General features: G+C 66.8%; 51 protein-coding genes (2 of these 51 cut by a window edge). 26 read left to right on the forward strand and 25 right to left on the reverse strand.

Annotated features, from left to right (window positions below):
- From paaC to paaZ, 5 genes are all read left to right on the forward strand, one after another.
- Positions 1 to 92, forward strand: the final stretch of a protein-coding gene (paaC, locus tag L0976_RS04400; RefSeq protein ID WP_234186294.1) for a 1,2-phenylacetyl-CoA epoxidase subunit PaaC. 691 nt of this gene lie to the left of the window's left edge; the window shows 92 of its 783 coding nt (coding positions 692-783); its start codon lies off the left edge, out of view; its stop codon occupies positions 90 to 92.
- A gap of 9 nt (positions 93 to 101) precedes the next feature.
- A complete protein-coding gene (gene paaD / locus L0976_RS04405; protein ID WP_234186295.1) occupies positions 102 to 626 on the forward strand; it encodes a 1,2-phenylacetyl-CoA epoxidase subunit PaaD in 525 nt (174 codons plus the stop codon).
- Positions 627 to 747: 121 nt separating this feature from the next.
- Positions 748 to 1824, forward strand: a complete 1077-nt coding sequence (gene paaE / locus L0976_RS04410; RefSeq protein WP_234186296.1) for a 1,2-phenylacetyl-CoA epoxidase subunit PaaE — start codon at positions 748 to 750, stop codon at positions 1822 to 1824.
- Between the two features lie 11 nt (positions 1825 to 1835).
- Positions 1836 to 2591, forward strand: a complete 756-nt coding sequence (locus L0976_RS04415) for a Phenylacetic acid catabolic protein (protein ID WP_234186297.1) — start codon at positions 1836 to 1838, stop codon at positions 2589 to 2591.
- A gap of 11 nt (positions 2592 to 2602) precedes the next feature.
- Entirely contained in the window at positions 2603 to 4660 is a 2058-nt protein-coding gene (gene paaZ, locus L0976_RS04420; protein ID WP_234186298.1) for a phenylacetic acid degradation bifunctional protein PaaZ, read from the forward strand.
- Between the two features lie 84 nt (positions 4661 to 4744).
- On the opposite strand, the gene L0976_RS04425 is transcribed toward paaZ, so the two are convergent.
- From L0976_RS04425 to paaG, 4 genes are all read right to left on the reverse strand, one after another.
- Positions 4745 to 5341: a TetR/AcrR family transcriptional regulator gene (locus L0976_RS04425; protein WP_203316206.1), complete on the reverse strand. Its 597-nt coding sequence runs from the start codon at positions 5339 to 5341 to the stop codon at positions 4745 to 4747.
- A gap of 99 nt (positions 5342 to 5440) precedes the next feature.
- Positions 5441 to 6751 carry a phenylacetate--CoA ligase PaaK gene (gene paaK / locus L0976_RS04430; protein ID WP_234186299.1) on the reverse strand — a complete coding sequence of 437 codons (1311 nt, stop codon included), beginning with the start codon at positions 6749 to 6751 and terminating at the stop codon, positions 5441 to 5443.
- Positions 6752 to 6787: 36 nt separating this feature from the next.
- Positions 6788 to 7234, reverse strand: a complete 447-nt coding sequence (gene paaI / locus L0976_RS04435) for a hydroxyphenylacetyl-CoA thioesterase PaaI (RefSeq protein WP_234186300.1) — start codon at positions 7232 to 7234, stop codon at positions 6788 to 6790.
- On the reverse strand, positions 7231 to 8019 hold the full coding sequence (gene paaG, locus L0976_RS04440; RefSeq protein ID WP_234186301.1) for a 2-(1,2-epoxy-1,2-dihydrophenyl)acetyl-CoA isomerase PaaG: 789 nt from the start codon (positions 8017 to 8019) through the stop codon (positions 7231 to 7233). Before paaG ends, paaI begins: the two co-directional genes overlap by 4 nt.
- 101 nt (positions 8020 to 8120) lie before the next feature.
- Between paaG and paaN the strand changes: the two genes are divergently transcribed.
- The 14 genes from paaN (at position 8121) to L0976_RS04510 (ending at position 25104) form a co-directional block, all read left to right on the forward strand.
- Positions 8121 to 9782: a phenylacetic acid degradation protein PaaN gene (gene paaN / locus L0976_RS04445; RefSeq protein ID WP_234186302.1), complete on the forward strand. Its 1662-nt coding sequence runs from the start codon at positions 8121 to 8123 to the stop codon at positions 9780 to 9782.
- Positions 9783 to 9828: 46 nt separating this feature from the next.
- Entirely contained in the window at positions 9829 to 10977 is a 1149-nt protein-coding gene (locus L0976_RS04450; protein WP_203316201.1) for an ABC transporter substrate-binding protein, read from the forward strand.
- 78 nt (positions 10978 to 11055) lie between these two features.
- Positions 11056 to 11928, forward strand: a complete 873-nt coding sequence (locus tag L0976_RS04455; protein WP_203316200.1) for a branched-chain amino acid ABC transporter permease — start codon at positions 11056 to 11058, stop codon at positions 11926 to 11928.
- Positions 11929 to 11930: 2 nt separating this feature from the next.
- A complete protein-coding gene (locus L0976_RS04460; RefSeq protein ID WP_234186303.1) occupies positions 11931 to 12887 on the forward strand; it encodes a branched-chain amino acid ABC transporter permease in 957 nt (318 codons plus the stop codon).
- Positions 12884 to 13669, forward strand: coding sequence for an ABC transporter ATP-binding protein (locus L0976_RS04465; protein ID WP_234186304.1), 786 nt, complete (start codon positions 12884 to 12886; stop codon positions 13667 to 13669). The genes L0976_RS04460 and L0976_RS04465 overlap by 4 nt, the downstream gene beginning before the upstream one ends.
- A complete protein-coding gene (locus tag L0976_RS04470; protein WP_234186305.1) occupies positions 13656 to 14357 on the forward strand; it encodes an ABC transporter ATP-binding protein in 702 nt (233 codons plus the stop codon). The genes L0976_RS04465 and L0976_RS04470 overlap by 14 nt, the downstream gene beginning before the upstream one ends.
- Positions 14358 to 14361: 4 nt before the next feature.
- Positions 14362 to 16422, forward strand: coding sequence for a 3-hydroxyacyl-CoA dehydrogenase NAD-binding domain-containing protein (locus tag L0976_RS04475; RefSeq protein WP_234186306.1), 2061 nt, complete (start codon positions 14362 to 14364; stop codon positions 16420 to 16422).
- An 80-nt stretch (positions 16423 to 16502) separates the two neighbouring features.
- On the forward strand, positions 16503 to 17429 hold the full coding sequence (locus L0976_RS04480; RefSeq protein ID WP_203316195.1) for a helix-turn-helix domain-containing protein: 927 nt from the start codon (positions 16503 to 16505) through the stop codon (positions 17427 to 17429).
- 114 nt (positions 17430 to 17543) lie between these two features.
- Positions 17544 to 18950, forward strand: coding sequence for an aldehyde dehydrogenase family protein (locus L0976_RS04485; RefSeq protein WP_234186307.1), 1407 nt, complete (start codon positions 17544 to 17546; stop codon positions 18948 to 18950).
- A 23-nt stretch (positions 18951 to 18973) separates the two neighbouring features.
- A complete protein-coding gene (locus L0976_RS04490) occupies positions 18974 to 20953 on the forward strand; it encodes a tyramine oxidase (protein ID WP_234186308.1) in 1980 nt (659 codons plus the stop codon).
- Positions 20954 to 21302: 349 nt separating this feature from the next.
- Entirely contained in the window at positions 21303 to 22214 is a 912-nt protein-coding gene (locus L0976_RS04495) for an ABC transporter substrate-binding protein (RefSeq protein ID WP_203316192.1), read from the forward strand.
- Between the two features lie 54 nt (positions 22215 to 22268).
- Positions 22269 to 23429 carry an ABC transporter permease gene (locus tag L0976_RS04500; RefSeq protein WP_234186309.1) on the forward strand — a complete coding sequence of 387 codons (1161 nt, stop codon included), beginning with the start codon at positions 22269 to 22271 and terminating at the stop codon, positions 23427 to 23429.
- Positions 23426 to 24364 (forward strand): ABC transporter ATP-binding protein, encoded by a 939-nt coding sequence (locus L0976_RS04505; RefSeq protein WP_234186310.1) that lies wholly within the window; start codon positions 23426 to 23428, stop codon positions 24362 to 24364. Before L0976_RS04500 ends, L0976_RS04505 begins: the two co-directional genes overlap by 4 nt.
- The gene (locus tag L0976_RS04510; protein ID WP_234186311.1) at positions 24361 to 25104 is read left to right on the forward strand and encodes an ABC transporter permease; all 744 of its coding nucleotides are present in this window, start codon (positions 24361 to 24363) and stop codon (positions 25102 to 25104) included. Before L0976_RS04505 ends, L0976_RS04510 begins: the two co-directional genes overlap by 4 nt.
- A gap of 98 nt (positions 25105 to 25202) precedes the next feature.
- Here L0976_RS04510 and L0976_RS04515 read toward each other — a convergent pair whose 3' ends face one another.
- The 8 genes from L0976_RS04515 to L0976_RS04550 all read right to left on the reverse strand — a co-directional run bounded on the left by L0976_RS04515 (position 25203) and on the right by L0976_RS04550 (position 33995).
- Positions 25203 to 25520: a Dabb family protein gene (locus L0976_RS04515; protein ID WP_234186312.1), complete on the reverse strand. Its 318-nt coding sequence runs from the start codon at positions 25518 to 25520 to the stop codon at positions 25203 to 25205.
- A gap of 9 nt (positions 25521 to 25529) precedes the next feature.
- On the reverse strand, positions 25530 to 27185 hold the full coding sequence (locus L0976_RS04520) for a GMC family oxidoreductase (RefSeq protein WP_234186313.1): 1656 nt from the start codon (positions 27183 to 27185) through the stop codon (positions 25530 to 25532).
- A 219-nt stretch (positions 27186 to 27404) separates the two neighbouring features.
- Positions 27405 to 28184: a 3-ketoacyl-ACP reductase gene (locus L0976_RS04525; protein WP_234186314.1), complete on the reverse strand. Its 780-nt coding sequence runs from the start codon at positions 28182 to 28184 to the stop codon at positions 27405 to 27407.
- The gene (locus tag L0976_RS04530) at positions 28181 to 29689 is read right to left on the reverse strand and encodes a GMC oxidoreductase (protein WP_234186315.1); all 1509 of its coding nucleotides are present in this window, start codon (positions 29687 to 29689) and stop codon (positions 28181 to 28183) included. Before L0976_RS04530 ends, L0976_RS04525 begins: the two co-directional genes overlap by 4 nt.
- Before the next feature lie 7 nt (positions 29690 to 29696).
- Positions 29697 to 30812, reverse strand: coding sequence for an ABC transporter ATP-binding protein (locus tag L0976_RS04535; RefSeq protein WP_234186316.1), 1116 nt, complete (start codon positions 30810 to 30812; stop codon positions 29697 to 29699).
- Between the two features lie 6 nt (positions 30813 to 30818).
- Positions 30819 to 31700 (reverse strand): carbohydrate ABC transporter permease, encoded by an 882-nt coding sequence (locus L0976_RS04540; protein ID WP_203316183.1) that lies wholly within the window; start codon positions 31698 to 31700, stop codon positions 30819 to 30821.
- Positions 31697 to 32578 carry a carbohydrate ABC transporter permease gene (locus L0976_RS04545; protein WP_203316182.1) on the reverse strand — a complete coding sequence of 294 codons (882 nt, stop codon included), beginning with the start codon at positions 32576 to 32578 and terminating at the stop codon, positions 31697 to 31699. Before L0976_RS04545 ends, L0976_RS04540 begins: the two co-directional genes overlap by 4 nt.
- A 166-nt stretch (positions 32579 to 32744) precedes the next feature.
- A complete protein-coding gene (locus L0976_RS04550) occupies positions 32745 to 33995 on the reverse strand; it encodes an ABC transporter substrate-binding protein (RefSeq protein ID WP_203316181.1) in 1251 nt (416 codons plus the stop codon).
- Between the two features lie 332 nt (positions 33996 to 34327).
- Between L0976_RS04550 and L0976_RS04555 the strand changes: the two genes are divergently transcribed.
- Positions 34328 to 35380, forward strand: a complete 1053-nt coding sequence (locus L0976_RS04555; RefSeq protein ID WP_370643576.1) for a LacI family transcriptional regulator — start codon at positions 34328 to 34330, stop codon at positions 35378 to 35380.
- 47 nt (positions 35381 to 35427) lie between these two features.
- Here the strand turns inward: L0976_RS04555 and L0976_RS04560 are convergent, their stop codons facing one another.
- Genes L0976_RS04560 through L0976_RS04580 form a run of 5 tightly spaced genes read right to left on the reverse strand, consistent with a single transcriptional unit; the run spans position 35428 to position 41363 of the window.
- Entirely contained in the window at positions 35428 to 36933 is a 1506-nt protein-coding gene (locus tag L0976_RS04560) for an aldehyde dehydrogenase family protein (RefSeq protein ID WP_234186317.1), read from the reverse strand.
- Positions 36933 to 37712 (reverse strand): enoyl-CoA hydratase/isomerase family protein, encoded by a 780-nt coding sequence (locus tag L0976_RS04565; RefSeq protein ID WP_234186318.1) that lies wholly within the window; start codon positions 37710 to 37712, stop codon positions 36933 to 36935. Before L0976_RS04565 ends, L0976_RS04560 begins: the two co-directional genes overlap by 1 nt.
- Positions 37705 to 39318, reverse strand: a complete 1614-nt coding sequence (locus L0976_RS04570) for an acyl CoA:acetate/3-ketoacid CoA transferase (protein ID WP_234186319.1) — start codon at positions 39316 to 39318, stop codon at positions 37705 to 37707. Before L0976_RS04570 ends, L0976_RS04565 begins: the two co-directional genes overlap by 8 nt.
- A 6-nt stretch (positions 39319 to 39324) precedes the next feature.
- Positions 39325 to 40326, reverse strand: a complete 1002-nt coding sequence (locus L0976_RS04575; RefSeq protein WP_234186320.1) for a Gfo/Idh/MocA family protein — start codon at positions 40324 to 40326, stop codon at positions 39325 to 39327.
- Positions 40323 to 41363 (reverse strand): LacI family DNA-binding transcriptional regulator, encoded by a 1041-nt coding sequence (locus L0976_RS04580; protein WP_234186321.1) that lies wholly within the window; start codon positions 41361 to 41363, stop codon positions 40323 to 40325. The genes L0976_RS04575 and L0976_RS04580 overlap by 4 nt, the downstream gene beginning before the upstream one ends.
- 667 nt (positions 41364 to 42030) lie before the next feature.
- Here L0976_RS04580 and L0976_RS04585 point away from each other — a divergent pair.
- Both L0976_RS04585 and ung read left to right on the forward strand, forming a co-directional pair.
- On the forward strand, positions 42031 to 43197 hold the full coding sequence (locus tag L0976_RS04585; RefSeq protein ID WP_234186322.1) for a dihydrodipicolinate synthase family protein: 1167 nt from the start codon (positions 42031 to 42033) through the stop codon (positions 43195 to 43197).
- A gap of 80 nt (positions 43198 to 43277) precedes the next feature.
- Positions 43278 to 43973, forward strand: a complete 696-nt coding sequence (gene ung / locus L0976_RS04590; RefSeq protein WP_234186323.1) for a uracil-DNA glycosylase — start codon at positions 43278 to 43280, stop codon at positions 43971 to 43973.
- A 194-nt stretch (positions 43974 to 44167) separates the two neighbouring features.
- Here the strand turns inward: ung and L0976_RS04595 are convergent, their stop codons facing one another.
- The 6 genes from L0976_RS04595 to L0976_RS04620 all read right to left on the reverse strand — a co-directional run bounded on the left by L0976_RS04595 (position 44168) and on the right by L0976_RS04620 (position 49956).
- On the reverse strand, positions 44168 to 45118 hold the full coding sequence (locus L0976_RS04595; RefSeq protein WP_234186324.1) for a nucleoside hydrolase: 951 nt from the start codon (positions 45116 to 45118) through the stop codon (positions 44168 to 44170).
- A 42-nt stretch (positions 45119 to 45160) separates the two neighbouring features.
- Positions 45161 to 46396: an FAD-binding oxidoreductase gene (locus tag L0976_RS04600; protein WP_234186325.1), complete on the reverse strand. Its 1236-nt coding sequence runs from the start codon at positions 46394 to 46396 to the stop codon at positions 45161 to 45163.
- 104 nt (positions 46397 to 46500) lie between these two features.
- On the reverse strand, positions 46501 to 47343 hold the full coding sequence (locus tag L0976_RS04605; protein ID WP_234186326.1) for a metal ABC transporter permease: 843 nt from the start codon (positions 47341 to 47343) through the stop codon (positions 46501 to 46503).
- Positions 47340 to 48212, reverse strand: coding sequence for a metal ABC transporter permease (locus L0976_RS04610; protein ID WP_370643577.1), 873 nt, complete (start codon positions 48210 to 48212; stop codon positions 47340 to 47342). Before L0976_RS04610 ends, L0976_RS04605 begins: the two co-directional genes overlap by 4 nt.
- Complete coding sequence (locus L0976_RS04615) at positions 48209 to 49069, reverse strand: manganese/iron ABC transporter ATP-binding protein (RefSeq protein WP_370576938.1); 861 nt, start codon at positions 49067 to 49069, stop codon at positions 48209 to 48211. The genes L0976_RS04610 and L0976_RS04615 overlap by 4 nt, the downstream gene beginning before the upstream one ends.
- The gene (locus tag L0976_RS04620) at positions 49066 to 49956 is read right to left on the reverse strand and encodes a metal ABC transporter substrate-binding protein (protein ID WP_234186327.1); all 891 of its coding nucleotides are present in this window, start codon (positions 49954 to 49956) and stop codon (positions 49066 to 49068) included. Before L0976_RS04620 ends, L0976_RS04615 begins: the two co-directional genes overlap by 4 nt.
- 210 nt (positions 49957 to 50166) lie before the next feature.
- Here L0976_RS04620 and L0976_RS04625 point away from each other — a divergent pair, with 210 nt between their 5' ends.
- The 3 genes from L0976_RS04625 to L0976_RS04635 all read left to right on the forward strand — a co-directional run bounded on the left by L0976_RS04625 (position 50167) and on the right by L0976_RS04635 (position 53608).
- Positions 50167 to 50847, forward strand: coding sequence for a hypothetical protein (locus L0976_RS04625; RefSeq protein ID WP_234186328.1), 681 nt, complete (start codon positions 50167 to 50169; stop codon positions 50845 to 50847).
- 138 nt (positions 50848 to 50985) lie between these two features.
- Positions 50986 to 53100, forward strand: a complete 2115-nt coding sequence (gene glyS, locus L0976_RS04630; RefSeq protein WP_234186329.1) for a glycine--tRNA ligase subunit beta — start codon at positions 50986 to 50988, stop codon at positions 53098 to 53100.
- Between the two features lie 13 nt (positions 53101 to 53113).
- Positions 53114 to 53608 (forward strand): DUF523 domain-containing protein, encoded by a 495-nt coding sequence (locus tag L0976_RS04635; protein ID WP_234186330.1) that lies wholly within the window; start codon positions 53114 to 53116, stop codon positions 53606 to 53608.
- A 100-nt stretch (positions 53609 to 53708) separates the two neighbouring features.
- On the opposite strand, the gene L0976_RS04640 is transcribed toward L0976_RS04635, so the two are convergent.
- Together L0976_RS04640 and purD are read right to left on the reverse strand one after the other, a co-directional pair.
- Complete coding sequence (locus tag L0976_RS04640) at positions 53709 to 54173, reverse strand: plant virulence effector HPE1-like domain-containing protein (protein ID WP_234186331.1); 465 nt, start codon at positions 54171 to 54173, stop codon at positions 53709 to 53711.
- Between the two features lie 105 nt (positions 54174 to 54278).
- Complete coding sequence (gene purD, locus L0976_RS04645; protein ID WP_234186332.1) at positions 54279 to 55550, reverse strand: phosphoribosylamine--glycine ligase; 1272 nt, start codon at positions 55548 to 55550, stop codon at positions 54279 to 54281.
- A gap of 183 nt (positions 55551 to 55733) precedes the next feature.
- Here purD and ubiA point away from each other — a divergent pair, with 183 nt between their 5' ends.
- Positions 55734 to 56271, forward strand: the 5' portion of a protein-coding gene (ubiA, locus tag L0976_RS04650) for a 4-hydroxybenzoate octaprenyltransferase (protein WP_234186333.1). It continues 416 nt past the right edge of the window; only the first 538 of its 954 coding nucleotides appear in the window; the start codon lies at positions 55734 to 55736; its stop codon lies beyond the right edge, outside the window.

Consider the following 56271-nt stretch of genomic DNA (forward strand, 5'->3'; position numbering starts at 1 on the left):
GCGGCCGGCGGGGCGTGCATACCGAGCATCTCGGCTACATCCTGTCCGAACTGCAGTTCCTCCAGCGCGCCTATCCGGGCGCCACCTGGTAGGAGGCGGCGATGGATCCGGCGCTCCGTCCCTCGGTGGATGAGGTCTGGCACTGGCTTTCCGAGGTGCCGGACCCGGAAATCCCGGTCATCTCGCTCACCGATCTCGGCATCATCCGCGATGTCGTCTGGCAGGGCGATACGCTGGTGGTGACGGTGACGCCGACCTATTCGGGCTGTCCCGCCACCACGGTGATCAACCTCGATATCGAGACGGCGCTGAGGGACAAGGGCCTTTCCAGGGTGCGGCTGGAACGCCAGCTCTCGCCGGCCTGGACAACGGACTGGATCAGCGCCGGGGGCCGGGAAAAGCTCAAAGCCTATGGCATCGCCCCGCCGGTCGACGGCACGGCCGCCGACGGCGTGCTGATGAAACGCATCGACCGGCTTTCCGGCCGCTCGAACCTCACCATCGCCTGTCCGCGCTGCGGATCGACGAACACCGAAAAGATCAGCCAGTTCGGCTCGACGCCCTGCAAGGCGAGCTATCGCTGCACCGACTGCCTGGAACCGTTCGATTACTTCAAGTGCATCTGACCCTAGAGCGTGCCTGGCAAACACTGGTCCGCCTGACACGCTCTAGTTTCTTGTTTACCGCATTTTCCGACGCCGAAGCGATGCCGCTTCAGCTGGAATGCTCTAGGGAGAGGGCCCGCACATGGCACGTTTTCATCCCCTGACCGTGACCGACGTTCGCCGCGAGACGCGCGATGCGGTGGTGGTCACGCTCCGGCCGTCCGACGAGGACCGGGCCGTCTTCGATTTCACGCAAGGCCAGTACCTGACCTTCCGCCGCAGGTTCGAGGACGAGGAACTGCGCCGCTCCTATTCGATCTGCGCGGGCAAGGACGAGGGCGTCCTGAAGGTCGGCATCAAGCGGGTCGACGGCGGCTGCTTCTCCACCTGGGTCAACGAGAACCTCAAGGTCGGCGACACGCTGGAGGCCATGCCCCCGATGGGTGCCTTCTTCACGGCGCTGGAGCCGGATGTCGGCAAGCACTATCTCGGCTTTGCCGGCGGCAGCGGCATCACGCCCGTCCTCTCGATCGTCAAGACGGTGCTGTCGCGCGAGCCGCGTTCCCGCTTCACGCTGGTCTACGCCAACCGGCAGATCAGCTCCATCATGTTCCGCGAGGAGCTGGAGGACCTGAAGAACCTCTATCTCGGCCGTCTCTCGGTGCTGCATGTGCTGGAGAGCGAGGCGCAGGACATCGACCTCTTCACCGGCCGCGTCGACGCCGAGAAATGCGCCGCGCTGTTCAAGGGCTGGATCGACATCGCGTCGGTCGCCACCGCCTTCATCTGCGGCCCGGAGCCGATGATGCTGGCGATCGCCGCGGCGCTGCGCGAGCACGGCCTTCGCGACGAGCAGATCAAGTTCGAGCTCTTCGCCTCCTCGCAGCCCGGCCGGGCGCGGCGGAAGGTCGAGCAGGCCAACGGCGCCGACCACGGCGCGGCCTGCGAGGCGACCGTCACGCTGGATGGCGCCACGCGCGTCTTCAAGTTCCCCAAGCAGGGCCAGAGCCTGCTCGACGCGGCGCTCGAAAACGCCATGGACGCGCCCTATGCCTGCAAGGCCGGCGTCTGTTCCACCTGCCGCGCCAAGGTGCTGGAAGGCGAGGTCGAGATGGAGACCAACCACGCGCTCGAGGACTACGAGGTGCGCCAGGGCTACGTGCTGACCTGCCAGTGCTACCCGCTCACCGACCGCATCGTCGTCAGCTACGACCAGTAAGGGAGCTCGCCATGTCCAATACGATGCCGATCGAGGATTACCTGGCCAGGGGCGGCGTTCTCTCGTCGCCGGCCAACGTGCCGCCGCGCTATCGCGGCGAGCTCCTGCGCCTGATGGCGAGCTTCGTCGACAGTGAGCTGGCGGGCTCGGCCGGCTTTGCCGATACCATCAACGATGCGCCGGGCATCCAGGAGCGCATCTCCGCCGCCCGCATCGTGCTGGAAAAGGCCGACCATGCCGGCCAGGTCCTCGGGGTGATGGAGACCTTCGGGGCCGATGGCGGGCGCTACGCCGTGCACCATCCCTGGGCCGAGCGGCTCGCCCGCGAGGCCGATATCGGCGCGGCGCGGCAGGGCGGCGACATGCGCCTTTCCGTCTTCCACTACCCGCTCCAAGGCTGGGTGGATGCGGTGGTCATGAACGTTTTGATGGGCCGGGCGAGCGTCGTGCAGCTCAAGGAACTGTCGCGCGTCTCCTACCAGCCGCTCGCCGAGGTCTTCCGCGCCGTTCTGCCGCGTGAGACGCGCCATGCCGAACTCGGCCTTGCCGGCCTCGTGCGGATCGTCGAGGACGAAGACGGCCGCGCGAAGGCCAGGGCCTCGGTCGCCTACTGGTATCCCCGCGTTGCCGCGAGCTTCGGCCATTCGGGTTCCGCCCGCTTCGAGACGCTGTCGCGTTTCGGCCTCCGGCACACGCCCAACGAGACCCTGCTCGCCGAATGGCGGGCGGAGGTCGATGCGCAGCTTTCCGCGCTCGGACTGAATTGAAAGGAAGACAGATGAACGTCATGGCAAACCGGCCGCGCCGGCTCGAAAGCTATGTCGGCGGCCAGTGGGTCGCCGGGGCGAAGGAAGGCGTGCCGCTGCTCGATGCCTCGACGGGCGCGCCGGTCGCCTTCATCGATTCCACCGGCGTCGACTTCAGGGCGGTCCTCGCCCATGGCCGCGACAAGGGCGGCCCGGCGCTGCGCCGCATGTCCTTCCATGAACGCGCCGCCATGCTGAAGGCGCTCGGCCTTGCGCTGATGGAACGGAAGGAAGAGTTCTACGCCCTCTCGACCGCGACCGGCGCCACCCGCGCCGATAGCTGGGTCGATATCGAGGGCGGCATCGGCACGCTGCTCTCCTATGCCTCCAAGGGGCGGCGCGAGCTGCCGAACACCCGCGTCCTGCTCGACGGCGACGTGGAGCAGCTTTCCAAGGACGGTACCTTTTCCGCGCAGCATATCCTCAGCCCCCTGCAAGGCGTCGCGATCCATATCAATGCCTTCAACTTTCCCTGCTGGGGCATGCTGGAAAAGCTGGCGCCGACGCTGCTGGCCGGCGTTCCGGCCGTCGTCAAGCCGGCCAGCCAGACGGCCTATCTCACCGAGCTCATGGTCCGCCGCATCGTCGAGACGGGCATCCTGCCGGACGGCGCCTTGCAGCTGGTCTGCGGCTCGGTCGGCGACCTGCTTGATCATGTCGAGGGCCAGGACGCGGTGACCTTCACCGGCTCGGCCGCCACCGGCCAGCGCCTCAAGACACACAAGGCGATCGTCGGCAATTCCGTCCGCTTCACCATGGAGGCCGACAGTCTCAATGCCGCCGTCCTCGGTCTCGACGCCGCGCCCGGCACGGAGGAATTCGACCTCTTCGTCAGGGAAGTCGCCCGCGAGATGACGGTGAAGGCCGGGCAGAAATGCACGGCGATCCGCCGCGTCATCGCGCCGCGCGCCCACAGCGACGCGCTCATCGAGAGCCTCAGGGATCGTCTCGGCAAGACGGCCATCGGCAATCCCGCCGACGAGGCTGTCCGCATGGGCCCGCTTGCCAGCCTCGACCAGCGCGAAGAGGTGCGCGCCCGGATCCGCGAACTTTCGGCGGATGCGCAGATCGTGGCGGGCGATCCCGACAATCCGAGCGTTGCATCGGGCGATGCCGTCGCCGGCGCCTTCCTCAACCCGGTCCTGCTCTATTGCGACAAGCCGGCTTCGGCCCGCGCGGTCCATGATGTCGAGGCCTTCGGTCCGGTCAGCACCGTCATGCCCTACGACACGGCGGAGGAGGCGGTCGATCTTGCCCGGCGCGGCAGGGGGAGCCTCGTCGCCTCGGTCTTCACCAACGATCCCGGCTTTGCCGAGGAGGTCGTGCTCGGCCTTGCACCTTTCCATGGCCGGGTGATGATCGGCAACCGCGTCAGCGCCAAGTCTTCCACCGGGCACGGCTCGCCGCTGCCGGGCCTCGTGCATGGCGGCCCCGGCCGGGCGGGCGGCGGCGAGGAACTGGGCGGCATGCGCGGCGTGAAGCACTACATGCAGCGCACCGCGGTGCAGGGCGCGCCGACCCTGCTGTCGGCCGTTACCGGGCGCTGGATGCCGGGCGCGCAAGCGCATGCCGGTGGCGAGCATCCGTTCCGCAAGTCGCTCGGGGAGCTGAAGATCGGCGACCAGCTGATCACCGCCTCGCGTACGGTGACGCTCGACGACATCGAGCATTTCGCCAATTTCACCGGCGACACCTTCTATGCCCACATGGACGAGGAAGCCGCCAAGGCCAACCCGTTCTTCGACGGGCGCGTGGCGCACGGCTATCTCATCGTCTCCTTCGCCGCCGGCCTCTTCGTCGATCCGGCGCCGGGCCCGGTGCTCGCCAATTACGGCGTCGACAACCTGCGCTTCCTGACCCCGGTCAATCCGGGTGATACGCTCACGGTGCAGCTCACCTGCAAGGAGATCAATCCGCGCGCCAATGCCGAGCACGGCGAGGTGCGCTGGGATTGCCAGGTGACCAACCAGACGGGCGCCACCGTCGCGCAATACGACGTGCTGACCATGGTGGCCAAGACGAGGGAGTGAGCCGTCACGTCCACCGGCATGTTCCGCGCGGGGGGACCTGCGGCATGGCCGGTTCAGGAGGCAAGGAGATGGTGTGCGTAAGCTTCAGGTTACGGCTTTGACGCCTTCGAGTATCAGCGTCGTTGCAATATCCGCATATTCGTCCCGCGTGATCGGCCCGTTGGGACGGAACCACATATAGACCCAGTTCATCATGCCGAAGAGCGACATGGTGACGGGCATCAGCAGGGGGCGATCCTTGTTGAGATCGGGATTGATGTCGCCGATGACGCCGGAGAAGCGCTTGACGATCTGCCGCTCGATCGCCTGCAGTTCGGAAAGCTGCTCCTGCGAGAGGGCGCTGGTGCCGTTGAGCTGCACCTTGTGCTCGTTGTCGGCGCCCTCGTAGTTCTCCAGCACGGCCTTGACGAGCATGCGCAAGCGATCCTGCGGCGGCAGGTCCGGGCGGTCGGCCGCCTCGATCGCGCTTTCCAGCTCCGTCAGGTGCGTGCGCACGATGTCGAAGATCAGCGCGTCCTTGCTCGGATAGTAATGGTAGAGCAGCGCCTTGGAGACATTGCTGTGCGAGGCGATCATCGACATGGAGGCCTTCTCCATGCCCATCTCGGCGAAGACCGCCGCCGCGCTTGTCAGAATGCCGCGCTGTTTTTCCTCGAAATCGACTGCGCGCGTGCGTGCCATGGGAAACCTGTTCTGCTTTTTTACCGGGTCGACGGCCGCTTCGGGAGGGCGGCCGCCCTCCCTATACACGCTCGTTCCCCTACCGGACCATCCCGGTGCTCATTCTTTCGGCCGGTTGTCGACCACCCGCTTGGCCTTGCCCTCCGAACGCATGACGCCGCCGGGCTCATGCACCTGGATCTTGGTCGAGACGCCGACCACGCTCTTGATGTGATGGCCGAGTTCCTTCGCCGAGCCAGCGCGTGCGCCCTCGTCGGCCGATTCCGGCGTACATTCGACATGAACCGTCATGTTGTCCATACGCCCGACGCGGGTCAATTCGATCTGGAAGTGCGGCGCAAGGCCGCGGCATTTCAGGATCTGTTCCTCGATCTGCGTCGGGAAGACGTTGACGCCGCGCAGGATCATCATGTCGTCCGAGCGGCCGGTGACCTTTTCCATCCGGCGCATGGAGCGGGCGGTGCCGGGCAACAGCCGCGTCAGGTCGCGCGTGCGGTAACGGATGATCGGCAGGCCTTCCTTCGTCAGCGTCGTGAAGACGAGTTCGCCGAGCGCACCGTCCGGCAGCACCTCGCCGGTCACGGGGTCGATGATCTCGGGGTAGAAGTGGTCTTCCCAGATGTGCAGGCCGTCCTTGGTCTCGACGCATTCGTTGGCCACGCCCGGCCCCATGACCTCGGAGAGGCCGTAGATGTCGACGGCGTGCATGTCGAAGGACTGCTCGATCTCCTCGCGCATGGCGTTCGTCCACGGCTCGGCCCCGAAGATGCCGACGGCGAGCGAGCTTTCGCGCGGATCGAGGCCCTGGCGGCGGAACTCGTCGAGGATGGAGAGCATGTAGGAGGGAGTCACCATGATGATGCGCGGCTTGAAATCCTGCATCAGCGTGACCTGGCGCTCCGTCATGCCGCCGGAGATCGGCACGACGGTGCAGCAGAGCTTCTCGGCGCCGTAATGGGCGCCGAGGCCGCCGGTGAAGAGGCCGTAGCCATAGGCGACGTGCACGATGTCGCCGGGCCGGCCGCCCGAGGCGCGGATCGAGCGGGCGACGACGCTCGCCCAGGTGTCGATGTCGTTCTGGGTATAGCCGACGACCGTCGGCTTGCCGGTCGTGCCCGACGAGGCGTGGATGCGGGCGAGCCTTTCACGGGGCACGGCGAACATGCCGAAGGGATAGGTGTCGCGCAGGTCCTTCTTGGTGGTGAAGGGGAATTTCGCAAGATCCGCCAGGGTCTTGAGGTCGGAGGGGTGGACGCAGGCCTCGTCGAAGCGCTGGCGGTAGAAGGGGGAATTCTCGTAGGCGTGGGCCAGCGACCACTTCATGCGCTCCAGCTGGAGCGCGGAGATCTCGTCACGCGAGGCCGTCTCGATCGCGTCGAGGTCTCCGGGGCGGGGGGAAAGGTCTTCCATGAATGTCTCCTCCGAGAATGCGGGACGGCGCCGGCCTCAGCCTTGCTCCGGCAGATGGGCGCCCTTGATTGTTCGCGAGTGGCCGCGGAACTCCGCGACATGCTCGCCCTCCTGGTTGGTGATGCGGATATCGTAGATCCCGCCCCGTCCGCGGCGCGACACCTCCCGTGCCGTGGCCGTCAGCCGGTCGCCCCTGAAGGCCGGTGCGATGTAGGTCACCGAACAGTGCTGGGCGACGGTGCGCTGGTTGTAGGTGTTGCAGGCGAAGGCGAAGGCCGAGTCCGCGAGCGTGAAGATGTAGCCGCCATGGCAGGTGCCGTGACCGTTCGTCATGATGTCCGTGACGGTCATGGCGATCGTCGCTTCGCCGGGGGCGACGGAAACGAGTTCCATGCCGAGATGGCGCGTGGCATTGTCGTCGTCCCACATGACCCTGGCACAGGCGCCGGCAAGCGCATCGGGGGAAAGGCTGGCGGCATTCATCGGCCCTTGAACTCCGGCTTGCGCTTTTCGAGGAAGGCGGAAACGCCCTCGGCATAGTCGGCGCTGCGGCCGGCTTCGCGCTGCAGGTCGCGTTCGAGGTCGAGCTGCTGGTCGAGCGAATTGGTGGCGGCGGCTTGGATGGCGCGCTTCGTCATGCCGAGGCCCTTCGTGGGGCCGGCGGCAAGGCGCGTGGCGAGGGCCGTCGCCTCTTCCACGAGCCTCTCGTCGTCGACGGCGCGCCAGATGAGGCCCCAGTCGGCGGCGGTCTCGGCGCCGATCGGTTCGGCGGTGAGCGCCAGCGCCTTGGCGCGCGCCTCGCCGATGAGGCGCGGCAGGCTCCAGGTGCCGCCGGAATCCGGCACGAGGCCGATTTTGGCGAAGGCCTGGATGAAGCGGGCGGAGCGGGCGGCGAGCGTGATATCGCAGGCGAAGGCGATATTGGCACCGGCCCCGGCGGCAACGCCGTTGACGGCGCAGACGACGGGCTTTTCGAGGCTGCGGATGAGGCGCAGCAGCGGGTTGTAGAAGGTCTCGATCGTGTGTCCGAGATCCGGCGCGCCCTTGCGCGGGTCACGGTCGCCGAGGTCCTGGCCGGCGCAGAAGCCGCGGCCGGCGCCGGTCAGCAGCACGGCGCGCACGTCCGCATCCGCGTGGGCGCGCTCGAAGCCGGCGCGCAGCGCAAGGTGCATCTCCTCGTTGAAAGCGTTGAGCTTGTCGGGGCGGTTCAGCGTAAGGCTCAGAACGCCATCGGCAAGGGCCGATAGAATGGTGTCGGATTCGGACATGATACCTCCCTGCCGCCCTTCCCGGGAGCGACCGTAAAAAAACTCTTGCATAAACCGACCGGTCAGTCAATTATAAAAGCATGACCTGGGAGGAGCCAGACATGACCGGACTTTTCGAGCGCCACCGCCCGACGCTGACCGCCGCCCTCGCGGCAGCGGCCAGGCGTGATTTCTGGTCCGCCTATCCCGAGGTGCCGAGCGGCAAGATCTACGGCGAGACCGCCAGGGACGACGGCCTTGCCGCCTACAAGGCACGGCTCGGCAAGCCCTTCGACCTCGCCGGCCATCCCTCGGACGGCACCGTCGGTGCGGAAGTCTCGCCTTACGGACCCGCCCTCGGCATCACCTATCCCGCCGCCTCCGTCGACAGGCTCGTCTCCGCCTCGCGCGCCGCCGCCTCCCGATGGGCGGCCGCAGAGCCGCAGGTGCGCGTCGGCATATGCCTCGAAATCCTCGCCCGCCTCAATGCCCTGAGCTTCGAAATGGCGAACGCCGTCATGCACACGACGGGTCAGGCCTTCGCCATGGCCTTCCAGGCCGGTGGTCCGCATGCCCAGGATCGCGGCCTGGAGGCCGTCGCCTATGCCTATGCCGAGATGGTCCGCACGCCGGCAAGGGCGACCTGGACGAAGCCGCAGGGCAGGGGCGAGCCCATCGTCCTGGAAAAGCACTGGCGCATCGTACCGCGCGGCGTCTCCCTCGTCATCGGCTGCAACACATTCCCGACCTGGAATAGCTATCCCGGCCTCTTCGCAAGCCTTGCCACCGGCAACACCGTCATCGTCAAGCCCCACCCGGCGGCAATCCTGCCGCTCGCCATCACGGTCGAGGTCGCCCGGCAGGTGCTGGCGGAGGAAGGGTTTGCGCCCGACGTGGTGTTGCTCGCCGCCGACGCGCCCGGTTCGGAGATCACCCGCGCGCTCGTGCAGCATCCTGAGGTCGCCATCGTCGATTATACAGGCTCGGGCAGCTTCGGCGGCTGGGTGCGCGCCAATGCAGGCGACGCGGACGTTTATACGGAAGAGGCGGGCGTCAATTCCATCGTGATCGCCGATACCGACGATTTTGCCGGCATGTGCGGCAACATCGCATTCTCGCTGTCGCTTTATTCCGGCCAGATGTGTACGGCGCCGCAGGATATCTTCGTGCCGCGCGGCGGCATCGAGACGAACGAGGGCCATAAAAGCTTCGATGAAGTCGCGATCGGCATCGCCGCCGCCGTCGATGCCCTTCTCGCCGATCCGGCCCGTGCGGCCGGCGTCTGCGGCGCCATCGCCAATCCCGCGACGCTGGAGCGGATCGCCGAAGCGCGCCAGCTCGGCCGGGTGGTGCGCGATTCCGCGCCGGTCGAAGGTCTCGGCGACGCGCGCACCGCAACGCCTCTCATCCTTGCCGTCGATGCGGCGGATGGCGAAGCCTATGCCGAGGAACGCTTCGGCCCGATCGCCTTCGTCGTGGCGGTGGACGATGCCGCCGACGGCGTGGACCGGGCCGCCGGGCTTGCCGAGCGCAAAGGGGCGATCACGGCCGCGCTTTATGCGACCGAGGAAGCACGGATCCTCGCCGCAGCCGACCGTTTCGCTTCGGCCGGCGTCAACCTTTCGGTCAACCTGACCGGCGGCATCTACGTGAACCAGAGCGCCGCCTTCAGCGATTTCCACGTCACCGGCGCCAATCCGGCCGGAAATGCCAGCCTCACGGATGCGGCCTTCGTCGCCAGCCGGTTCCGCGTGGTGATGTGGCGCCGTCCTGCGGCGGGGTAGAGGGAGCCCGATTCCAGATTTTTCACCTGTTGGGAGGAGAACCGACATGAAACTTTCCGTCACCACCGCGCTTGCCGGCACGCTTGCGCTCGTCCTCGGCCTTGCCGCGCCCGCTCTTGCGGACATCAGGATCGGCGCGACCATTTCCGAGACCGGCCCAGCCTCCTTCCTCGGCGACCCCGAGGCCAAGACGCTCAAGATGCTGGTCGAGGAGATCAATGCGGCCGGCGGCGTCAACGGCGAGAAGATCGAGCTGATCGTCTATGACGATGGCGGCGACCCGAACAAGGCGCGCACCTTCGCGACCCGCCTCATCGAGGACGACGAGGTCGTCGCCGTGATCGGCGGCACCACGACCGGCACGTCCATGGCCATCATCCCGGTCTTCGAGGATGCCGAGGTGCCCTTCATCTCGCTCGCCGGCGCCATCGAGATCATCGACCCGGTGCGTCCTTACACCTTCAAGACGCCGCACACGGACCGCATGGCCTGCGCGAAGATCTTCGAGGACATGAAGAAGGCTGGCATCGGCAAGATCGGCATGATCTCCGGCTCCGACGGCTTCGGCGCCTCCATGCGCAAGCAGTGCCTGGAGATCATCGGCGAGTACGGCATCGAGGTGCTGGCCGACGAGACCTACGGCCCGACCGACGCCGACATGACGCCGCAGCTCACCAACATCAAGGGCAAGGACGGCATCCAGGCCGTGCTGAACCCCGGCTTCGGCCAGGGCCCGGCCATTGTCACGCGCAACTACGCGCAGCTCGCTGTCGGCCTGCCGCTCTACCAGTCGCACGGCGTTGCCTCGGACGGCTTCATCGAGCTTGCCGGCGCGCAGGCCGCCGAAGGCGTGCGCCTGCCGGGCACCGCGCTCCTGGTCGCCGGCCTCCTGCCGGAGAGCGATCCGCAGCGCGCCGTGGTCGTCGCCTACAAGGAGGCCTACGAGAAGGCGACCGGCAAGCCGGTCTCGACCTTCGGCGGCTATGCCCATGACGCGCTGCGCATCCTTGTCGACGCGATCCAGCGGGCGGGCAATGCCGAGCCCTCGGCCATCCGCGATGCGATCGAGGCGACGAAGGGCTTCGTCGGGACCACGGGCACCGTCACCATGACGGCCGAGGATCATCTCGGCCTCGACCTCTCGGCCTTCCGCATGCTGCAGATCGAAAACGGCGGCTGGAAAATCATCGAGTAATCGAGTGCCCGTCCCGGCCGGCCCCGCGCCTTGACCGCGCCGGGCCGGGGGAACCCGTCACGCGAAGCGGAGGCATTCATGCCCGAACTCCTGCAATTCCTTCTATCCGGGATCACGGTCGGCGCGGTCTATGCGCTGGTCGCCCTCGGCTTCACGATCATCTACAACGCCTCAGATGTCGTGAATTTCGCCCAGGGCGAGTTCGTCATGCTCGGCGGCATGATCACCGTCTTCGCGCATGCCGCCGGTATGCCGCTGCCGCTTGCCGCACTTATCGCCGTCATCGCCACGGCGGGCGTCGGCGTCGCGCTGAACAAGCTCGCCATCGAGCCGGCGCGCGGCGCGCCGGTCGTCTCGCTGATCATCATCACCATCGGCGCCTCCATCTTCATCCGCGGCGCCGCGCAGCTCGTCTTCGACAAGCAGATCCACCGCTTCCCGGCCTTTTCCGGCGACCAGCCGATCGCCATCGGCGGCGCGACCATCCTGCCGCAGAGCCTGTGGGTCATTGCCGGCGCGCTCGCCGTCTTCTTCTGTCTGTGGCTGTTCTTCACGCGCACGCTGACCGGCCGGGCTGTGCTGGCGACGGCGAACAACCGCGTCGCCGCCCAGCTCGTCGGCATCAACACCAACTATGTGATGACGCTTTCCTTCGCCATGTCCGCCGCAATCGGCGCGCTTGCCGGCGTGCTGGTGACGCCGATCACGCTGACGAGCTACGACGTCGGCCTCGCGCTCGCGCTCAAGGGTTTCGCCGCCGCCATGCTGGGCGGCATGGGCAATCCGAAGGGTGCGCTGGCCGGCGGCCTGCTGCTCGGCATCCTGGAGGCGATGACGGCGGGCTATATCAGCTCGCAGTACAAGGATGCGGCGGCCTTCATCGTCATCCTCGCCGTTCTCTTCGCCATGCCGCAGGGCCTTTTCGGCCGCAAGTCGACGGATCGGGTGTGACCATGCGGCTTTCCAGCAAGGCGACCACGCTCCTCATCCTCGCCGCGGTCATCGCCATCGCGCCGGTGTTCTTCCCGTCGTCCTACTATTTCCGCGTCGGCTCGCTGATCTTCGTCAACGGCCTTGCGGTGACGGGTCTCGTCATCCTCATCGGCTATGCCGGCCAGATCAGCCTCGGCCATGCGGGCTTTGCCGGCATCGGCGCCTATGCCTGCGCGCTGGCGCCGGTCCATCTCGGCCTGCATCCGGCGCTCGCCGCCGTGCTCGGGGCGTTCCTCTCCGCCGCCATCGCCTTCCTCGTCGGCCGGCCGATCCTGCGTCTCAAGGGCTACTATCTCGCGGTCGCCAGCCTCGGCTTCGGCATCCTCGTCTCGATGGTGCTCTCCAACGAGGCACAACTGACGGGCGGGCCTGACGGCATGGCGGTGCCGGAGCTCGGTCTTCGCGCCGCGCTGAAGGCCGTCGGCATCGACCTGTCAAACACCGCGTTCTGGTATGCCTTCTCCGGCCTCGTGCTGGTGATCGGCGCCTGGCTCGCGCTCAACCTTCATCACAGCCCGACCGGCCGCGCGCTGAGGGCCCTGCACGGCTCGGAGATCGCGGCCCGTACGGTGGGCGTCGACGTTGCGCATTACAAGCTCGTCGCCTTCGTCATCTCGGCCGTCTATGCCTCGGTCTCGGGCTCGCTGCTCGCGCTGCAGAACAAGTTCATCACGCCCGACGTCGGGGGCTTCATGCATTCCATCGAGATGGTCACCATGACGGTTCTCGGCGGGGCGGGGTCGGTGCTCGGCGCCATCCTCGGCGCCGCGATCCTCACCACGCTGCCGCAGGTGCTGACGGTCTTCCAGGAATACGAACAGCTCATGCTTGGCCTCGTCATGATGCTCGTCATGATCTTCATGCGCGAGGGCCTGCTGCCCTCGATCACGCGCCGCATCCGGGGGAGGGGAGAATGAGCCTGCTTCAGATCGAAGGCCTCGGCATCGATTTCGGCGGCCTGCGCGCCGTGAACGATGTCGGTTTCTCCCTGAAACCCGGCGAGATCGTCTCCGTCATCGGCCCGAACGGCGCCGGCAAGACGACGCTCTTCAACATGATCTCGGGCGTCTATGCCCCGGCGCGGGGACGCGTCGTGCTCGACGGCGAGGACGTCACGCGCATGCCGCCGCACCTGCTCGCCCGCCGCGGCCTGTCGCGCACCTTCCAGAACCTGCAGATCTTCCAGTCGATGAGCGTTCTGGAAAATGCCGTCTCCGGCCATCACCTGCACGAGCGCGGCGCCGTGCTCGCCGACCTCTTCTCGCTGCCCGCCGCGCGCCGCCGCAGCAAGCAGTCGGAGGAAAGCGCACGGGCGCTGCTCGACCGTGTCGGCCTCGGTCGCGCCGCCGAGCAGGAGGCGGGCTCGCTGTCCTACGGTGCGCTGAAGCGGCTGGAGATCGCCCGGGCGCTGGCGCTGAAGCCGCGCGTTCTCCTGCTCGACGAGCCCGCGGCCGGCTGCAATGCCGTCGAGACGGAGGAGATCGACCATCTCATCGCGCAGGTCGCCGCCGAAGGCGTGTCGATCCTCCTCGTGGAGCACGACATGAAGATGGTCATGCGCATTTCCAACCATATCGTGGTGCTCGATCACGGCGAGAAGATCGCGGAGGGCGAGCCGGCGGTAATCGCGCGCGACCCGCGCGTCATCGAGGCGTATCTCGGCGCCCAGGCGACGGAGGCTGACAATGCTGACGGTTGAGGGACTGCGCTCGCGCTATGGCCGCATCGAGGTGCTGCACGGCATCGACCTCGACGTGGCGTCCGGCGAGATCGTCACCGTGGTCGGCGCGAACGGCGCGGGCAAGACGACGCTGCTCAAGTGCCTTTCCGGCATCCAGCCGGTCTCGGCGGGATCCATCCTCTTCCGCGGCGAGGCGCTGACATCCGTGCCGGCGCATCGCCGCGTGCAGCGCGGCCTTGCCCAGTCGCCGGAGGGCCGGCAGATCTTCACCAACCTGACGGTGGAGGAGAACCTGCGCCTAGGCGCCTATCTCTTCGCCGACGAGAAAGTGGACCGGGACAGGGAGGACGCCTTTGCGATGTTCCCGATCCTCAGGGAGAAGCGGAACCTTGCGGCGGGCGGACTTTCCGGCGGCCAGCAGCAGATGCTGGCGATCGCCCGCGCGCTGATGGGGCGCCCCTCCTGCCTGCTGCTCGACGAGCCCAGCATGGGCCTTGCGCCCATCCTTGTCGCGCAGATCTTCGATGTGGTCAAAAGCATGAAGGCGCTCGGCGTCACCGTGCTTCTCGTCGAGCAGAACGCCTTCGGCGCGCTTTCCGTGGCGGACCGGGGTTATGTCATGGAGACGGGGCGCATCACCATGTCCGGCCCCGCCGCCGAACTGATCGCGGACGAACGCATCCGCGCCGCTTACCTGGGAATATGAGACCATGACCGTCACCATCGCCCGCGAGGGCTCCATCGCCGTCGTCACCGTGGACAATCCGCCCGTCAACGCGCTGTCGCAGGCGCTGCGCCAGGCGCTGGTGGAGGCGGTGGCGGAACTGGATGCGGATGGCGCGGTGAAGGCCGTCGTGCTGATCTGCGCCGGGCGCACCTTCATCGCCGGGGCGGATGTCGGCGAGTTCGGCAAGCCGCCGCAGCCGCCGCACCTGCCGGACGTGGTGGCGCGCATCGAGGGCGCAAGCAAGCCCTGGGTCGCGGCCATACACGGCAGCGCGCTCGGCGGCGGCCTTGAAGTGGCACTCGGCTGCGCCTATCGCGTCGCGGTTGCCTCGGCCAGCCTCGGCCTGCCGGAAGTCAGGCTCGGCATCATCCCAGGCGCCGGCGGCACGGTGCGCCTGCCGCGCCTGATCGGCCCCGCCGCCGCGGTGGACCTCGTGACGGGCGGCAGCCCGGTGGGCGCGAAGAAGGCCGAAGGCCTCGGGCTTGTCGATGCGGTGATCGACGGCGACCTGCGCGCCGGCGCGATCGCTTTTGCCGGCGACATCGCCGCAAAGCCCCTGCCGCAGCCGATCTCCGCCCGCGCGGTGCCGGCAGTCGAGGATGGTTTCTGGGAAAGCGCGGAAAAGGCCGTCGTCGCGAAGGCGAAGCGCGAGGCCGCGCCGCTGCGGGCGCTCGCTTCGATCCGCAATGCCAGCCGGACGGATTTTGCCGCCGGCATGGCGTTCGAGCGGGAGACGTTTCTGGAACTGCGCGGCTCGGCGCAGGCCGCGGCGCTGCGCCATGTCTTTTTCGCCGAGCGCGCCGCGCCGCGCCCGCCCGAGCTTTCCGGCGTCACGCCACGCGCCATCCGCTCCGCGGCCGTCATCGGCGGCGGCACGATGGGCGCGGGCATCGCCGCGGCGCTCCGCGATGCCGGCCTGCCGGTGGTGCTGGTCGAGCGCGATGGCGCGGCGGTCGAACGCGGGATGGCCAATATCCGCGCGATCTATGACGGTGCCGTGAAACGCGGGCGTCTTGTGCAGGCCGTCGCGGACGAACGCATGGCGGGCGTTGCCGGCGGCAACGACTACGGGCTGCTCGCCGATACCGACCTCGTCATCGAGGCGGTCTTCGAGGACCTTGCCGTCAAGCGCGCCGTTTTCGAAAGGCTTTCCGGGATCTGCCGGCCGGATGCCGTGCTCGCCACCAACACCTCCTATCTCGACCCTGCCGCCATCAGCGAGGGCATCGGCCATCCGGAACGCTTCCTCGGCCTGCACTTCTTCAGCCCCGCGCATGTCATGAAGCTGCTGGAGATCGTGCCCACGGGGACGACCGCGCCGGATGTGCTGGCGACGGGCTTCGCACTCGCCCGCCTGCTCGGCAAGATCCCGGTGCGCGCCGGCATCTGCGACGGCTTCATCGGCAACCGGATCTTGAAGGTGACGCGGGCGCAGGCCGAGCGGTTGCTGCTGTCGGGCGCGGCGCCTTCGACCGTCGATGCCGCCATGCGGGCCTTCGGCCTGCCGATGGGGCCTTTCGAGGCGCAGGATCTCGGCGGTCTCGACATCGCCGCCTTCCAGCGCAGGGCCGCCCGCGAGCGGGGCGAAACCCCCTTCGCGCCGGTCGCGGACCGATTGTGCGCCGCCGGGCGCCTCGGCCAGAAAGCCGGCGGCGGCTGGTACGACTACATGCCGGGCGAGCGCACGCCGACACCATCCGAGGCGGTGGTGGCGATCATCGCCGAAGAGGCCGCCGGCCGGCCGCAGCGGGCGTGGGAGGAGGCTGCGATCGCCGACGCCATCGTGCTGCCCATGGTCAACGAGGCGACGCGCATCCTGGAAGAGCGCGTCGCGTTTCGCGCCGCAGATGTCGATCTCGTGAAGATCCACGGCTACGGTTTCCCGCGCTGGCGCGGCGGCCCGATGCATTATGCCGAGGCGCGGGGCCTTTGCGAGGTCCTGGCCGTGCTCGACCGGCTTTGCGCGGACGGTCTTGCCGAGCCGCCTTGCGCCGGCCTTCGTCGTGCGGCGGAAGCCGGCGGTTTTTCGCTGCTTGCAGGCTAGAGAACGATAGGCAAGCGCGGCGGACTGTGGTGAGATAGTTTTGGGAGAAGACGCTTTCTGCTAGAGCCGGGGAGGGCACGATGCAGTCGCTGATAACGCCGGGACACAAGCCGGTGCCGGTAGAAATTCTGGAGGCGGAGATCAGGAGGGTCTGCGGCTCTTTCGCCCTGGAGCCGATGGGGCGCACGGGTGTCGTCAACGGCGACGTCACCACGCGCCGCGTCGGTTCGTTCGACACGGCGATCGTCGCGCTCGACGCGTCCGAGGTCGCTCGCAACACCCGCGCCATCCGGCAGGATCCCGGCGAGTATTTCTTCCTGCTTGTGCAGGATGCCGGCCAGTGTCGCATCGAACAGGGCGACCAGGTGGCGGAACTGTCGCCGGGCGACATGTTCCTCGTCGATTCCGTCCGGCCCTCCACCTTCCTCTATCGCGGCGAGCGATCCAACCAGCTCTCGCTGCACATCCCGCGCGAGGAGATCGTGCATCGCTTCGGAACGGCCTGCGCCGGCGGCCTTTCGATCTCGCGGGCCGATCCCCTCTGGCTCGCCATGCGCGCGGTCATCGCCAAGATGATCATGGAGGAGGGCGGGCAGGCACAGCTCGGCGAAGCCTTCCTCTGCCTGATGGGCGCCTATCTGCACTCGACGCGCATGGCGGGCAGCCCGGCGCCCGCCGAAACGCTGCTTTCCCGCGCGCTCGCGATGATCGACCGCTACCGGGCCGATCCTGCCTTCGGGCCGCGTGAACTCGCCGTCCGCCTCAACGTCTCGGAACGCATGCTGCAGCGGCATTTCCGTCCGCTCGGCGAAACGCCCGGCCACCGGCTGCTCAACCGCCGGCTGGAGCTCGCTCATGCACGGCTGTCCGCCCGCCGGGGCGAGCAGCCCTCCGAGGGCGTCACCGCGGTCGCCTTCGACTGCGGCTTCAACGACCTTTCCTATTTCTACCGCGAGTTCCGCAAGAAATATGGCATGACGCCGGGCGCGGTCGCGCGCTGCCATTGACGCTTTTGTCCAAAAGGCGGGACGGCGCCGTCCAAGTGCGATGCGCCGCCCGACGCTATCTTCTGACATGAGATGGTCCGCCGGAGGAGGCGGGCCGTTCATGGAGGAGGCGGAATGATGGAACCCAAGGCAACCATCGGCGGCAAGCCGGCGAGCACCGGCTCGGACCTTGCCGTCGTCAACCCGGCGACGGGCGAGGAGATCGGCCGCGCGCCGAACATGGGCGGCGCCGAGCTCGATGCGGCGGTCGCGGCCGCAAAGGCGGCCTTCGCGTCATGGTCGGCGCAGAGCGACGAGGCGCTGCAGGCGGCCTGCGCGGCCGTGGCGGCGAAGATCGAGGAACACGCCGGCGAGCTTGCCGAGATCATCACGCTGGAGCAGGGCAAGCCCCTGAACGGCCTCGGCTCGCGCTGGGAGGTCGGCGGCGCGGTCGCCTGGGCCGGCTACACGGCCGGGCTCTCGCTACCGGTCAAGGTCCTGCAGGACAACGAGCAGGGCCGCATCGAGCTTCACCGCAAGCCGCTCGGCGTCGTCGGCTCCATCACGCCGTGGAACTTCCCGGTCATGATCGCCGTCTGGCATATCCTTCCGGCGCTGCGCACCGGCAACACCGTCGTCGTCAAGCCGTCGCCCCATACGCCGCTGTCGACGCTCAGGCTGGTCGAGATCATGAACGAAGTGCTGCCGCCGGGTGTCGTCAACGTGGTGACGGGCGACGACAGGGCGTTCAATCTCGGGGGCGCCATGTCGGCACACCCGGACATCCGCAAGATCGTCTTCACCGGCTCCTGCGCCACCGGCCAGAAGGTCATGCAGTCCGCGGCCGAGACCATGAAGCGCCTGACGCTGGAAATGGGCGGCAACGACGCCGGCATCGTGCTGCCGGACGCCGATCCGCAGACCATCGCCGAAGGTCTCTTCTGGGGCGCCTTCATCAACAACGGCCAGACCTGCGCGGCGATGAAGCGGCTCTACGTGCACGAGACGATCCACGACGCGGTCTGCGAGGCGCTCGTCGCCTATGCGCGCAACATCCCCGTCGGCAACGGCATGGACGAGGCGAGCATTCTCGGCCCGATCCAGAATCGCATGCAGTTCGACAAGGTCTCGCGCCTCGTCGCCGATGCGCGCGAACGCGGCAAGGTGCTGCTCGGCGGTGCGCCGGGCGAGGGGCTGTTCTTCCCGCCGACCATCATCTGCGGCCTTCGCAACGGCGATGCGCTGGTCGACGAGGAGCAGTTCGGTCCGGCCCTGCCTGTCATCCGCTATCGCGACGTCGAGGAGGCGATCCGGCTTGCCAATGACAGTCCCAACGGGCTCGGCGGCTCGGTCTGGTCGTCGGACATCGCGGCGGCGAAGAAGGTTGCGAGCCGCATGGCCTGCGGCTCCGTCTGGATCAACAAGCACGGCGCCATCCAGCCGAACGCGCCCTTCGGCGGCGTGAAGTCCTCCGGCCTCGGCGTCGAGTTCGCCGAGGAGGGCCTTGCCGAATACACCGACATCCAGGTGGTCTTCGCCTGATAAAGCAAAGAGAGGGAACGATCATGAGACTGATGAAGCATCTTGCCTCGACGGCACTGGCGCTCGGCCTTGCCGCCACGGCTGCCGCGGCCCATCCGCTGGACGGGCTGACGGCCGAGGAATACCAGAAGATCAACCAGATCCTGCGCGATGGGAAGGTCGTGGACGACGCCACGCTCTATCCGCTCATCGAACTGAAGGAGCCGGCCAAGGCCGACGTTCTCGCCTGGAAGGAGGGCGACAGCCTCGACCGCAAGGCGACTGTCTATTTCACGGGCGCCGACGGCTTCGGCGAGGCGGTGGTCAACATCACGCAAGGCACGGTCGAGAGCAATGAGAAGACCAAGGGGCAGCCCATGGTGCTCTTCACCGAATTCATGAACGCGCTGGAAGGCGTGCTCGGCCATCCGGACATGGTGGCGGGCCTCGAAAAGCGCGGCCTGAAGCCGGAAGAGGCCTTCTGCCTGCCGCTCACCGCCGGCAACTTCTTCACCGACGAATACACCAATTCCCGCCTGATGAAGGTGCCCTGCTACAAGGTGCCCGACGGTTCCAACTTCTACGCCAAGCCGATCGAGGGCCTCTTCGCCATCTATGACATCGGCAGGAAGGAAGTGCTGCGCGTCATCGACACCGGCGCCATCGACGTGCCGAAGGACGGCTGGGGCTACACGGAGGAAGAGGTCGCCAAGCGCGTGCCGCTGCGTGCCGACTTCAACCCCGTCAAGCTGGTGCAGGATGGCGGGCCGAATTACAAGATCAATGGCAGCCATCTCGAATGGGACATCTGGCGCCTCAACTTCCGCGTCGACAAGCGCCCCGGCCTCGTCATCTCCAACCTTGACGTCAACGATGACGGCACCTGGCGCTCGGTCATCTACCAGACGCACCTGTCCGAGGTCTTCGTGCCCTACATGGACCCGTCGGAAGGCTGGTACTGGCGCACCTACATGGACAGCGGAGAATACGGCTTCGGCCTGTTCCTGACGCCGCTGCGCGCCGGCGTCGACTGCCCGGCCCATGCCACCTTCCTGCCGGCGACGATCGCCGACGACAAGGGCGCGCCGCTCGTCATCCCCAATGCGATCTGCGTCTTCGAGCGCAGCATCGGCGACCCGGCCTGGCGTCACTTCGAGGTCTTCGCCCAGACCCCGGAAAACCCGATTCCGCCGGAAGGCCGCCCGGCGACGGAACTCGTCGTGCGCACGGCCTCCGAGGTCGGCAACTACGACTACCTCATCGACTACCGCCTGCAGCAGAACGGCCAGGTCAACATCTATGTCGGCGCCACGGGCCTCGATGCGGTGAAGGGCGTGGCCTCGACCTCGATGAAGGATGCGACGGCCAGGGAGGACACGGCCCACGGCACGCTGATCGCGCCGAACCTCGTCGCCGCCAACCATGACCACTACTTCAACTTCCGCATCGACTTCGACGTCGACCAGCCGGTCAACCACTTCTCGACGATGGACATCGTGCCGGCCAAGCTCGACCCGTCGAGCCCGCGCAAGTCGATGTGGACGGTCGAGCACAAGATGCCGCAGACGGAGATGGAGGCGCGCTACAAGCTCTCGTCCATGCAGCCGCGCTACTTCCACATCTCCAACCCGTCGCGCGAAGGCTATCTCGGCCATGAGCCGGGCTACATGATCCACCACGGCGACGTTTCCTACGGCCCGTTCGACTTTGCCAACGATCCGCCGATGAAGCGCAACGCCTATATCGAATATTCGGTCTGGAACACGGTCTACGACCCGGAACAGCGCTATGCGGGCGGCAAGTTCGCCATGCAGAGCGACGGGTCCGACACGCTCGCCGAATGGGTCAAGAAGGACCAGAGCCTGATGGGCAAGGACGTCGTCACCTGGTTCTCCGCCGGCTTCCATCACATCCCGCGCATGGAGGACTGGCCGGTCATGTCGACGGAGTGGAAGACCGTGCACATCATGCCGCACAACTTCTTCGCCCATAACCCGGCGTTGACGATCCGCAACCCGAAGTAAGAGGTCAAGGCCCGGGTTTCCCGGGCCTTTTCCTTTCGGCAGGTTCCCCGCTGCCGGACGCCCGCGACGGCCGCCGCCGCGCCGCAGGCAATGGAATTCCTTTCGGAAAATGGCTTCGGCCCCGCCGGGCGCGGCCCGAAATTGCACCACGCTTCTATTGCCAAGCCCGTTCTCTTCGCGCAATCTTGAAAGCGCTTTGAAGGTGGCAACAAAAACCGTGCGTGCACCCTCGACGCAGTCTATTTTTTGCGATCGCCTGCCATATATGAAATTCCTTGCCCCGACGGGCCGTCCCAAACGTGGTGAAAATACCGCCACGGGTTCCCGCACAGAACGAAAGGTTTACCTCATGCGCCCAGTCGTCAAATTCCTCGGAGCAGCCCTGGCCCTCGGCCTTGCAGCCGGCGCCGCTCAGGCCCAGGTCGTCGTCTCCTCGAAAATCGACACCGAAGGCGGGGTGCTCGGCAACATCATCCTTTCGGTGCTGAACGCCAACGGCATCGAGACGACGGACCGCGTGCAGCTCGGCGCGACGCCCGTCGTGCGCCAGGCGATCATCGCCGGCGAGATCGACATCTATCCGGAATATACCGGCAACGCCGCCTTCTTCTTCGAGAAGGCCGACGATCCGGCCTGGAAGGATGCGACCAAGGCCTATGAACTCGCCAAGACCCTCGATTACGACGCCAACAAGATCGTCTGGCTGACGCCCTCGCCGGCCAACAACACATGGGCGATCGCCCTTCGCAAGGATGTCACCGAGCCGAATAAGCTCGTGACGTTGACCGATTTCGGCAAATACGTCGCCGATGGCGGCCAGGTGGTTCTCGCCGCCTCGTCCGAATTCGTGAACTCGGCCGCCGCGCTTCCGGCCTTCCAGACGACCTACGGCTTCACGCTGAAGCCCGAGCAGCTCATCACGCTTTCGGGCGGCGACACGGCCGCGACGATCGCCGCCGCCGCCAACCAGACGAACGGCGCCAATGCCGCCATGGTCTACGGCACGGACGGCGGCATCGCGCCGTCGGGCCTCGTCGTGCTGGAAGACGACAAGGGCGTGCAGCCGGTCTACCAGCCCTCGCCGATCATCCGCGAAGAGGTGCTGAAGGCCAATCCGCAGATCGAGGAAATCCTGAAGCCCGTCTTCGAGAAGCTCGACCTCGTGACGCTGCAGGACCTCAACGGCCGCGTGCAGGTCGGCGGCGAGCCGGCCAAGGCCGTCGCCGAGGACTTCCTCAAGAAGAACGGCTTCCTCAAGTAAGCTGCCCTGGTCCCCCGTCCTTCGGCGGGGGACGCCCCTTCCCGAAAGGCATCCATGACGGTGCGGATCGACAAGCTCGGCGTGGTGATCGCCGCATTGCTGGCCTACGGCGCCTTTCTGGCGCCGTTCGCCAATTTCCGGGCCAACCGCATAGTCCCCGGCGAGGTGCAGCCGATCCTCGCCGCGCTGCCTTCCGGCCTCGGCGTCGCGCTCATGGCCTTCATCGCCGTTGCGCTCGTCCTCATCGTGCTGAAGACGCCCACCGTGCTCCGGCTGGTGCTGGGGCTCGTGGCGCTGCTTGCCCTTGCCATTCTCATCGGCCTTTCCGCCGGCCACCTGACGCCGCCGGAAAACACCTATGCCCGCGTTTCGCCCGCCTCCGGCTTCTGGCTGACCAGCTTCGCCTTCGCACTGCTGACGGCCGATGCGCTGGCGCGGCTGAGGCCGCCGCCGCTGGCGCGGGTCGCGCTGCTTGCGGCCGTTGCCGCTGCAGCCGCCCTCATCCTGATGTCGGGCGCCTGGGACGGGCTGTCGATCCTCAAGGAATACGGCAGCCGCGCCGGGACTTTCTGGCTGGAGGCGAGCCGCCATGTCGTGCTGGCGCTCGGCTCGCTCGCCGCGGCCACGCTCGTCGGCCTGCCGCTCGGCATCCTCTGCCACCGCGTGGAAGCGTTGCGCGCGGGCGTGCTCAACGTGCTGAACATCATCCAGACCATTCCCTCCATCGCGCTTTTCGGCCTGCTGATCGCGCCGCTCGGCTGGGTCGCGCTGCATGTGCCGGGAGCCGCGGCCATCGGCATCCGCGGCATCGGCGCTGCCCCGGCCTTCGTCGCGCTCTTCCTCTATTCGCTGCTGCCGGTCGTCGCCAACACGGTGGTCGGCCTCGCCGGCGTGCCGCGTGACGCCAACGATGCGGCCCGCGGCATCGGCATGACCGACCGCCAGCGACTCTTCGGCGTCGAGCTGCCGCTCGCCTTCCCGGTCATCCTCACCGGCATCCGCATCGTGCTCGTGCAGAACATCGGGCTTGCCACCATAGCCGCGCTCATCGGCGGCGGCGGCTTCGGCGTCTTCGTCTTCCAGGGCATCGGCCAGACGGCGATGGACCTCGTGCTGCTCGGTGCGGTCCCGACCGTCGCGCTCGCCTTCGCCGCGGCCATCGTGCTCGATGCCGCGACCGAGCTTTCCAGCAACAAACCCGGCAGGGCCGTATGATCGAGATCGAGACCATCACCAAGCGCTACGGCGACACGACCGTCGTCGACAACGTCTCGATGACAATCGCGCCGCGCTCGATCACCGTGATCGTCGGCACGTCCGGCTCCGGCAAGACGACGCTGATGCGCATGATCAACCGTCTCGTCGAGCCGACTTCGGGAACGATCCTGATCGACGGCAAGGACAACCGCTCGATGCCCGGCTACGAGCTGCGCCGCCATATCGGCTATGCCATCCAGGGCCACGGCCTCTTCCCGCACCGCACGGTCGCCGAGAACATCGCCACCGTGCCGGCGCTGCTCGGCTGGGAGAAGAGCCGCATCGACGCCAAGGTCCGCGAGCTCCTGACCCTCTTCCAGCTCGATCCCGCCGCCTTCGGCCCGCGCTATCCGCATGAGCTCTCGGGCGGTCAGCAGCAGCGCGTCGGCGTCGCCCGGGCGCTCGCCGCCGAGCCGAACATCCTCCTGATGGACGAGCCCTTCGGCGCGCTCGATCCCGTCATCCGCGCCAAGGCGCAGGACGACCTTCTGGCGATCCAGAGGCATTTCGGCACGACCATCGTCCTCGTCACGCACGACATGGAGGAGGCGTTCCATCTCGCGGACAGGATCGCCGTGATGGACAAGGGCCGGATCGTGCAATACGCGGCGCCCGAGGAGATGCTGGTCAACCCCGCCACCGATTTCGTCGAGACGCTGATCGGCGCGGGCGAGCGGCCGTTCCGGCTGCTCTCCATCGGTACCGTCGGCGATGCCATGGAAAACGGCACCGCCGAAGGCGAGCCGCTCGTGGCCGAAACGAGCCAGCGCGATGCGCTCTCGGCGTTGCTCTGGTCCGGCCGCGAGGCGCTGCCGGTCGTCGGCGCCGATGGCGCGCCCATCGGCCGCGTCACCCTTGCCGGCCTTGCCCGGCGCGCCGCGAGGCCGCAATGAGGCGGCTCCTGCCCAATCTGCTGCGGCTCGCCGCGCTGGCGGTGCTCATCGCCTTCCTCGTGCAGCCGAACCTGTTCGAGCCGCTCCTCAAACCGCTCGTGCAGGCCAATGCCCCGGCGGTCTACAACCAGGGCAGCCTCCTGTCGCTGACGCTCTCGCATCTTGCCACGGTGTTCACCGCGACGCTCGCCGCGACCGTCGTCGCCGTCGGCCTTGCCATTCTCGTGACGCGGCCGATCGGTGCGGAATTCCTGCCGCTCTCGCGCAGCCTCGTGAATATCGGCCAGACCTTTCCGCCCGTCGCCATGCTGGCGCTTGCCGTGCCGGTCGTCGGCTTCGGCGAGAAGCCGACGCTGATCGCGCTCTTCCTCTACGGTCTCCTGCCGATCTTCGAAAATGCCATGACCGGCCTTTCGACCCTGCCGCCCGCCATCATGGAGGCGGCGCGCGGCACGGGCATGACGGCCCGGCAGCGGCTGACCAAGGTGGAGTTGCCGCTTGCGCTGCCGATCATCCTCGCCGGCATCCGCCTTTCGGTGACGATCAGCCTTGCGACGGCCACCATCGGCTCGACGGTGGCGGCCAGGACGCTCGGCGAGGTCATCATCGCCGGCCTGCAATCGAACAACCTCGCCTTCGTGCTGCAGGGCGGCCTCGTCGTCGCGGTGCTGGCGGTGCTGATCTACGATGCCTTCTCCGCCGTCGAGCGCGTGCTGTCGCGCCGGGCCGGCCGGGTGTAGAGCATTTCCGCTTTTCTTCGAATCGCGAAAATGCTCTAACTCTTTGTTTTAACGCAATTCCGGACGCAAAACCGCTTCGCACTTTTGCTGGAATTGCTCTAGTCTTCGGTCTCCAGGTCGTAGACGAGGATGCCGGCAACCCCGCCCTCCGCTGCGGCGACGAGCCGGGCGCCGGTTTCCCTGTGTCCGGGGTCTTCCAGATAGGCATCCCGGGAGAAGCTGTCGGCGAAGTCGACGATGAAGCCATCGCTGAAGCCCTTGTCCATGCCCTCTTCCGGGCTGACATTGGTGCCGACATGCACGGCGAGCATGCCCGGCAGACGATCCTTCAGCATGTCGATCTCGTTGAACAGCTCGCTCTTGTAGGCGGTGGAAATGGTCGGCTTGAAGCGGATGAAGACGCAGTGGCGGATCATGGCAACTCCCTATCGGATGTTGGCGCGGGCGCGCGGGCGCGCATCGTTGCGCTCATATGAGAAGACCTGAGCCGGCAGCGCCGGCAGGCCGCGGATGATGTCGGCGCCCTTTTCGCCCACCATGATCGTCGGCGCATTGGTGTTGCAGGAGGGAACGCGCGGCATGACGGAACTGTCGCAGACGCGCAAACCTTCAAGTCCGTGCACCTTCAGATCGAGCCCGACGACCGCATCCGCGCCCGTGCCCATCTTGCAGGTACCGACCGGGTGATGGTCGGTCTTGGCGTTGGCGCAGCCGTAGTCGAAGAGGTCCTCGTCGGTCACGGCTTTCGGCCCCGGCAGGCGCTCGGCCATCACGAAGGGCTTCAGCGCCGCCTGCTGCATGATCTCGCGGGCGATCTTCAGGCCCTCGATCGACATCTTCCGGTCGTGCGGATCTTCCCAGTAGTTCGGGTCGATCAGCGGCGCGGCGGCGGGATCGGCGGAGGCAAGGCGCACGGTGCCCTTGGAGCGGGGATGCAGGTAGGCGGAATTCAGCGTCACGCCGGCATTCTTCAGCTTCTCGACGCCCGCCTCGATGCCCGAGCCGAGGCCGAGATGGAACTGGATGTCCGGCGAGCGGGCCTCCGGGTCGGCGTACCAGAAGCCGCCTGTCTCGAAGAGCGAGGAGGCGACGGGGCCGGAGCGGAAGAGGATGTATTGCAGGCCGGCCCAGAGCGTGCGGTGCAGCTTGGCGACGCCGTCATAGGTGTGGTCGCCGGTGCATTCCGCGATGACGAAGAGGTCGAGATGGTCCTGCATGTTGGAGCCAACGCCGAGAAGGTCGTGCTTCACCTCGACGCCGACCGATTTCAGGTGATCGGCCGGGCCGATGCCGGATTGCAGGAGCAGCTTCGGCGAGCCGATGGCGCCTGACGTGACGAGCACCTCGCGCTCCGCCCGGATCGTCTCGACGCCGCCTGCCGTCACCACCTCGACGCCGACGGCGCGGATCCCCTCCAGCACGATGCGGGCGACGCGGGCGCCGGTGCGGATGGTGAGGTTCTTGCGATCCTTGATCGGCGAGAGGTAGGAAAGCGAGGCGGAGGACCGGCGGCGGTTGCGCTGGGTGAGCTGGTAGAAGCCGACGCCGGCCTGCTGGCGACCATTGAAATCGTGGTTGTAGGGAATGCCGAGTTCCTGGCCGGCGCGGATATAGGCATCGCAGATCGGCAGCGCGGAAACCGGCATGGAAACGCCGAGCGGCCCGCCATAGGCATGGTAGTCGTCGGCGAAGCGCTGGTTGTCCTCGGCGCGCTTGAAATAGGGCAGGATCTCCCGGTAGCTCCAGCCCTCGCAGCCGTCCTCGCTCGCCCAGAGATCGTAGTCCGCCGCGTTGCCGCGGGTATAGAGCTGGGCGTTGATGGAGGAGCCGCCGCCGATGACCTTGGCCTGCGTATAGCGCAGCACGCGGCCCTTCATGTGCTTCTGCGGCACGGTCTCCCAGCCCCAGCTCGCCACGCCCTTCGTCATCTTGGCGAAGCCCGCCGGCATGTGGAACAGCGGGTTCCAGTCCCCGCCGCCGGCTTCCAGCAGCAGCACGCGGACATCAGGGTCTTCCGAAAGCCGGTTCGCCAGCACGCAGCCGGCCGGTCCCGCGCCGGTGATGATATAGTCGTAGGTCATGCTGTTGTCCTCAAATTCCGCTGCGTCGCCTCGCGTTGCCCGGTGCCTTGCCTTGATCCCTTCTCCTCTTGGGGGAGAAGGTGGCCCGAAGGGTCGGATGAGGGGGAGACCCCCAACGGAAACATTGCTTTTTTTACCCTTGGCAGCCCCCTCATCCGCCTGCCGGCACCTTCGCCCCGAGGGGAGAAGGGGACTTGTCTCGCCCGTCTTTCCCGCACCTTAAAGCCGCCCGATGGCAAGGCCGCCGTCGAGATTGATCACCGAGCCGGTGGCGAAGGCGAACTTGCCGGTCGCAAGCGCGGCCGCGGCGTTGCCGATGTCGTCGGGTTCGCCCCAGCGTTTCATCGGCACGAGGCCGCTCTCGATGAGCGCGTCGTATTTCGCCGAGACGCCGGCCGTCATGTCGGAGCGGATGATGCCGGGGCGGATCTCGAAGACCGAGATACCGGTCTCCGCCAGCCGCAGCGCCAGCCCCTGGCTGAAGGCGGCGAGGCCCGCCTTGGTCATGCAGTAGTCGAGCCGTTCGGGGGAGGTGAGACCGGCCGAGACGGAGGTGATGTTGATGATCGAGCGCGGGCCGGCGGCCTGCTTCGACTGCAGCATCGCCTTCAGCACGGCCTGAGTGAAGAAGACGGTGCCGCGCAGGTTGGTGGCAATGATCGCGTCGAAATTTTCCGGCGACAGATCGAGGAAATCGCCGCGCACGACGGAGGCGATGCCGGCATTGTTGACGAGGCAGGCGATGGCGCCGAGCCGGTCCTCGATGCTTGCTACGGTCGCCGCGTGGCCGGCAATGTCGGCGAGGTCGCCCTTGAGGTAGATCGCCCGGCCGCCGAGCGCGGCAAGGTCGGCGAGCATGGCGTCGGTCGCGGCGTCACTCTCGCCGATGCCGGTGATGGCGATATCGAAGCCTTCGGCGGCAAGGGCCCTGGCGATGCCGAGGCCGATGCCGCGGCGGCCGCCGGTGACGATGGCGACGGGACGGGGTGCGGTCGTCATGCGGCGAGGTCCCTCGACTGGATGTGATTGGCGACCCGCAGCGCCTGCGCGGCGACCGTCAGGGCCGGGTTCACGGCGGCGGAGGTCGGCAGGCAGGAGGCATCGACCACGAAGAGGTTCGGATGGTCGTGGGCGCGGCACCAGATGTCGAGCGGCGCCGTCGCCGGATCGCTGCCGATGCGCACGGTGCCGCACTGGTGAGAGGGCGTGCGCTTATCGAAGGCGCGGGCGAGGACGATGGGGAAGCCGGCCTTCTTGAGCGCGCTTTTCAACTTGCTCACGAGGTCGAGATGGGCCTGCCAGTTGGTGCGCGTCCATTTCATGACGATCCGGTCGCGGTCGACCGTGATGCGGCTTTCGGGATGCGGCAGGTCCTCGCTCATCGCGTAGAAATCGACGGCGCGGCTTGCGACATGTTCCAGCAGCCATTCCGGCACGGAGGGCATGTTGGCCTTCAGGATCTTCCCCGAGACGCGGCCGAGAAGCTGCACATTGCCGAGCGGCGGGCCGCCGTTGCCGTCCGAGAGGTAATAGTCGTTGAAGCCGAAGGTCTTCTGGTAGACGGAGGTGTTGCTGTAGAAGGGCGAGAGGCCGATCACGGCGCTCGAATTGTGGTTCATGAAGTTGCGGCCGACCTGGTCGGAGCTGTTGGCGAGCCCCTTCGGGAAAGCTTCCGAGGCCGAGCGCAGCAAAAGCACGGCGGATTGCACCGCGCCGGCCGAGAGGATCACCAGCCGCGGCGAAACGCTTTCCGTCTCGCCGCCGCGAACGTAGTGCACGGTCGAGATGGTGCGGCCGTGCGGGGCGGTGGCGAGCCGCGTCACGCGGCAGTTGGTGCGCAATTCGACATTCGGATGTTTCAGGGCTTCGGCCAGCGCCGTGCTCTCCGCGTCCATCTTGCCGTCGTTGCAGTTCGGATGCGCATCCCATGGCGTCTTCGCCTTGGCGAGCCAGCGGTCGATGTCGACGCCGAGCGGCAGGGAATAGGGATGCAGGCCGTTCGCCTTCATCTTCGCGCGGACCTTCGCGATGGCCGGCTCGTCCGGCACGGGTGGGAAGGGGTAGGGCGCGGAATGGTGCGGCTCGGTCGGGTCCTCTCCCAGCGTGCCGCGCACGTTGTAGAGCCTTTCGGCGGCGGAGTACCACGGTTCCAGCTCCTCGTAGGGGAAGGGCCAGGCGGGGGAGACGCCGTCGCGGTGGCGCATCTCCTCGAAATCCTCGCGTCTGTAGCGCACCAGCACCGCGCCGTAGAATTTCGAGTTGCCGCCGACATTGTAGTAGTTGCCGGGGTTGAAGGCGGTACCGTCCGCCTCGTACCACATCTCCTTCGGGCGGAAATGGCCGCGCTGGAAGATTGCGCGCTGGTCGCGGTTCTCCGGCAGGTCGGGCAGATGGTCGCCCGCCTCGAGGATGACGATCCTGGCGCCCGCCGAGGCCAGCGCGGCGGCCATGGTGGCGCCGCCGATGCCCGATCCGATGATGACGATGTCCGGCTGCGTGGTCATGGGTTTCTCAGGCGATACGAAGCTGGCTAGTGGGGTCGAAGAACACGGCCTTGTCGAGGTTGAAGGCGAGGCGCGCGGTCTGGCCGGCGGATATGCGCACGTCGGCGCGCAGGCGCGCGACGATCTCCTTGCCGCCGAGATGGGTGACGGCGAAGGTGTCGGCGCCGGCGGGTTCCACCACCTCGATCAGGCAGTCGCCTTCGGCGACCGTGCGGGCGTTGCGGTCCGCGCCATCAGGGTCGGTCAGGGCCTCCGGGCGGATGCCGAAGATCACGTCCCTGCCGCCATAGGCCGAAAGGCCGCCCGGCGCATTCGGCACCGGGAGCACCAGCGGCTCGGCCTGGTGGCGGGCGAGCGAGACGGCGACGCCCGCGCCGTTGTTCTCGACCTTTGCCGTGAGAAGGTTCATCGCGGGCGAGCCCATGAAGTCGGCGACGAAGGTGTTGGCGGGGTTGTTGTAGATCTCCGCGGGCGAGCCGAACTGCTGCAGCACGCCGTCCTTCAGGACGGCGATCTTGGTGGCGAGCGTCATCGCCTCGATCTGGTCGTGCGTCACGTAGACGATGGTCGTCTTCATGCGGTGATGCAGGCGCTTGATCTCGGTGCGCATGTCGACGCGGAGTTTCGCGTCGAGGTTCGACAGCGGCTCGTCGAAGAGGAAGAGCTTCGGATCGCGCACCAGCGCCCGGCCCATGGCGACACGCTGGCGCTGGCCGCCGGAGAGCTGGCCGGGCTTGCGTTCCAGCAGGTGGCCGATCTGCAGCATGTCGGCGACCTGTTTGATCGCCTTGTCGCGCTCCTCCTTCGGCACGCCGCGGATCTCCATGCCGAAGGCGATGTTCCCGGCGACCGTCATGTTCGGGTAGAGCGCGTAGGACTGGAAGACCATGGCGATGTCGCGCTTGGAAGGATGCAGCCCCGCGACCGAGCGGCCGTCGATGGCGATGTCGCCCGAGGTGATCGGCTCCAGGCCGGCGATGGTGTTGAGCAGGGTGGACTTGCCGCAGCCGGAGGGGCCGACGAGCACGAGGAAGCCGCCTTCCTCGATCTCGATGTTGATATCCTTCAGGATTTCGAGCGCGCCGTAGGACTTGCGCAGGTTGCTGATCTTGAGGAACGACATGGAGCGTTATCCTTTCACGGCGCCGGACATCAGGCCGCGCACGAAATAGCGTCCGGAGACTATGTAGACGATGAGGGTGGGCAGCGCCGCGAGGATCGCGCCCGCGAAATGCACGTTGTATTCCTTCACGCCGGTCGACGAGGAGACGAGGTTGTTGAGCGCCACCGTCATCGGCGTCGTCGATGCGCCGGAGAAGGAGGCGCCGAACAGGAAGTCGTTCCAGATATTGGTGAACTGCCAGATGACCGAGACGACGATGATCGGCCCGGAGGACGGCAGCAGGATGCGGTAGAAGATCTGGAAGAAGCTCGCCCCGTCGATCTGCGCCGCGCGCACCAACTCGGTCGGGAAGTTCTCATAGTAGTTGCGGAAATAGAGCGTCGTGAAGCCGAGGCCGTAGACGACGTGCACGAGGATCAGCCCCCAGAGCGAGCCGGCAAGCCCGATCATCCCGAGGATGCGCGCCATCGGGATCAGCACGATCTGGAACGGGATGAAGCAGGAGAGCAGCAGCAGGCCGAAGAAGACGTTCGAGCCCTTGAACTGCCACTTGGTCAGCACGTAGCCGTTCAGCGCGCCGATGATGGTGGAGATCGCGACGGCCGGCACGACCATCAGGATGGAGTTGATGAAGAAGGGGCGAAGGCCCGTCGGCTGCACGCCGATCTGTGCCGTCGACCAGGCGGAGATCCAGGGCTCGATCGTCCATTCTTTCGGCAGGTTCAGCATGCCGCCCTGGCGGATCTCCTCCAGCGGCTTCAGCGAGTTCACCAGCATCACGTAGAGCGGCAGCAGGTAGTAGAACGCGAAGACGATGAGCGCGGTGTAGATGAGGGCGCGCGTCAGGCGGCCGTGCGAGATGATGTTGTCGGGGCTTTGCGCGCTCATCGGCCTTTGCCTCCGCGGATTTCGGAATAGAGATAGGGGATGATGATCGAGAATATCATGACCAGCATGATGATCGCCGAGGAGGCGCCGATGCCCATCTGGTTGCGGGTGAAGGTGTAGGAATACATGAAGGTGGCCGGCAGCTCGGTCGCCTGTCCCGGCCCGCCGCCGGTCAGCGCCACGACGAGGTCGTAGGCCTTGATGGCGAGGTGCGCGAGCACGACGAAGGCGGAGAGGAAGACCGGGCGCATCAGCGGGATGATGATGCGGCGGTAGATGGTCGAGGTGGAGGCCCCGTCGATCTGCGCGGCCTTGATGATCTCGTTGTCGACACCGCGAAGGCCGGCGAGGAACATGGCCATGACGAAGCCGGAGGACTGCCAGACGGCGGCGATGACCACGCAGTAGATGGCGTAGTTGCGGTCCTTGATCCAGTTGAAGGCAAAGCTCTCCCAGCCCCACAGATGCATGGTGTTCTCAAGCCCGATGCCGGGGTCGAGGAACCATTTCCAGGCGGTGCCCGTCACGATGAAGGAGAGCGCCATCGGGTAGAGATAGATCGGCCTGAGGATACCTTCGGCGCGAATCTTCTGGTCGAGCAGGATGGCGAGCGCCAGGCCCAGCACCGAGCAGATGACGATGTAGAGCGAGGCGAAGATCGCAAGGTTCGAGATCGCCCGCCACCAGTGCGGCAGCGCCCAGAGCTTGGAATAGTTGCTCAGCCCCACGAAATTGTAGGAGGGCAGCATCTTGCTGTCCGTCAGCGAAAGGAAGCCCGTATAGGCGATGAAGCCGTAGACGAAGACGAGCACGATGAGGAAACTGGGTGCCAGCACGAGCTTCGGCAGAAGCTCCTGCAGCCGGCTTCGGCTATCCATGGTCGATACCACCATTATTCGTGTGTTTGCGGCGGCGGGGCCGTGCCCCTCATCCGCCTGCCGGCACCTTCTCCCCGCAGGCGGGGAGAAGGAGGTCTGCCGTGCCCTCTCAATTCCCTCTCCCCGCTTGCAGGGAGAGGGTTAGGGTGAGGGCAGCGCCCTTGCCTTATTTCGCGGCCTCGACGGCGGCCTTGAGTTCCGTCACGGCTTCCTCGGAGGAAAGCTCGCCGTTGAACTGGCGGGTCACGACGTCGTAGATCGCGTTCTTGACGGAGGCCGGGTTGGCGTGGCCGTGCGCCATGGAGCCGAACAGCGTGCCGTTGGTGTTGGCTTCCGCGAGGTCCTTGATGGCCTTCTTGCCGCAATCGTCGAAGGCTTCGTCCGAGACGTCCGTTCGGGCCGGGGCCGAGCCCTTGACCACGTTGAAGGCCGACTGGAAGACCGGGTTCTCGATGGCCGAGGCCATGGCGAGCTGGGCCGGAACCTTGTCTTCGGCGACCTTGAACATCGCGAACTGGTCGGAATTGAAGGTCACGGAGCCCTGCGTGCCGGGGAAGCGCATGCAGACGAAGTCCGAGCCCGGCTTCTTGCCGGCCTTGATGAACTCGCCCTTCGCCCAGTCGCCCATGAACTGGAGACCGGCCTTGCCTTCGATGACCATGGCGGACGCAAGGTTCCAGTCACGGCCCGAGAAGTTGTCGTCCACATAGGAGCGCAGCTTCGTCATGCGGTCGAAGGCTTCCTTCATCTGGTCGCTGCCCAGCGTTTCCGGGTCGAGGTCGATGAAGGCCTTCTTGTAGAAGTCGTTGCCGAAGGAGAGCACGACCGCGTCGAAGATCGTCGCGTCCTGCCACGGCTGGCCGCCATGGGCGACCGGCGTGATGCCCTGTTCCTTGAACTTGTCGAGCAGGGCGACGAGTTCGTCCCAGTTCGCCGGTTCCTTGCCGCCGGCCTTGTCGAGCGCTTCCTTGTTGATCCACATCCAGTTGGTGGAGTGGACGTTGACCGGCGCGGCGATCCAGTGGCCGTCATATTTCGAGAACTGCTGCAGGGCGGTCGGGATCACCTTGTCCCAGCCTTCCTTGGCGGCGACGTCATCGAGATTGCCGAGCGCGCCTTCCTTGGCCCAGTCGAGAATGTCGAAGCCGAGCATCTGCACCGCGGTCGGCGCGTTGCCGGCCGTGACGCGGGCGCGCAGCACCGTCATGGCTTCCGTGCCGCCGCCGCCGGCGACGGGCATGTCGGTCCAGGAGATGCCCTTGGATTCGAGGTCCTTCTTGAGGACGTCGAGCGCGGCGGCCTCACCGCCCGAAGTCCACCAGTGGAGGACTTCCACATTCTCGGCTGCGCGGGCGGCGGTGCCGCCCATGCCCATCAGCACCGCAATCGCTGCGGTGGTCGTCAGAAACTTGCGCATCGTATTCCTCCCGTTTGCAAGTTCGAGGGCGAGAGCCTCCTCCCGCCGATTTCCCCGAGGCCCGAAGGCGCGTCGGAATCTGGTCCATGGCTCAAAGTGCCGCGCCAATTTAAAACGTTGTAAATTTGCGGAGTCAAGCCGCGATGGCACGGACCGGCGGCTGTCTCGATAAACGCGGTAAATTCCGGAAGCGCAGGCAGGTCAGCCGTTCCGAATGGCTTTGTGCGGCGCAGTGAAATCGTTTTAAATTCTGTGCAGCGCAAGATTGCCGAATGCCGGGCGCATCGATATGGTGCCGCCAATTGACTGACGCCATCCGAAGAAGCGTATCCGTGTCCCGCATCGAAAAGCCCGCCGACAGTGACCCCGCCCGCAGCACGCTTCGAGCCGGCAAGCCGACGCTGAAGACGATCGCGGAAATGACGGGACTTGCGATCACCACGGTCTCGCGCGCGCTCGGCAATGCGCCGCAGATTTCCGAGGCGACGCGCCGCCGGGTGCACGAGGTCGCCGCGGCGATCGGCTACCTGCCGGACCGCGCCGCCCAGCGCCTCAAGACCGGCCGCACCAATGTCATTTCCGTGCTGCTCGATCCGCACGAGGAAATCCTCGGCTTCGGCACCTCCGTCATGCATGGCCTTGCGCGCGCCCTGCAGGCGACGCCCTACCATCTCATCGTCACGCCGAATTTCCTCGACGGCAGCAATGTCGATGCGGTCAACTACATCATCCGCAACGGCATGGCAGACGGACTGATCTTCTCGCGCACCGAACCCTTCGATCCGCGCGTGCGGCTGCTGCTGGAGAACGGCTTTCCCTTCATCACGCATGGCCGCACGGAATTCTCCACCCCGCATGCCTTCGTCGACTACGACAACTTCGCCTTCGCCTACGAGGCGACGAAGCGCCTGATCGTCAAGGGCCGGCGCAAGGTGACGATCATCCTGCCGCCGAGGCGCCTGACCTTCCACCAGCACATGCTGCACGGCTTCATGACCGCCGTGCGCGAGGCGGGCATCGCCTACGAGATCCCCGAGGCTCTCGATCTCGACAGCCCCGCCGACATGATCCGCGACCATATGCGCCGCCGCAGCGCCGAGGCCGATCCGCCGGATGGCTTCACCTGTCCCGGCGAAGTCTCCGCGCTCGCGACCATCACCGGCATGAGCGACAACGGCCTTGCCCTCGGCGGCGAATACGACATCGTCGCCAAGCAGACCTCGCGCCTGCTCAGCCAGATCCAGCCGAAGGTCGAGACCATCTACGAGGACCTGACGGCGGCCGGCGAGGCCATGGGCCGGTTGCTCTTGAAGCGCATAGCCGGCGAGCCGGCGGGTGAGCTCACCCTGCTGCAAAGCCCGCAATTCAGCTTCCCGACGCCCTGAGCGGGCGGCGGAGCCGATCCCAGCCGTAGTTGTCGGGAAGGTGTCTTTCATCGCGGCATCCACCAGCCGGTGCGCGCGCCCATATGCATGTTGAGCGTCTTGGTCTCCGTATAGTCCTCCACGGCATGGTGGCCGAGTTCGCGGCCGAGGCCGGACTGGCGGTAGCCGCCGAAGGGCAGTTCCGACGCGCCGTCCATGAAGGTGTTCATCCAGACCGTGCCGGCGCGTACCTTGCGGCCGATGGTGAGGCACGTGTCGAAGTCGCGGCTCCAGACGCCGGCCGAAAGGCCGTAGTCGATGGCATTGGCGATGCGGATCGCCTCGTCCGTCGTCTCGAAGGTCAGCACGGAGAGGACCGGGCCGAACACCTCCTCGCGGGCGACCGCCATGTCCGGCTGCACGCCGGAAAGGATCGTCGGGGCCATGAACTGGCCGAGGCCGAGATCGAGCGCCGTGCCCCCCAGCGCCACCGACGCGCCGGCCTTCGCCGCGCCGTCGACATAGGAACCGATCTTTTCGAGATGCTGCGGCGTGATGATCGCGCCGACCTGCGTCGTCGGATCGAGCGGATCGCCGACCTTCACCTTCCTCGCCAGCTCCGCCACGCGCGCCGTCACTTCCGAAGCGATGGACCTGTGCAGGATCAGCCGCGAGCCGGCATTGCAGCACTCGCCGGCATTGAAATAGGCGCCGAAGACGGCGGCGTCGATGAATGCGTCGAGATCGGCGTCGGGGAAGACGATCTGCGGGTTCTTGCCGCCAAGTTCCAGCGACACCTTCTTCAGCGTCTGCGCGGCATTCGCCATGGTGAGGCGGCCGACGCCGGTGGAGCCGGTGAAGGAGACCATGTCGACATCGGGATGCGTCGTCATCACGCTGCCTACTTCCGGGCCGGTGCCGGTGACGATATTGACGACGCCGGCCGGAACGCCCGCCTCGATGAGGATTTCGCCGAGAAGGAGGGTCGAGCCGGAAGTCAGTTCCGAAGGCTTGACGACCGTCGTGCAGCCGGCGGCGAGCGCGAATGGTAACTTCTGGCTTACGATCAGGAAGGGGAAGTTCCAGGGCGTGATGATCGAGACGACGCCGATGGCCTCGCGCAGCACGACGCCCAATGTGCCTTCGCCGAGCGTGTTGTAGCTCTCGCCGTGAAGGTCGCGGGCAAGGGCGGCGGCATAGCGCCAGATATCGGCCGCGCCGGAAAGTTCGCCCTTGGCCTGGCTGATCGGCTTGCCGCTCTCGATGCAATCGAGGAAGGCGAGCTCGTCGGCCTTCGCCGCGATGAGATCGGCGGCCTTGAGCAGGATGTTGGAGCGCTCGGCGCCCGTCATGCGCGGCCACGGGCCTTCATCGAAAGCCTTTCTGGCAGCCGCGATGGCGCGCTCGGCATCGGCCCTCGTGCCGGCCGGATAGCGGCTGACGACGACGCCGTGGCCGGGGGCCACGCGTTCGAGCGCGCTGCCGGCGCCTTCCGTCCAGACGCCGTCGATCAGCATGCGGAAGTCGCGCGCCTTGAAATCGTCGATCGCCTTGGGTTTCACATGCGCGGTCATCACCATTCTCCCTTGAAGTCTGCGGGGCGCTTTCCCGTGAAGGCGGCGACGCCTTCCTTGAGGTCCCCGGTCTTGGCGACGAGGATGGAGCCGAGGGCTTCCACCGCCGCACCATTGTCCTCGCCGTTCGCCACGGAAATCATCAGCTTGGAAATCTCCGTCGCCGCCGGCCCGCGCGAAGCGATGCGCGCCGCATAGGCCCTGGCGGCCTCGACGGCCGTTCCGGTCTCGACGACCTGATCGACGACGCCGAGCGTTGCCGCTTCCGCCGCCGTCAGCACCTCGCCGCCGAGCAGCATGCGCCGCACGGCCTGCGCGCCGAAGCGCTTCACCAGCCGTTGCGTGCCGGACCAGCCCGGCACCATGCCGAGGCCGGCTTCCGGCAGGCCGATCTTCACCTGGGTCTCGGCGATGCGGATATCCGCCGCCGCCGCCAGTTCCAGCCCGCCGCCCAGCGCATGGCCGTTGACGGCGGCGATCAGCGGCATGCGCAGCGTCGCCAGCCGTTCGAAGACGCGGTGGCCGAAGCGCACCCAGGCATGGCCGAATTCGTTTGGCTCCATGCCGGCCCAGGCTCGGATGTCGCCGCCTGCGGAGAAGGCCTTGCCCTCGCCGGTGAGGATGGCGACGCGCGCGCCAGCATTGGCTTCCACTGTGTCGCAGGCGGCGGACAGTTCCTTCAGCATGTCGATGTCGAAGGCGTTCAGCTTTTCCGGCCGCGCGACGGTGATCGTCGCGACGGGGCCGTCGATGTCGATGCGGATGCGCGGCTCAGCCATGGTGCGTCTCCGCAAGCCGGCGCGGCGCCTTTTCGGGCAGCGTCAGGCCAATGGGCGCATCGGTGAAGAGGGCCGCATCCATCACCTTGAGGTCCGGCGAGACGATCAGAGCGAATTCCGACTGGTCGAGGATATGCGCCTGGAGATCGACGCCCGGCGCGATCTCGGTCAGCATGAGGCCCTCGGGCGTCAGCTTCATCACGCAGCGCTCGGTGACATAGGTGATGTCCTGCCCTTGCGCCACGGCGCGCGGACCGGAGAAGGTGACGTGCTCGACCTCGTCGACCAGCTTCTTCAGCTTGCCTTCCTTCTCGATGACGAGCTTGCCGCCCTCGACGGCGAGCTTCGCGCCGGCATTGAACATGCCGGAGAAGACGACCTTCTTGGCGCGCGCCGTGATATCGACGAAGCCGCCGCAGCCCGCCGTCACATGCGGGCGGAAGGAGAGCTTCGAGACGTTGACCGAACCGTCCCTGCCGATCTCCAGGAAGGAGAGCAGCGAGGCATCGAAGCCCGCGCCCTGGAAATAGGTGAACTGATAGGGCGAGGGCATGAAGGCATCGGCATTGGAGGCGCAGCCGAAGGCGAAGTCGAGCAGCGGCACGCCGCCGACCGCGCCCTGCTCGATCACCCAGGTGACGGCCCCGTGCAGGCCCTCTTCCATGAGGATGCGCGGCACGTTGGCGGAAATGCCGAAGCCGAGATTGACGGCGCTGCCGGCCTCCAGCTCCTGCGCCACGCGGCGTGCGATGACCTTCTGGATGTTGAATTCCGGCACGCGGAAACTGTCGAGCGGGCGGAAGATCTCGCCGGAAATGGCGGGGTCGTAGAGCGTCTGCGTCGTCTGCTTCTGCTCGGGATCGACCACGACGTAATCGACCAATACGCCCGGCACGCGCACGTCATGCGGCTTCAGCGAGCCTTCCTTGGCCATGCGCTTGACCTGTGCGATGACGATGCCGCTATTGTTGCGCGCGGCGAGTGCCTGGTCGAGCCCGCCGAGGGTGGCGCCCTCGTGCTCGTAGGTGAGGTTGCCGCGCTCGTCGGCCGTGGTGGCGCGGATGATGGCGACCTCCGGCGCGATCGCCTTGAAATACAGCCATTCCTCTCCGGCGAAGGCGATCTTCTCGACGATCGGCTCGGCCGCGGCCTTGTCGTTCATGGCGCAGCCCTGCCGAGTCGGGTCCACGAAGGTGTCGAGGCCGACCTTGGTGATGACGCCGGGGCGCTTGGCGGCGGCCTCGCGGTGCATGTCGAAGAGGATGCCGGAGGGGATGTTATAGGCCGGGATCTCGTTGCCGGTGATCATCTGCCAGATCAGCGGCGGCTCCGAGGAGGACGGGCCGGACGGATAGGAGCCGGCCAGCACCCTGGCGAGCAGGCCCGTCTTCGCGATGTAGTCGATGCCCTTGATGCCGCTCATGTCGCCGGCGGCGATGGGATGCAGCGTCGTGATGTCGCGCGGGTGGCCGGTTTCCTCGAAGCGCTCGCCGATGGCCTTCAGCGTCAGGTCCGGGCAGCCGAGGCCGGAGGAGGAGGAGACCGAGACGACGGCGCCGTCGGGAATGAGGTCCGCCGCCTGGCGCGGAGTGATATGCTTGCTCATGATGGTCTAGAATCCGGTTTCGATGCGGACGGTCCTGCCCGTGCGGGCCGCCTCAACGACGGCAAGGCCCGTTGCCAGCGACCAGATGCCGTCCTCGCCCGTGGCGGATGGCCGGCCCTTGCCGGCGACGGCGGCGTGGAAGGCGGAAAGGGCGGTTTCGTAGAGGTTCCTGTGGTCGAGCGGCAGGTCATGTTCGCCGCTCGCATCGCGGAGCGTCACGGTGCCGGCGGCGCGCTGCGTCATCACGTTGCGGCCGATCAGCGAGCCGTCGGTGCCGTGCACCTCAAGGCCCGTCTCGGCGAATTTGGTGGTGAAGCCGTCGTGGAACTGGGCGATGACGCCGTTCTCGAAGCGCAGCACGCCCATCGCGGCGTCCTCCAGCCCGGCCTTGCCCATGCCGCCGGCCTGCGCGAAGGCGATGGCATCCACCGGGTCGCTGTCGAGCACGAAGCGCAGCGTGTCGGCATCGTGCACGGTGATGTCGAGGATCACGCCGCCGCCGGCTTCCGGCTTGTCGAGCCGCCAGCCTTGCAGGTGGGGCGGCAGGTAGACGGCGTGGAAGACGCGGGCGGCAAGCGGCGTGCCGATGCGGCCGGCCTTGATCGCCTCGCGCATCGCCCGGTGCGTGGCGGCATTGCGCAGGTGATGGTTGGTCGCCATGACGACGCCGGCATCCTTCGCGGCCTGCACCATGGCGCGGGCATCCTCCAGCGCCATGGCGAGCGGCTTTTCGCAGAGGATGTGCTTGCCGGCCTTCGCGGCGGCGAGCGCCTGGTCACGGTGCAGCTCGTTGGTGGTGGAGATGTAGACGGCGTCGACCTCCGGATCGTTCACCAGCGCATCGAGCGTCGTCACCGCTTTGGCGATGCCCTGCTCGGCCGCATAGGTCTTGCCGCGCTCGGCGCTGGTGCTCATCACCGAGACGACCTCGCCACCCGTCGCGCGGATCGCGCTTATCACCCATTCCTTCGCGATCGTGCTCGCGCCGATCAGTCCCCATCGCGTCATGCCGACATCCTCCTCGTCTTCTGGCCGGCGCCGCAGCTCTGGCGCACGACGAGGCGCACGGAGCTGACGATGGCCTCGGGCTCCACCCGGCCCGCATTGATCTGTTTCAAGAGAAGCTGCGCCGCCCGCCGGCCCATGCCCTGCGGATCGACGGACACCGTCGTCAGCGCCGGCACGGCGGTCTCGGCCTCGATCACGTCGTCGAAGCCGACCACGCCGAAATCGCGGCCGGGCTCCTTGCCGGCGGCCCGCAGCCCGTCGCAGACACCGAAGGCCGCCGCATCGTTGAAGCAGAGCGCCGCCGTCGGCTGGTTCGCTAGCAGCAGGGCACGCTCGATGGCCGCGACGCCGCCGGCGCGCGAGGCCGTCGTGCCGATGACCAGCGCATCCGGCGCTTCCAGGCCCGCTTCGGCAAGCGCATCGCGCCAGCCCTGCACGCGTTCGGCAAAGACCGTCGTGTTGGCAATGCCGCCGAGGAAGGCGATGCGGCTGTGGCCGAGCGAAACGAGATGGCGAACCGCATCCTTCGCGCCGGCATAATTGTCGGAAAGAAGCGAGGAGATCTTCGCGCCTATCACGTTGCGCACCACGGCGACGACGGGAATGCCGCTCGCCGCGAGCGGCTTCAGGTCCGCCGCTTCCGTGCCGCGGGCGGGCGAGAGGATCAGGCCGGAAATGCCGTGTTCGCGCATGGAGGCGATGACCTCGCGCTGGCGGTCGACGCTTTCTGCGGAATTCGACAGGAACTGCACGTAGCCGGCCGACTGCATGACCATGTCCATGCCGACCGCCAGCTCAGCGAAGAAGGAGTTGGTAAGGTCGTTGACGATGATGCCGATGATTCGCGAGGAGGCCGACTGGCGCAGGTTCGCCGCGCCGCGATTGTAGACATAGCCGAGCTCGCGGATGACCGCGTTTACTTTGGCGCGCGTCGCCTCGTTGACGAGCGGGCTTGCCTGCAGGACGAGCGAAACGGTCGACTTCGACACGCCGGCGGCGCGCGCAATATCGACGACGGTCACTCGGCTCTTGTTCACGATCATCCTCCGGCGCGGGGTACTGTTGCCCGCTTGTTGGCGGGTAATTAATTGGATCGTTCCAAATTTGTCAAGCGCGATGTTGGAGGATTGACGGGTGGCGTGCCGCATCTGCGATTGCCTCTCCGCTCTCCAAGCTTGCTTTCGATCTCCGCTCTTCTCCTGTCATCCTGTTTTTACCCTTGCCTTCCATCCGGCACTCCCTCTCTGTCGTCATGGTCGGGCTTGACCCGGCCATCCACGCCGCATCCAAGAGCCGGCTGCGGTGGATCCTCGGCTCAAGGCCGAGGATGACGGCGGAGGGGTGGGAGGCTGAGGGCGGGAAGCGTCGCCAATGCTGTGGATACAGGCCGGAAGGGCCTCTTGGCGGCTAGAGAGAGTGGCGGTCTCGATAGGACCGGCGATCGGGGAAGCTCGTATGGCTGGAAAGGTGAGGAGAGGAAGGGGCGAGGGGTAAGAGGTGAGAGGTAAGAGTTGAGGGCTGGGGAGCTGAACGCTTGTCGGGAGGGGGGCTTCCGGACTTCGGGTAATCCAATCGAACTGGCGGCGTCAGGCCGCCGCCCCGGCATATCAAGTGCCGCCCCACGCCGAACATTCTCCCTCAAAATCACTCTTGAAATTTGGAACGATCTAAATTATTGCCCTTCAAAACCCTCGGGAGGACTCCATGTCGATCAGCCTTTCCCTGCCGCGTGCCGATGGTGGCATCGAAGCCTATGGGCTCGTGGGCACGCCGACGGAGCGGCCCGCCGCTGCGCCGCGCTTCAACCGTATCGCCTATGCCGCGGCCCATGTGGTTTCCGATCCGCGCCGCGATGCGCGGCCGTGGGAGGCGCCGGCTGTCGACTGGGAACGGACGATGGCCTTCCGGCATCACCTCTGGTCGCTGGGCTTCCGTATCGCCGAGGCGATGGATACCGCGCAGCGCGGGATGGGGCTGGACTGGGCCGGCGCGCAGGAGCTGATCCGCCGCTCGCTGGCGGAGGCGAAGACGGTGCCGGGCGTGGACCTTGCCTGCGGCGCGGGCACGGATCATCTCGATCCCGCTGCCGCCCGTTCGCTGGACGATGTCGTCGGGGCCTATGAGGAGCAGGTCGGCTTCGTGGAGAAGCATGGCGGGCGCGCGATCATGATGGCGAGCCGGGCGCTTGCCCGCATCGCCGAGTCGCCGGACGATTACCGCAAGGTCTATGGCCGTATTCTCGGCCAGGCGAAGGACAAGGTCGTGCTGCACTGGCTCGGCGATATGTTCGATCCGCAACTCAAAGGCTATTGGGGCTCGGACGCCTTCGGGCCGGCGCTCGATGCGGTGCTCTCGATCATCGAGGAGAACCGCGACAAGGTCGAGGGCATCAAGATTTCCCTGCTCGACAATGCCTGCGAGGTGGCGCTGCGCGACCGGCTGCCGGAGGGCGTGCTCTGCTTCACCGGCGACGATTTCAACTATGCCGAGCTGATCGAGGGCGACGGGCGCAAATACAGCCATGCGCTGCTCGGCATCTTCGACGCGGTCGCGCCGCAGGCGTCGAAGGCGCTCGCCTCGCTTGCCGCCGGCGATGTCGCGACCTTCCGTGCGGTCATCGAGCCGACCGTGCCGTTGTCGCGCAAGATCTTCGAGGCGCCGACGCAGTATTACAAGGCGGGCGTCGTCTTCCTCGCTTGGCTGAACGGCCATCAGGATCATTTCACCATGCCGGCCGGCATGCAGTCCGCCCGCGGCGTCCTGCACTATGCCGATGTCTTCCGCCTTGCCGACCGGGCGAATGTGCTCGACAGGCCGGAGCTTGCCGCCGCGCGCATGAAGAGCCTCATGGCGGTGCTGGGCGTCGCCTGAGATTAGCTGTGGATGACCGTTTGTTCGGCCGGTCCTTTCCGCCGTGCGGCGCTAAACTCTTCCTCCCGAAGGAGAGGACGATGGCAGCGACGGACATAAAGATCGAAGAGAGCTGGAAGGCGCCGCTCGCGGCGGAATTCTCCAGCCCCTACATGGCCGCGCTGAAGAGCTTCCTTTTGGAGCAGAAGCAGGAGGGCCGGCGCATCTTCCCGAAGGGAGCGGAATATTTCCGCGCGCTCGACCTGACGCCGCTCGACGAGGTGCGCGTTGTCATCCTCGGGCAGGATCCCTATCACGGCGAGGGGCAGGCGCATGGCCTGTGCTTCTCCGTGCAGCCGGGCGTGCGCATCCCGCCGTCGCTCGTCAATATCTACAAGGAATTGCAGGACGATCTCGGCATTCCGCCGGCCCGCCATGGATTCCTGGAGCATTGGGCGCGGCAGGGCGTGCTGCTGCTCAACAGCGTGCTGACGGTGGAGATGGGCCGCGCGGCCTCGCATCAGGGGCGCGGCTGGGAGCGCTTCACGGATGCGGTCATCCGCGCCGTCAACGAGCAGGAAAAGCCCGTCGTCTTCATCCTCTGGGGCTCCTATGCCCAGAAGAAGGCGGCGTTTGTCGACAAGAGCCGCCATCTCGTGCTGCGCTCGCCGCATCCCTCGCCGCTGTCGGCGCATAACGGCTTCTTCGGCACGCGGCCTTTTTCCAAGGCGAACGAATTTCTCGTCAGGCACGGCCGCACGCCGATCGACTGGCAATTGCCGGCGACGGCGGGCTGACGGGGCAGGGCTATACCGCAGGGGCTGCCCCTCATCCCCCTGCCGGGACCTTCTCCCCGCAAGCGGGGAGAAGGGGGTGTTGCAACGGTTTCCTCAAACCATCATGAAGGCGGGAAGCCCGTGCCTCCAGCGCTCCTCGCTCCGCAGCCAAGGAGAGGATGCCGGCAGGCAGGTGAGGGGCGGCTACGTCCGCTTTACCGCACCAGCGTCTCGTCCAGCAGGGCCATCACCTTTTCCGCATCGATGCCGATGCAGGCGTGCTGGCTCGGCAGGCCGTCCCAGTTGCCGGGCGGGAAGCTGCGGGCGTCGGGCTTCTGGATGGTCTGCCCGTCGGCGATGCCGCCGGCGACGACGCGGATCGCGCCGGGGCGCTTAGTGAAGAGGTCCGGCGCGACGAGGTAGATGCAGGCGCAGCTATCGTGCACCACCATGCCTTCGTCCTTCACGTGTTGGCCGTAGAAGTCGATGTAGAACTGCGAGATGTCGGAGAGCAGCTTGAGGTGCCGGCCGTTCTGTGCGGTGAGCTCGGCGAGGCGCTTGCGGGTCATCACGGTCTTCATCGTCACGTCGAGGCCGACGACGACGACCTTCCACGGCGCGGTCATCACCACGTCGGCGGCCTCCGGGTCGCCGTGGATATTGGCTTCGGCGGCGGGGGTGATGTTGCCAGGCACGTCGAAGGCGCCACCCATGATGATGACCTGTTTCACGAGGCCGGCGATCTCGGGGTCTTCCTTCAGCGCATAGGCAAGGTTCGACATGCGACCGACGGCGATCAGCGTCACCTCGCCCGGATTGGCCCTGACGCTCTGGATGATGAAGCGGTGCGCCGGGCGCGGATCGACGGGCAGGTCGATCGTCTCCGGCACGTCGATATTGCCGAGCCCGTCATGGCCGTGGATCATCACCGGCCAGTCGGTGGGGTTGCGCATCGGGTTGTAGGTCTTGCCCTCGCCGCGGGCGACCGGGGCGGCAATGCCCCATTCGCGCTTGAGGAACAGCGCGTTGCGCGTCGTCGTCTCGATGGCGGCATTGCCGAAGACGGTGGTGATGCCGATGAGGTCGATTTCCGGATGGTTGTGCAGGAACAGCAGCGCCATGGCGTCGTCGACGCCGGGATCCGTGTCAAAGATAACCTTGTGCATGGTCGGTCTCTTTCTTTTGTTGTTGTTATGGAGATCGCGCGTCTACTGGAATCGGGCGATGGAGAAGGGGGCGAGCGCGCCATCGTCCTCGCCGGAAAGGAGGCGTGCGACGTGGCGGCCGGTCGTCGCCGCGAGCGTCAGGCCGAGATGGCCGTGGCCGAAGGCGAAGGCGATGCGCGGATCGCGGGGATGCAGGCCGATGACCGGCAGCGTATCGGGCGTCGAGGGGCGCCGGCCCATCCACTCCGTGCCGCCCTCTTCCTGGAGGTCGGGCACGTAGCGGCGCATCTTGCGGCGCATGGCGGCGGCGCGCTTGTAGTTGGCGGGCGCGTCGGGCGAAGCGAGCTCCACCGCGCCGCCGATGCGCAGGGCATTTTCGAAGGGCGTGGCGACGAAGCCGTGCTCGGAGAAGAAGACCGGCATTTCCAGCATGGTCGAAGGGTTCATGAAGGTCGTGTTGTAGCCGCGCTCGGTTTCCAGCAGCACCTTCAGCCCGAGATCGGCGACGAAACGGCGCGACCAGACGCCCGATGTGATCGCCAGCCTGTCGAAGGTGAATTCCCGGCCGCCTTCCGTGCGCACGAGGATGCCGCCCTGCGCCTGCGCCACCGAGGAGACCGTGGCGTCGAGAAGCGTCGCGCGCTCGCGCAGCGAAGCCTGCAGCCGGCGCAGGAAGGTCAGCGGATATTCGAAGGTCTTGTAGCCGTCGCTGAAGATCGCGCCGGCAAAGGCGCCCTGCAGGGCCGGCACGCGGCGGCGCGCTTCCTCCGCATCGAGGCTCTCGACATTGCAGCCGATCAGCACGGCGTTCTCCGCCTCGTGGGCGAAAGCCTTGTCGCGGGCCGGAAGGCTGTCGAAGACCGTCAGCGCGCCGGTGTCGCGGATGTGGCCGGAGATGCCGGCGAATTCGCCGAGCCGCACATGGTCGGCCTCCGCGGTCCGCATGAGATAGAGCATGGCCGCGCGGCTTGCCGCCGCCCTGCCGGGGCGGGCCGACAGCAGGAAGCGGATGAGCCAGGGCGCGAGCGCCGGCAGGTCCTGCCAGCGCACGGTGAGCGGACCGAGCGGATCGAGCAGCCATTTCGGCACGGACAGCAGCATGTCCGGCCGGGCGAGCGGATCGATCTCGGGTGTCGCCAGGATGCCCGCATTGCCGACCGAGGCCGGCAGGCCGCCCGCATCCCGCTCGAGGATCGTGACGCTGTGGCCCTGTTCCATGAGATTGAGCGCTGTGGCGCAGCCGATGAGGCCGCCGCCGACGATACCGATATGCGCCATGCCGTCCCGTTGCCGTTTGTCGATCGTTGCGGCCGAAGCAGGCCGGTCGCGGCGGACGATAGACGGAAACCCGACGGCTGTCGACCGAGTGTGGCGCGGCCCGTTCAGGTCTCCTGCGCGGGCCTGCGGCTTTCCAGCATGCGCCGCAGGAAGGCGAAGACGAAGAGGATGGACATCAGCAGCACGATGGTCGGGGCCGGCGCGCTGTCGATCATGAAGCTCAGCCAGATGCCGAGGAAGGAGGCGCCGAGCGCAACAGCGACGGCGACCATCAGCATGCTCGGAAAGCGGCGGGTGAGAAGGGCTGCGATGGCGCCGGGCGCGACCAGCATGGCGACCGCGAGGATGATGCCGACCGCCTTCAGCGCGCCGACCACGACGAGAGAGAGCACGGCGAGCAGGCCGTAATGCAGCAGCTTCACCGGCAGGCCGATGGCCGAGGCGTGCTGCCGGTCGAAGGCCTGCACTAGGAGGTCCTTGCGGAAGAGAAGAATGAAGGCCGCCGAGGCGCTGGCGATGGCCGTCGTCTCCAGGAGGTCGGCGGTGCTAATGCCGAGCATGTCGCCGAAGAGGATATGGTCGAGGTGGATGTCCGGCTGGATCTTCACATAGAGCACGACGCCGAGCGCGAACATGCCGGAAAAGACGATGCCGAGGATCGTGTCCTCCTTCACCCGACTGTTGTCCTTGAGATAGCCGGCGGCGAGCGCGCAGAAGAGGCCCGCGACGAAGGCGCCGGCCGCGAAGGGCAGGCCCAGGACATAGGCGATGACGACGCCGGGAAGGACCGCATGGGAGACCGCGTCGCCCATCAGCGACCACCCCTTCAGCACGAGGTAGCAGGAGAGCAGCGCCATCGGCACGGATATGATCAGCGTCACCAGGAAGGCATTCTGCATGAAGGCGAGCTGGAAGGGCAGGAGGGCGAGTTCAAGCGTTTCGTTCATGGCGTGCCGGCCTCCGGGGCCTCAAGCGCCCGCCTTCCCCTGCGGCGGGCGGCGATGATGCCGTGCTTCGGGGCGAAGACGAAGGCGAGGAGGAAGATCGCCGTCTGCAGCACGACGATGATGCCGCCGGTCGCGCCGTCGAGGAAATAGGAGAGATAGGCGCCGAAAAGGCTCGTGCCGGCCCCGAGCGCGGCGGCGATGACGATGAGGCGCTGGAAGCGGTCGGTGAGGAGATAGGCGGTCGCGCCCGGCGTCACCACCATGGCGACGACGAGGAAGGCGCCGACCGTCTGCATGGCCGCGACCGTCGAGGCGCTGAGGAGGGTGAAGAACAGGATCTTCAGGCCCGACGGGTTGAGGCCGATGGAGCGGGCATGGTTTTCGTCGAAGAACGTCACCATCAGGTCCTTCCATTTCACGATGAGGACGACCAGCGTGACGGCGCCGATGATCGCGAGCTGGATCGTATCCTCGCGCGTCACGGCAAGGATGTTGCCGAGCACGATGGTCTGGATGTTCACCGGCGTCGGCGAGAGCGAGACCATGAAGAGGCCGAGGCCGAAGAAGGAGGAGAAGATCATGCCGATGATCGCGTCTTCCTTGAGCTGAGTCTGGCGGTTGAGGAAGAGCATGGCGGCGGCGGCGAGTCCGCCGGACAGGAAGGCGCCGGCCGCGAAGGGCAGGCCCAGCATATAGGCGCCGGCGACACCCGGCACGATGGAATGGGAGAGCGCGTCGCCGATCAGCGACCAGCCCTTGAGCATCAGGTAGGCGGAGAGGAAGCCGCAGATGCAGCCGACCAGCGCGCTCACCCACATGGCGTTGACCATGTAGCCGTAGGTGAAGGGTTCCAGCAGCGCGTCGATCACCGCTTCTCCTCCTCACTGTATATGACGAAGGGGCGCTCGTCGTCGGTGATGACCTTGATCGAGCGCCGATCCTCATCGTCGTGGAGATCGCGTCCGCCAAGGATGAAGTGGCGCAGCACGCCGCCAAAGGCGCGCTCCAGATTGGCCTCGGTGAAGGTCTCCGCCGTCGGGCCGGAGGCGATGACCGTGCCCTTGACGAAGACCGTGCGGTCGCAGAAGTCGGGCACGCTGCCGAGATTGTGGGTGGAGACGAGCATGACGCGGCCTTCATCGCGCAGCTTGCCGAGCAGCTCGATGATCTGTTCCTCGGTGTTGACGTCGACCCCGGTGAAGGGCTCGTCGAGCAGGATCACCTGCCCCTCCTGCGCCAGCGCCCGGGCGAGGAAGACGCGCTTCCTCTGCCCGCCCGAGAGTTCGCCGATCTGGCGCTTGCGGTAGCCGGCCATGTTGACGCGCGAGAGCGCCTCGTCGACCATCTCGTGGTCGCGCTTCGTCGGGATGCGCAGCCAGTTCATGTGGCCGTAGCGGCCCATCATCACCACGTCCTCGACGAGCACGGGGAAGGTCCAGTCGACCTCCTCGGCCTGCGGCACATAGGCGACGAGGTTCTTCTTGAGTGCCTCACGCACGGAAAGGCCGAGGATCGTCACCTTGCCGGTGGCGACGGGCACGAAGCCCATGATGGCCTTGAAGAGCGTGGACTTGCCCGCGCCGTTGACGCCGACCAGCGCGGTGATCGTGCCCTTCGGCACCGAGAAGCTGGCATGGCGCAGCGCCGTGAGACCGTTGCGGTAGGTGACGGTCACGTCCTCGGCGATAATACCCGCGACCGTCTTCGGCTTGCCGCCCATCATCATTGCGAAAGGCCTTTCACGATGGTCTCGGAGGTCACGCGCAGGAGGTCGAGGTAGGTCGGCACGGGGCCGTCCGCCTCGCTCAGCGAGTCGACATAGAGGACGCCGCCATAGGTCGCGCCGGTTTCTGCCGCCACCTGCCTGGCCGGGTCGGCGGAAACGGTGCTTTCGCTGAAGACGACATGGATATTGTGCTCGCGCACCGCGTCGATCACCGCCTTCACCTGCTTGGGCGTGCCCTGCTGGTCGGCGTTGATCGGCCAGAGGAAGAGCTCCTTGAGGCCGAAATCGCGGGCGAGATAGGAGAAGGCGCCCTCGCTGGTGACGAGCCAGCGCTTTTCCTCCGGCAGCGCGCCGATCTTGGCCTTCATCTCTTCGCCCAGAGCTTTGATCTTCTCGCCATAGGCCTTGGCGTTGGCGTCGTAGGTCGCGGCGTTGGCCGGGTCGAGCGCGCCGAGCGCCTTGCGGATGTTCTCGACATAGATCAGCGCATTGTCCGGCGACATCCAGGCATGCGGGTTCGGCTTGCCCTCGTAGGGGCCATCCACGATGCTCATCGGCGTAACGCCGTCGCTGACCGTGACGTTCGGTACGTCGCCGAGATTGGCGAGGAACTTCTCGAACCAGAGTTCGAGGTTGAGGCCGTTCCACAGGACGAGCCTGGCGTCCTGCGCCTTGAGGATGTCGCGCGGCGTCGGCTGGTAGTTGTGGATCTCCGCGCCAGGCTTGGTGATCGATTCCACCGTGGCCGCATCGCCCGCCACATTCGCCGCGATGTCGGCGATGATGGTGAAGGTCGTCACCACCTTGGCCTTTTCCTGGGCGAGGGCCGGGGCGGCCGACAGGAGCGGCAGGCTTAAGAGGAGGGCGGCAAGGGAGCGGAGGATCATCGGCTTTCCTGATCTGCTTTTGCGAATGAGTTGCAATAAACTATAGGGCTGTTTTGAAGTCTGTCAACGCAATTGCAAATCATTCGCAAAAACGGATTGAAATCGAACGTTCCGTTTAAAACTTCCGAAACGCCCGGCAGTTAGAGTGCGGTATGTTCGCGCGATCTCGGCGCGCTCCCTGTTCTGCGTTCAAAGAGAAGTTTCACGCCCGTGAAGTTCCTGCCGACCTCGTTCCGCCTGTCCCGGAAGCTTCTGATCATCGCTGCCGGTGTCATGGTCCTGACCGGTGCCTCGGGCGCCGCGGCGATCTTTGTCGGGCGCGACGTGCTTCTGGGGCCTTCGTCGGAAAAGGTCTCCGGCGCGGCCTGCACGACGGTGACGACCGTGCGCCTCGAGCAGGACGGCCAGCATTGGCTGCGCAGATATGTCCGCTCGGACGCCAAGGACGGCGAGGTGCGCATCAAGACGGCGCTGCGCATCGCCGGCGCCGTTTCAAACGCCGAGGAGGCCGATCTCTACCAGGTGATCCTCGTCGACGCCGCCGGCCCCGAATACAGGGCCGACATGCGCGGCCGGGCCATTGGCGCCGAAGTGCTGTTCGCCCGCGATCCTGCCGCCGTTCCGGGCATGACGGCACCCTTCGTCGCCCGCTACACGGACGGCTCGCCGGCCGCCAACGGCGAGTTCTACGGCGAGCGCAAGGAACTCTCGCTCGACGAGATCAAGACCATCGTCACCTCCATGAAGGACCGCGAGGATTGCATCGATCCGAACGCGACCGAGACGGCGAAGTCCGGCCATGGCGAGGCCAAGGAGGAAGGCGGCCATGCCGCCGAGGGCGAGCACGCCGCCGCCGAACCCAGCCACGAGGTCGCCGCCAGCGGCCATTGACCCGCGCCTGCGCGGGCCGGACGGCATATTTGCCGTTGTACAGCACCGCCTAACTTTGCTAGCAGAGGCGACGATTTTCACCCCATACCGGCACCGTGTGCCGACCCTTCCCCGCAGGGAAGGGTGAGGAAAGTTGACATGCCCGATCTGCTGCTTGAACTCCGCTCCGAGGAAATCCCCGCCCGCATGCAGCGCAAGGCGGCCGGCGACCTGAAAAAGCTCGTCACCGATGCGCTGGTCGAGGCGGGCCTGACCTATGAGGGCGCGCGCGAATACTGGACGCCGCGCCGGCTGACGCTCGACATCCGCGGCCTCAATGCCCGCTCGGCCGACATCCGCGAGGAGCGCAGGGGCCCGCGCACGGATGCGAACGAGAAGGCCATCGAAGGCTTCCTGCGCGGCGCCGGCCTTTCCTCGATTTCCGAAGCGCATGTGCACAGCGATCCGAAGAAGGGCGATTTCTACGTTGCCCATATCGTCAAGCCGGGCCGTCCCGCCGACGAGATCATCGCCGAGGCGATGCCGGGCATCGTGCGCAACTTCCCCTGGCCGAAGTCGATGCGCTGGGGCGCGGCGTCGGCAAGGCCGGGCGCGCTGCGCTGGGTGCGCCCGCTGCAATCGATCCTCTGCACCTTCGGCTCGGAGACCGAGGAGACGCGCGTCGTGCCCTTCGAGGTCGACGGCATCGTCGCGGGCAACGTCACCTACGGCCACCGCTTCCATGCGCCCGAGGCCATCACCGTGCGCCGTTTCGAGGACTATGTCGCCAATCTGGAGAAGGCGAAGGTGGTGCTCGACGCCGAGCGCCGCAAGCAGATCATCGCGACGGACGCCAACAACACCGCTTTTGCGAGCGGCCTCGAACTGGTCGAGGACGAGGGCCTGCTGGAGGAGGTCTGCGGCCTCGTCGAATGGCCGCAGGTGCTGATGGGCACGTTCGAGGAGGAGTTCCTGGCGATCCCCTCCGAGATCATCCGCCTGACCATCAAGACCAACCAGAAGTGTTTCGTCACCCGCAAGCCGGGTGGCGACACGCTGTCCAACCATTTCGTCCTCGTCTCCAACATCGAGGCGAAGGACGGCGGCCGGGAGATCGTGCATGGCAACGGCAAGGTGGTGCGCGCGCGCCTTTCCGATGCCAAGCATTTCTGGCTGCGCGACCAGGGCGACCTGCCGGATCTCGGCACGCTGAAGGCGTCGGCCGAGAAATTCAGCCTCGATCTTGGAAAGCCGCTCGACCAGCGCATGGCCAAGCTCGATGCGCTCGACGTCACCTTCCATGCGAAACTCGGAACGCAGGGCGAGCGCGTCGCGCGCATTCGCCGGCTTGCCGCCGAGCTTGCCAAGGTCACCGGCGCCGATGCCGCCCTCGTCGACCGCGCCGTGGTGCTTGCGAAGGCGGACCTTCGCACGGAAGCCGTCGGCGAATTCCCCGAACTGCAGGGCATCATGGGCCGCAAATATGCGGCTCTGCAGGGCGAGGACGCCGCCGTCGCCGAGGCGATCGAGGACCACTACAAGCCGCAGGGGCCCTCCGACCGCGTGCCGGCCGGCAAGGTGGGCCTCACCGTGGCGCTCGCCGACAAGCTCGACACGCTGATCGGCTTCTGGGCCATCGACGAGAAGCCGACCGGCTCGAAGGACCCCTATGCGCTGCGCCGCGCCGCGCTCGGCGTCATTCGCATGCTGCTCGAAAAGAACATCCGCCTGCCGCTTCTCTCGGTCGTGAAGGACCCGGACCTCATCGCCTTCTTCCACGACCGGCTCAAGGTCTATCTTCGCGACATGGGTGCGCGCCACGATCTCATCGATGCGGTGCTGACGCCGGAGGCCGACGATTTGCTAATGGTCGCCCGCCGCGTGGAAGCGCTGACGGCGTTCATCACCTCCGAAGACGGCCAGAACCTTCTTTCCGGCACCCGGCGCGCGACGCAGCTTCTTGCGGCGGAGGAAAAGAAGGGCACCGTCGTCGAGGGCGCGGTCTCGGCCGGCCTCCTGCTGCTCGACGCGGAGAAGACGCTTCACGCCGCGGTGGACGCGGCTTCGAAGGATGCCGCCGCTGCCGTCGCGAAGGAAGACTTCCGCTCCGCGATGGCGGCGCTGTCGACGCTTCGCGCGCCGGTCGACCGGTTCTTCAACGACGTCCTCGTCAACGACGAGGACCCGGCCATCCGCGCCAACCGCCTCGCGCTGCTTGCCGCCATTCGCGCGGCGACCGGGACGGTCGCCGACTTCTCCCGGATCGCGGGGTGAGGGACGGGCGCTGATGGCCGGCAGGATCCTCATCAGCGCCTGCCTTGCGGGCCTGCCGGTCCGCTACAACGGATCGGCAAAGCCGCTCATGCATCCGGCCGTCGAGCGCTGGAAGGCCGAGGGACGGCTGGTGACGCTGTGCCCGGAGCTTGCCGGCGGCTTCCAGGTGCCGCGGCCGCCCGCGGAGATCGAGAACGGCCTCGACGGCGACGACGTGCTCGACGGACGGGCACGCGTGCTGGAGATTTCCGGCGGTGACGTCTCGGCCGCCTATATCGAGGGCGCGCGCATTGCGCTCGCCGTGGCGCGCGAGAACGGCTGCCGGCACGCGCTGCTGATCGACGGCAGCCCGTCCTGCGGTTCCGGTTTCGTCTATGACGGCAGTTTCTCCGGCGCGCGCCATGCCGGACAGGGCGTGACGGCGGCCCTGCTGCGGCGAAACGGCATCGCCGTCTATTCGGACCGCGAGGTCGACCGGCTCGTCGGCGACATGGGGGAGACCGGCTGATACGCGTGCGCCCCTGCTTGAGGTCAGGGGCGCAAACGTCCGCTTTCGCGGATTCCTGTCAGCCTGGAGGGACTGAGAGGCAGGGCCTCTCAATATGGGCTCAGTTGAGCCGGAGTTCAAACGTTGCCGGATCAAACTCCCGTGAAGACGCCATCGCGGCCGTCCGGGCGTCCTGCACCGCGCTCTCGCCGAGCGCGCTGGTCTTGGCGCCCGCATCGACGGTGACCGCGTTGCCGTCCTCGGCTTTTTCCGCGGTGGCGGCTTCGACCGTTCCGGGCACCGCCTTGCTGACGAAGAGCACGGGGGACCCGCCCATCCAGGCCTCCGTCCGGTAGATCTTGCGCTCGCCGTTCTCTTCCCGGATCTCCACCTTCTGCGTGCCGGGGGCGATGGCGTCGACATGGTATGTCGCGGCTTTCAGCTTCGGCTTCAGCGCCGGGCAGTCGTCGCAGCGTATCGCCTCGATACTGCCGGCCGAGGTGGTGCCGGCGACGGGATGGATCGAATCCGCAAGGGCCGGGGCGGCGAGAAGCATGAAAGCAATGGTCGGCAGCAGGCTACGCATCGACGGAACTCCCTCATCGTTGGGAGAAGACTAACGCCCGTCGGTTACGGTCCCGTCAGGGGAAATGGTAAAATTTGAGCAAACGGCGTTTTTCGCCGGCTGCGGTCAGGCCTTTTCGCGGGCCACGGCGCGCCAGCCGATGTCGCGGCGGCAGAAGCCGTTGTCCCATACCACCCGGTCGAGCGCCGCATAGGCCGCTCTTTGCGCCTCGCCGACCGTCGGCGCCACGGCGGTGACGTTCAGCACGCGCCCGCCGGTCGCGACCAGCTTGCCGTCCTTCAGGGCCGTGCCGGCATGGAACACTTTGGTGGCGGCGTCGTCGGCCGGCAGCGAAAGGATCGGCGTGTTCTTTTCGTAAGCGCCCGGATAACCCTTCGAGGCCATGACGACGGTGAGGGCCGGCGCATCGCGCCACGCGGCCGTCACCTTGTCGAGCCGGCCGACCGCGGCGGCGTGCAGGATCGGCAGGAGGTCGCTTTCGAGCCGCATCATCAGTACCTGGCATTCCGGATCGCCGAAACGCACGTTGTACTCGATGAGCTCGGGACCCTTGACGGTGATCATCAGGCCGGCGAAGAGGACGCCCTGGAAGGGATGGCCGTCCGCCGCCATGCCGCGGATCGTCGGCTCGATGATCTCCCTCATCGTGCGCTCGACCATGCCGGGCGTCATGACGGGCGCCGGCGAATAGGCGCCCATGCCGCCGGTGTTCGGGCCGGTATCGCCGTCGCCGACGCGCTTGTGATCCTGTGCGGAGGCGAGCGGCAGCGCGTTCACGCCGTCGCACAGGCAGAAGAAGCTCGCCTCCTCGCCGTCGAGGAAGGCTTCCACGACCACTTCCGCACCGGCCGCGCCGAAGGCGCCGTCGAAGCAGTCGTCGACGGCGGCGAGCGCCTCGTCGAGCGTCATGGCGACGGTCACGCCCTTGCCGGCGGCAAGCCCGTCCGCCTTGATGACGATCGGGGCGCCCTCGGCCTCGATATAGGCCCTGGCGGAGGCGGCGTCTGTGAAGCGTCGATAGGCGCCGGTCGGGATGTCGTACTTGGCGCACAGGTCCTTGGTGAAGCCCTTGGAGCCCTCGAGCCGGGCGGCGGCGGCCGAGGGGCCGAAGACGGCGATGCCGTCGGCGCGCAGCACGTCGGCAAGGCCGGCGACCAGCGGCGCCTCGGGGCCGACGACGACGAAGGAGACGCCGTTCTGACGGCAGAAGGCCGAGACGGCGGCATGGTCCTCGACGTCGAGGGAGACCAGCGTCGCGCATTCGGCGATGCCGGGATTGCCGGGTGCGGCGTAGAGCGTGCCGAGAAGGGGGGATTGCGCGAGTTTCCAGGCAAGGGCGTGCTCGCGTCCGCCCGATCCGATCAACAGAACCTTCATGCCCGTACCCTCGACCTGATGCTTGTTGCTGGCGGGTTAAGGGGACGGGGCCGAAAGGTCAAGGGCCGGTAGCGGCATGAGGGGCAGGCCCGGATCTGCCACGACGCCTTCTCGCCGAACCGAATCGCCTCCGCGACCCGCGCGCCGGCTTGACCCGCGCGTGGCCGCTTGCGATCTAGGTGCATGATCAGCACCCCTTCCGATTCCGGCCGCGTCTCCGACGCGCCTTCCGACAACTGGGTCTACCGCGTCCTGCCGCGCGGGGCCTGGCCCTATGCGCAGCTTGCCCGCTGGGACCGGCCGATCGGCTGGCAGCTCCTGATGTGGCCCTGCTTCTGGTCGGCGGCGCTGGCGGCCAATGTCGGGGCGGCGGCCGGCAGCTTCGACTGGCCGCGGTTCCTCTTGCATCTCTTCCTGTTCTTCATCGGTTCGGTCGCCATGCGCGGGGCCGGCTGCACCTATAACGACCTCGTCGACCACGATATCGACCAGGCCGTGGCGCGCACCCGCTCGCGCCCGCTGCCGTCGGGCCGCATCACGCGCCGCCAGGCGAAAATTTTCCTCGCTCTGCAGGCGCTCGCCGGCCTTGTCGTCCTCCTGCAGTTTAATCTCTTCTCCATCGGGCTCGGCGTCGCCTCGCTGCTGATCGTCGCGATCTATCCCTTCGCCAAGCGCTTCACCGACTGGCCGCAGTTCTTCCTCGGCATGGCCTTTTCCTGGG

This window comes from Shinella sp. NM-101 (genome assembly GCF_021401195.1).
Lineage (GTDB): Bacteria > Pseudomonadota > Alphaproteobacteria > Rhizobiales > Rhizobiaceae > Shinella.

Excerpts from the sequence above, each read along its gene's own strand:
- purD (WP_234186332.1), bottom strand. The coding sequence starts at position 55,550 with ATGAAGGTTCTGTTGATCGGATCGGGCGGACGCGAGCACGCCCTTGCC.
- L0976_RS04495 (WP_203316192.1), top strand. The coding sequence starts at position 21,303 with ATGCGCCCAGTCGTCAAATTCCTCGGAGCAGCCCTGGCCCTCGGCCTT.
- L0976_RS04490 (WP_234186308.1), top strand. The coding sequence starts at position 18,974 with ATGAGACTGATGAAGCATCTTGCCTCGACGGCACTGGCGCTCGGCCTT.
- L0976_RS04470 (WP_234186305.1), top strand. The coding sequence starts at position 13,656 with ATGCTGACGGTTGAGGGACTGCGCTCGCGCTATGGCCGCATCGAGGTG.
- L0976_RS04415 (WP_234186297.1), top strand. The coding sequence starts at position 1,836 with ATGTCCAATACGATGCCGATCGAGGATTACCTGGCCAGGGGCGGCGTT.
- paaK (WP_234186299.1), bottom strand. The coding sequence starts at position 6,751 with ATGGAAGACCTTTCCCCCCGCCCCGGAGACCTCGACGCGATCGAGACG.
- L0976_RS04485 (WP_234186307.1), top strand. The coding sequence starts at position 17,544 with ATGATGGAACCCAAGGCAACCATCGGCGGCAAGCCGGCGAGCACCGGC.
- L0976_RS04520 (WP_234186313.1), bottom strand. The coding sequence starts at position 27,185 with ATGACCTACGACTATATCATCACCGGCGCGGGACCGGCCGGCTGCGTG.
- L0976_RS04615 (WP_370576938.1), bottom strand. The coding sequence starts at position 49,069 with ATGATGATGGGCGGCAAGCCGAAGACGGTCGCGGGTATTATCGCCGAG.
- L0976_RS04545 (WP_203316182.1), bottom strand. The coding sequence starts at position 32,578 with ATGGATAGCCGAAGCCGGCTGCAGGAGCTTCTGCCGAAGCTCGTGCTG.
- L0976_RS04535 (WP_234186316.1), bottom strand. The coding sequence starts at position 30,812 with ATGTCGTTCCTCAAGATCAGCAACCTGCGCAAGTCCTACGGCGCGCTC.
- paaZ (WP_234186298.1), top strand. The coding sequence starts at position 2,603 with ATGAACGTCATGGCAAACCGGCCGCGCCGGCTCGAAAGCTATGTCGGC.
- L0976_RS04550 (WP_203316181.1), bottom strand. The coding sequence starts at position 33,995 with ATGCGCAAGTTTCTGACGACCACCGCAGCGATTGCGGTGCTGATGGGC.
- L0976_RS04600 (WP_234186325.1), bottom strand. The coding sequence starts at position 46,396 with ATGGCGCATATCGGTATCGTCGGCGGCGGCCTCATCGGCTGCGCCACA.
- L0976_RS04605 (WP_234186326.1), bottom strand. The coding sequence starts at position 47,343 with ATGAACGAAACGCTTGAACTCGCCCTCCTGCCCTTCCAGCTCGCCTTC.
- L0976_RS04465 (WP_234186304.1), top strand. The coding sequence starts at position 12,884 with ATGAGCCTGCTTCAGATCGAAGGCCTCGGCATCGATTTCGGCGGCCTG.
- paaD (WP_234186295.1), top strand. The coding sequence starts at position 102 with ATGGATCCGGCGCTCCGTCCCTCGGTGGATGAGGTCTGGCACTGGCTT.
- paaN (WP_234186302.1), top strand. The coding sequence starts at position 8,121 with ATGACCGGACTTTTCGAGCGCCACCGCCCGACGCTGACCGCCGCCCTC.
- L0976_RS04525 (WP_234186314.1), bottom strand. The coding sequence starts at position 28,184 with ATGACGACCGCACCCCGTCCCGTCGCCATCGTCACCGGCGGCCGCCGC.
- L0976_RS04575 (WP_234186320.1), bottom strand. The coding sequence starts at position 40,326 with ATGACGCGATGGGGACTGATCGGCGCGAGCACGATCGCGAAGGAATGG.
- L0976_RS04460 (WP_234186303.1), top strand. The coding sequence starts at position 11,931 with ATGCGGCTTTCCAGCAAGGCGACCACGCTCCTCATCCTCGCCGCGGTC.
- L0976_RS04455 (WP_203316200.1), top strand. The coding sequence starts at position 11,056 with ATGCCCGAACTCCTGCAATTCCTTCTATCCGGGATCACGGTCGGCGCG.
- L0976_RS04565 (WP_234186318.1), bottom strand. The coding sequence starts at position 37,712 with ATGGCTGAGCCGCGCATCCGCATCGACATCGACGGCCCCGTCGCGACG.
- paaI (WP_234186300.1), bottom strand. The coding sequence starts at position 7,234 with ATGAATGCCGCCAGCCTTTCCCCCGATGCGCTTGCCGGCGCCTGTGCC.
- L0976_RS04595 (WP_234186324.1), bottom strand. The coding sequence starts at position 45,118 with ATGCACAAGGTTATCTTTGACACGGATCCCGGCGTCGACGACGCCATG.
- L0976_RS04540 (WP_203316183.1), bottom strand. The coding sequence starts at position 31,700 with ATGAGCGCGCAAAGCCCCGACAACATCATCTCGCACGGCCGCCTGACG.
- L0976_RS04425 (WP_203316206.1), bottom strand. The coding sequence starts at position 5,341 with ATGGCACGCACGCGCGCAGTCGATTTCGAGGAAAAACAGCGCGGCATT.
- ung (WP_234186323.1), top strand. The coding sequence starts at position 43,278 with ATGGCAGCGACGGACATAAAGATCGAAGAGAGCTGGAAGGCGCCGCTC.
- L0976_RS04570 (WP_234186319.1), bottom strand. The coding sequence starts at position 39,318 with ATGAGCAAGCATATCACTCCGCGCCAGGCGGCGGACCTCATTCCCGAC.
- L0976_RS04510 (WP_234186311.1), top strand. The coding sequence starts at position 24,361 with ATGAGGCGGCTCCTGCCCAATCTGCTGCGGCTCGCCGCGCTGGCGGTG.
- L0976_RS04640 (WP_234186331.1), bottom strand. The coding sequence starts at position 54,173 with ATGCGTAGCCTGCTGCCGACCATTGCTTTCATGCTTCTCGCCGCCCCG.
- L0976_RS04515 (WP_234186312.1), bottom strand. The coding sequence starts at position 25,520 with ATGATCCGCCACTGCGTCTTCATCCGCTTCAAGCCGACCATTTCCACC.
- L0976_RS04450 (WP_203316201.1), top strand. The coding sequence starts at position 9,829 with ATGAAACTTTCCGTCACCACCGCGCTTGCCGGCACGCTTGCGCTCGTC.
- L0976_RS04620 (WP_234186327.1), bottom strand. The coding sequence starts at position 49,956 with ATGATCCTCCGCTCCCTTGCCGCCCTCCTCTTAAGCCTGCCGCTCCTG.
- L0976_RS04475 (WP_234186306.1), top strand. The coding sequence starts at position 14,362 with ATGACCGTCACCATCGCCCGCGAGGGCTCCATCGCCGTCGTCACCGTG.
- paaG (WP_234186301.1), bottom strand. The coding sequence starts at position 8,019 with ATGTCCGAATCCGACACCATTCTATCGGCCCTTGCCGATGGCGTTCTG.
- L0976_RS04500 (WP_234186309.1), top strand. The coding sequence starts at position 22,269 with ATGACGGTGCGGATCGACAAGCTCGGCGTGGTGATCGCCGCATTGCTG.
- paaE (WP_234186296.1), top strand. The coding sequence starts at position 748 with ATGGCACGTTTTCATCCCCTGACCGTGACCGACGTTCGCCGCGAGACG.
- L0976_RS04480 (WP_203316195.1), top strand. The coding sequence starts at position 16,503 with ATGCAGTCGCTGATAACGCCGGGACACAAGCCGGTGCCGGTAGAAATT.
- L0976_RS04530 (WP_234186315.1), bottom strand. The coding sequence starts at position 29,689 with ATGACCACGCAGCCGGACATCGTCATCATCGGATCGGGCATCGGCGGC.
- L0976_RS04585 (WP_234186322.1), top strand. The coding sequence starts at position 42,031 with ATGTCGATCAGCCTTTCCCTGCCGCGTGCCGATGGTGGCATCGAAGCC.
- L0976_RS04635 (WP_234186330.1), top strand. The coding sequence starts at position 53,114 with ATGGCCGGCAGGATCCTCATCAGCGCCTGCCTTGCGGGCCTGCCGGTC.
- L0976_RS04560 (WP_234186317.1), bottom strand. The coding sequence starts at position 36,933 with ATGACCGCGCATGTGAAACCCAAGGCGATCGACGATTTCAAGGCGCGC.
- L0976_RS04505 (WP_234186310.1), top strand. The coding sequence starts at position 23,426 with ATGATCGAGATCGAGACCATCACCAAGCGCTACGGCGACACGACCGTC.
- glyS (WP_234186329.1), top strand. The coding sequence starts at position 50,986 with ATGCCCGATCTGCTGCTTGAACTCCGCTCCGAGGAAATCCCCGCCCGC.